At 72.6% G+C, this 42,670-nt stretch carries 50 protein-coding genes, 1 tRNA gene, 1 pseudogene and 1 riboswitch (1 of these 53 running past the window's edge); of the genes and pseudogenes, 28 read left to right on the plus strand and 24 right to left on the minus strand.

Annotation, left to right across the window (positions count from 1 at the left end):
• From sdhC to ACFFIC_RS29040, 5 genes are all read left to right on the plus strand, one after another.
• A protein-coding gene (gene sdhC, locus ACFFIC_RS29020) for a succinate dehydrogenase, cytochrome b556 subunit (RefSeq protein ID WP_377057037.1) crosses the window boundary here: on the plus strand, window positions 1-61 show its end. Its footprint begins 392 nt before the window's first position; the window shows 61 of its 453 coding nt (coding positions 393-453); its start codon lies off the left edge, out of view; the stop codon is at window positions 59-61.
• A 13-nt stretch (window positions 62-74) separates the two neighbouring features.
• Window positions 75-494 carry a succinate dehydrogenase, hydrophobic membrane anchor protein gene (sdhD, locus tag ACFFIC_RS29025; RefSeq protein ID WP_377057038.1) on the plus strand — a complete coding sequence of 140 codons (420 nt, stop codon included), beginning with the start codon at window positions 75-77 and terminating at the stop codon, window positions 492-494.
• Between the two features lie 235 nt (window positions 495-729).
• The gene (gene sdhA / locus ACFFIC_RS29030) at window positions 730-2,556 is read left to right on the plus strand and encodes a succinate dehydrogenase flavoprotein subunit (protein WP_377057039.1); all 1,827 of its coding nucleotides are present in this window, start codon (window positions 730-732) and stop codon (window positions 2,554-2,556) included.
• A gap of 14 nt (window positions 2,557-2,570) precedes the next feature.
• On the plus strand, window positions 2,571-3,353 hold the full coding sequence (locus tag ACFFIC_RS29035) for a succinate dehydrogenase iron-sulfur subunit (RefSeq protein WP_377057040.1): 783 nt from the start codon (window positions 2,571-2,573) through the stop codon (window positions 3,351-3,353).
• The gene (locus ACFFIC_RS29040; RefSeq protein ID WP_377057137.1) at window positions 3,346-4,575 is read left to right on the plus strand and encodes a TIGR03862 family flavoprotein; all 1,230 of its coding nucleotides are present in this window, start codon (window positions 3,346-3,348) and stop codon (window positions 4,573-4,575) included. Before ACFFIC_RS29035 ends, ACFFIC_RS29040 begins: the two co-directional genes overlap by 8 nt.
• 10 nt (window positions 4,576-4,585) lie before the next feature.
• Here ACFFIC_RS29040 and ACFFIC_RS29045 read toward each other — a convergent pair whose 3' ends face one another.
• Entirely contained in the window at window positions 4,586-5,488 is a 903-nt protein-coding gene (locus ACFFIC_RS29045) for a dienelactone hydrolase family protein (protein WP_377057041.1), read from the minus strand.
• A 163-nt stretch (window positions 5,489-5,651) separates the two neighbouring features.
• Between ACFFIC_RS29045 and ACFFIC_RS29050 the strand changes: the two genes are divergently transcribed.
• Entirely contained in the window at window positions 5,652-6,506 is an 855-nt protein-coding gene (locus tag ACFFIC_RS29050; RefSeq protein WP_377057042.1) for a transglutaminase domain-containing protein, read from the plus strand.
• A 75-nt stretch (window positions 6,507-6,581) separates the two neighbouring features.
• On the plus strand, window positions 6,582-7,298 hold the full coding sequence (locus ACFFIC_RS29055) for a phosphatase PAP2 family protein (protein ID WP_377057043.1): 717 nt from the start codon (window positions 6,582-6,584) through the stop codon (window positions 7,296-7,298).
• On the opposite strand, the gene ACFFIC_RS29060 is transcribed toward ACFFIC_RS29055, so the two are convergent.
• Together ACFFIC_RS29060 and ACFFIC_RS29065 are read right to left on the minus strand one after the other, a co-directional pair.
• Window positions 7,269-7,739, minus strand: a complete 471-nt coding sequence (locus tag ACFFIC_RS29060) for an RrF2 family transcriptional regulator (RefSeq protein ID WP_377057044.1) — start codon at window positions 7,737-7,739, stop codon at window positions 7,269-7,271. The genes ACFFIC_RS29055 and ACFFIC_RS29060 overlap by 30 nt on opposite strands.
• A gap of 9 nt (window positions 7,740-7,748) precedes the next feature.
• Entirely contained in the window at window positions 7,749-8,642 is an 894-nt protein-coding gene (locus tag ACFFIC_RS29065; protein WP_377057045.1) for a dihydrodipicolinate synthase family protein, read from the minus strand.
• Window positions 8,643-8,775: 133 nt separating this feature from the next.
• Between ACFFIC_RS29065 and ACFFIC_RS29070 the strand changes: the two genes are divergently transcribed.
• Window positions 8,776-9,393 (plus strand): pyridoxamine 5'-phosphate oxidase family protein, encoded by a 618-nt coding sequence (locus tag ACFFIC_RS29070; RefSeq protein WP_377057047.1) that lies wholly within the window; start codon window positions 8,776-8,778, stop codon window positions 9,391-9,393.
• A 10-nt stretch (window positions 9,394-9,403) separates the two neighbouring features.
• Here the strand turns inward: ACFFIC_RS29070 and ACFFIC_RS29075 are convergent, their stop codons facing one another.
• Both ACFFIC_RS29075 and ACFFIC_RS29080 read right to left on the minus strand, forming a co-directional pair.
• Complete coding sequence (locus ACFFIC_RS29075; protein WP_377057049.1) at window positions 9,404-9,598, minus strand: hypothetical protein; 195 nt, start codon at window positions 9,596-9,598, stop codon at window positions 9,404-9,406.
• A 2-nt stretch (window positions 9,599-9,600) separates the two neighbouring features.
• The gene (locus ACFFIC_RS29080) at window positions 9,601-9,735 is read right to left on the minus strand and encodes a hypothetical protein (RefSeq protein ID WP_377057051.1); all 135 of its coding nucleotides are present in this window, start codon (window positions 9,733-9,735) and stop codon (window positions 9,601-9,603) included.
• 252 nt (window positions 9,736-9,987) lie between these two features.
• Here ACFFIC_RS29080 and cysK point away from each other — a divergent pair, with 252 nt between their 5' ends.
• Window positions 9,988-10,962, plus strand: a complete 975-nt coding sequence (gene cysK / locus ACFFIC_RS29085; RefSeq protein WP_377057053.1) for a cysteine synthase A — start codon at window positions 9,988-9,990, stop codon at window positions 10,960-10,962.
• Between the two features lie 16 nt (window positions 10,963-10,978).
• Here the strand turns inward: cysK and ACFFIC_RS29090 are convergent, their stop codons facing one another.
• Complete coding sequence (locus tag ACFFIC_RS29090; RefSeq protein WP_377057055.1) at window positions 10,979-11,713, minus strand: PEP-CTERM sorting domain-containing protein; 735 nt, start codon at window positions 11,711-11,713, stop codon at window positions 10,979-10,981.
• Between the two features lie 374 nt (window positions 11,714-12,087).
• On the opposite strand from ACFFIC_RS29090, the pseudogene ACFFIC_RS29095 reads away from it, so the two are divergent.
• Window positions 12,088-12,261 (plus strand): annotated as a pseudogene (locus ACFFIC_RS29095) (chemotaxis protein CheB); the annotation flags it as partial.
• A 144-nt stretch (window positions 12,262-12,405) separates the two neighbouring features.
• Here ACFFIC_RS29095 and ACFFIC_RS29100 read toward each other — a convergent pair.
• The 4 genes from ACFFIC_RS29100 to ACFFIC_RS29115 all read right to left on the minus strand — a co-directional run bounded on the left by ACFFIC_RS29100 (window position 12,406) and on the right by ACFFIC_RS29115 (window position 15,551).
• The gene (locus ACFFIC_RS29100) at window positions 12,406-13,410 is read right to left on the minus strand and encodes an ATP-grasp domain-containing protein (protein WP_377057057.1); all 1,005 of its coding nucleotides are present in this window, start codon (window positions 13,408-13,410) and stop codon (window positions 12,406-12,408) included.
• Window positions 13,411-13,551: 141 nt separating this feature from the next.
• Window positions 13,552-13,857, minus strand: a complete 306-nt coding sequence (locus tag ACFFIC_RS29105; RefSeq protein WP_377057059.1) for an AzlD family protein — start codon at window positions 13,855-13,857, stop codon at window positions 13,552-13,554.
• Window positions 13,854-14,603 carry an AzlC family ABC transporter permease gene (locus ACFFIC_RS29110; protein WP_377057061.1) on the minus strand — a complete coding sequence of 250 codons (750 nt, stop codon included), beginning with the start codon at window positions 14,601-14,603 and terminating at the stop codon, window positions 13,854-13,856. The genes ACFFIC_RS29105 and ACFFIC_RS29110 overlap by 4 nt, the downstream gene beginning before the upstream one ends.
• Before the next feature lie 276 nt (window positions 14,604-14,879).
• Window positions 14,880-15,551, minus strand: coding sequence for a RecX family transcriptional regulator (locus ACFFIC_RS29115; protein ID WP_377057063.1), 672 nt, complete (start codon window positions 15,549-15,551; stop codon window positions 14,880-14,882).
• 264 nt (window positions 15,552-15,815) lie between these two features.
• On the opposite strand from ACFFIC_RS29115, the gene ACFFIC_RS29120 reads away from it, so the two are divergent.
• The 8 genes from ACFFIC_RS29120 (at window position 15,816) to ACFFIC_RS29155 (ending at window position 23,322) form a co-directional block, all read left to right on the plus strand.
• Window positions 15,816-16,970, plus strand: coding sequence for a PRC-barrel domain-containing protein (locus tag ACFFIC_RS29120; RefSeq protein WP_377057065.1), 1,155 nt, complete (start codon window positions 15,816-15,818; stop codon window positions 16,968-16,970).
• Window positions 16,971-17,189: 219 nt separating this feature from the next.
• Window positions 17,190-17,678 carry a hypothetical protein gene (locus ACFFIC_RS29125; protein ID WP_377057067.1) on the plus strand — a complete coding sequence of 163 codons (489 nt, stop codon included), beginning with the start codon at window positions 17,190-17,192 and terminating at the stop codon, window positions 17,676-17,678.
• Window positions 17,679-17,905: 227 nt separating this feature from the next.
• Window positions 17,906-19,111 (plus strand): aspartate aminotransferase family protein, encoded by a 1,206-nt coding sequence (locus ACFFIC_RS29130; RefSeq protein ID WP_377057069.1) that lies wholly within the window; start codon window positions 17,906-17,908, stop codon window positions 19,109-19,111.
• A complete protein-coding gene (gene argF, locus ACFFIC_RS29135; protein ID WP_377057071.1) occupies window positions 19,108-20,061 on the plus strand; it encodes an ornithine carbamoyltransferase in 954 nt (317 codons plus the stop codon). The genes ACFFIC_RS29130 and argF overlap by 4 nt, the downstream gene beginning before the upstream one ends.
• Before the next feature lie 123 nt (window positions 20,062-20,184).
• Window positions 20,185-20,901, plus strand: a complete 717-nt coding sequence (locus ACFFIC_RS29140; RefSeq protein WP_377057073.1) for a CBS domain-containing protein — start codon at window positions 20,185-20,187, stop codon at window positions 20,899-20,901.
• Window positions 20,902-20,984: 83 nt separating this feature from the next.
• Window positions 20,985-21,938 (plus strand): Hsp33 family molecular chaperone HslO, encoded by a 954-nt coding sequence (hslO, locus tag ACFFIC_RS29145; protein ID WP_377057075.1) that lies wholly within the window; start codon window positions 20,985-20,987, stop codon window positions 21,936-21,938.
• 113 nt (window positions 21,939-22,051) lie between these two features.
• A complete protein-coding gene (locus ACFFIC_RS29150; RefSeq protein WP_377057077.1) occupies window positions 22,052-22,654 on the plus strand; it encodes a hypothetical protein in 603 nt (200 codons plus the stop codon).
• A gap of 239 nt (window positions 22,655-22,893) precedes the next feature.
• On the plus strand, window positions 22,894-23,322 hold the full coding sequence (locus ACFFIC_RS29155; protein WP_377057079.1) for a hypothetical protein: 429 nt from the start codon (window positions 22,894-22,896) through the stop codon (window positions 23,320-23,322).
• Between the two features lie 78 nt (window positions 23,323-23,400).
• On the opposite strand, the gene folE is transcribed toward ACFFIC_RS29155, so the two are convergent.
• From folE to metZ, 3 genes are all read right to left on the minus strand, one after another.
• Window positions 23,401-24,033, minus strand: a complete 633-nt coding sequence (folE, locus tag ACFFIC_RS29160) for a GTP cyclohydrolase I FolE (protein WP_456306981.1) — start codon at window positions 24,031-24,033, stop codon at window positions 23,401-23,403.
• Between the two features lie 154 nt (window positions 24,034-24,187).
• Window positions 24,188-24,598 (minus strand): Co2+/Mg2+ efflux protein ApaG, encoded by a 411-nt coding sequence (apaG, locus tag ACFFIC_RS29165; RefSeq protein WP_377057083.1) that lies wholly within the window; start codon window positions 24,596-24,598, stop codon window positions 24,188-24,190.
• 94 nt (window positions 24,599-24,692) lie between these two features.
• Entirely contained in the window at window positions 24,693-25,979 is a 1,287-nt protein-coding gene (gene metZ / locus ACFFIC_RS29170; RefSeq protein ID WP_377057087.1) for an O-succinylhomoserine sulfhydrylase, read from the minus strand.
• Window positions 25,980-26,026: 47 nt separating this feature from the next.
• Window positions 26,027-26,104: riboswitch (SAM riboswitch) on the minus strand.
• A gap of 97 nt (window positions 26,105-26,201) precedes the next feature.
• Here metZ and ACFFIC_RS29175 point away from each other — a divergent pair.
• The 3 genes from ACFFIC_RS29175 to ACFFIC_RS29185 all read left to right on the plus strand — a co-directional run bounded on the left by ACFFIC_RS29175 (window position 26,202) and on the right by ACFFIC_RS29185 (window position 27,340).
• Window positions 26,202-26,276 (plus strand) — tRNA-Gly (locus ACFFIC_RS29175).
• Window positions 26,277-26,758: 482 nt separating this feature from the next.
• Window positions 26,759-26,899: a hypothetical protein gene (locus ACFFIC_RS29180; protein WP_377057089.1), complete on the plus strand. Its 141-nt coding sequence runs from the start codon at window positions 26,759-26,761 to the stop codon at window positions 26,897-26,899.
• 225 nt (window positions 26,900-27,124) lie between these two features.
• Window positions 27,125-27,340: a hypothetical protein gene (locus ACFFIC_RS29185; RefSeq protein WP_377057091.1), complete on the plus strand. Its 216-nt coding sequence runs from the start codon at window positions 27,125-27,127 to the stop codon at window positions 27,338-27,340.
• 498 nt (window positions 27,341-27,838) lie between these two features.
• Here the strand turns inward: ACFFIC_RS29185 and ACFFIC_RS29190 are convergent, their stop codons facing one another.
• On the minus strand, window positions 27,839-28,042 hold the full coding sequence (locus ACFFIC_RS29190; RefSeq protein ID WP_377057093.1) for a hypothetical protein: 204 nt from the start codon (window positions 28,040-28,042) through the stop codon (window positions 27,839-27,841).
• 390 nt (window positions 28,043-28,432) lie between these two features.
• Between ACFFIC_RS29190 and ACFFIC_RS29195 the strand changes: the two genes are divergently transcribed.
• The 5 genes from ACFFIC_RS29195 to ACFFIC_RS29215 all read left to right on the plus strand — a co-directional run bounded on the left by ACFFIC_RS29195 (window position 28,433) and on the right by ACFFIC_RS29215 (window position 31,142).
• Window positions 28,433-28,939 (plus strand): hypothetical protein, encoded by a 507-nt coding sequence (locus ACFFIC_RS29195; RefSeq protein ID WP_377057095.1) that lies wholly within the window; start codon window positions 28,433-28,435, stop codon window positions 28,937-28,939.
• Entirely contained in the window at window positions 28,936-29,400 is a 465-nt protein-coding gene (locus ACFFIC_RS29200) for a hypothetical protein (RefSeq protein WP_377057097.1), read from the plus strand. The genes ACFFIC_RS29195 and ACFFIC_RS29200 overlap by 4 nt, the downstream gene beginning before the upstream one ends.
• A 124-nt stretch (window positions 29,401-29,524) precedes the next feature.
• The gene (locus ACFFIC_RS29205; protein ID WP_377057099.1) at window positions 29,525-29,776 is read left to right on the plus strand and encodes a helix-turn-helix domain-containing protein; all 252 of its coding nucleotides are present in this window, start codon (window positions 29,525-29,527) and stop codon (window positions 29,774-29,776) included.
• Window positions 29,773-30,063 (plus strand): hypothetical protein, encoded by a 291-nt coding sequence (locus ACFFIC_RS29210; protein ID WP_377057101.1) that lies wholly within the window; start codon window positions 29,773-29,775, stop codon window positions 30,061-30,063. The genes ACFFIC_RS29205 and ACFFIC_RS29210 overlap by 4 nt, the downstream gene beginning before the upstream one ends.
• Window positions 30,064-30,362: 299 nt before the next feature.
• Window positions 30,363-31,142, plus strand: a complete 780-nt coding sequence (locus tag ACFFIC_RS29215; RefSeq protein WP_377057103.1) for a hypothetical protein — start codon at window positions 30,363-30,365, stop codon at window positions 31,140-31,142.
• 12 nt (window positions 31,143-31,154) lie between these two features.
• Here the strand turns inward: ACFFIC_RS29215 and ACFFIC_RS29220 are convergent, their stop codons facing one another.
• From ACFFIC_RS29220 to modB, 10 genes are all read right to left on the minus strand, one after another.
• A complete protein-coding gene (locus ACFFIC_RS29220) occupies window positions 31,155-31,847 on the minus strand; it encodes a chemotaxis protein CheX (RefSeq protein ID WP_377057105.1) in 693 nt (230 codons plus the stop codon).
• A complete protein-coding gene (locus tag ACFFIC_RS29225) occupies window positions 31,844-32,227 on the minus strand; it encodes a response regulator (protein ID WP_377057107.1) in 384 nt (127 codons plus the stop codon). The genes ACFFIC_RS29220 and ACFFIC_RS29225 overlap by 4 nt, the downstream gene beginning before the upstream one ends.
• A gap of 43 nt (window positions 32,228-32,270) precedes the next feature.
• On the minus strand, window positions 32,271-32,519 hold the full coding sequence (locus ACFFIC_RS29230; protein WP_377057109.1) for a hypothetical protein: 249 nt from the start codon (window positions 32,517-32,519) through the stop codon (window positions 32,271-32,273).
• An 11-nt stretch (window positions 32,520-32,530) separates the two neighbouring features.
• Window positions 32,531-34,495 carry a chemotaxis protein CheA gene (locus tag ACFFIC_RS29235; protein ID WP_377057111.1) on the minus strand — a complete coding sequence of 655 codons (1,965 nt, stop codon included), beginning with the start codon at window positions 34,493-34,495 and terminating at the stop codon, window positions 32,531-32,533.
• 10 nt (window positions 34,496-34,505) lie between these two features.
• Entirely contained in the window at window positions 34,506-35,357 is an 852-nt protein-coding gene (locus tag ACFFIC_RS29240; protein ID WP_377057113.1) for a CheR family methyltransferase, read from the minus strand.
• Between the two features lie 34 nt (window positions 35,358-35,391).
• A complete protein-coding gene (gene cheB, locus ACFFIC_RS29245; protein ID WP_377057115.1) occupies window positions 35,392-36,480 on the minus strand; it encodes a chemotaxis-specific protein-glutamate methyltransferase CheB in 1,089 nt (362 codons plus the stop codon).
• Entirely contained in the window at window positions 36,477-37,919 is a 1,443-nt protein-coding gene (locus tag ACFFIC_RS29250) for a chemotaxis protein CheW (protein WP_377057117.1), read from the minus strand. The genes cheB and ACFFIC_RS29250 overlap by 4 nt, the downstream gene beginning before the upstream one ends.
• Before the next feature lie 4 nt (window positions 37,920-37,923).
• A complete protein-coding gene (locus ACFFIC_RS29255) occupies window positions 37,924-39,903 on the minus strand; it encodes a methyl-accepting chemotaxis protein (protein ID WP_377057119.1) in 1,980 nt (659 codons plus the stop codon).
• Between the two features lie 94 nt (window positions 39,904-39,997).
• Window positions 39,998-41,110, minus strand: coding sequence for a molybdenum ABC transporter ATP-binding protein (modC, locus tag ACFFIC_RS29260; RefSeq protein ID WP_377057121.1), 1,113 nt, complete (start codon window positions 41,108-41,110; stop codon window positions 39,998-40,000).
• Window positions 41,110-41,808: a molybdate ABC transporter permease subunit gene (modB, locus tag ACFFIC_RS29265; protein ID WP_377057123.1), complete on the minus strand. Its 699-nt coding sequence runs from the start codon at window positions 41,806-41,808 to the stop codon at window positions 41,110-41,112. Before modB ends, modC begins: the two co-directional genes overlap by 1 nt.
• Window positions 41,809-42,090: 282 nt before the next feature.
• Between modB and ACFFIC_RS29270 the strand changes: the two genes are divergently transcribed.
• Window positions 42,091-42,258 carry a hypothetical protein gene (locus ACFFIC_RS29270; RefSeq protein ID WP_377057125.1) on the plus strand — a complete coding sequence of 56 codons (168 nt, stop codon included), beginning with the start codon at window positions 42,091-42,093 and terminating at the stop codon, window positions 42,256-42,258.
• A 213-nt stretch (window positions 42,259-42,471) separates the two neighbouring features.
• A partial coding sequence (locus ACFFIC_RS29275) for a hypothetical protein (RefSeq protein WP_377057127.1) occupies window positions 42,472-42,670 on the plus strand: 199 nt, incomplete at its 3' end.

The following is a 42,670-nucleotide window of genomic DNA, read 5'->3' on the forward strand; positions in this document are numbered from 1 at the left end:
CGCCACCGGCGTGCTGACGGTGCTGACCTGGGTGGTCGCCGTGATCGCCTGGGCATCCTGAGGGGCACCGAGAGATGAGCGAGAACTTCCCCTCCACCACCGACCACCAGACCCGCCTCCAGACCCCGCTCGGCCGCGTCCGCCAGAACGGCTCCGCGAAGAGCGGAACGCATCACTGGTGGATGCAGCGGGTGACCTCCATCGCGCTGCTGCCGCTGATGCTGTGGTTCATCTTCTCCCTGGCGATCCGCGCCGGCGCGCCCTACGAGGAATTCGCCCACTGGGTCGGCCACCCCTTCAACGCCGTGCTGCTGCTGCTGCTGACCGGAATCGGCTTCTATCACACCGCCGGCGGCCTCCAGGTGGTGATCGAGGACTACATCCGCCCCGAGCGCCGCGCGATGGTGGCGGGCCTGCTGATCCGTGGCGCCTGCTGGCTGCTGGGGCTGCTCTCCGCCCTGTCCATCCTGCGCCTCGCGGTGGCGGCCGCCTGATGCGCCCCGCGCGGTGCCGCTCCGCCGATGCGGGCACTCCACACCGCGCGAAGGCATCCCATATCAGTTCCGAAGTCGGCCGCCAGGGCGTCCGGCCCCGCCTTTCGGGGCGTGACCACGTTTCCCGCGCCATCCGGCGCTGTCCTTCCCGCGCCATCCGGCGCGATGCTTCCCGCGCCATCCGGCGCGACGACACACGCGCCCAAAACGGCGCCCACCCGCACGAGAGCCCGCGATGAACGCCATCAGCCAGCCTCCGCGCCCCGGGATCAACGGGGCAGCCTATCGCATCGTGGACCACACCTATGACGTGGTCGTCGTCGGCGCCGGCGGCGCCGGCCTGCGCGCCACCTTCGGCATGGGTGAGGCCGGCCTCAAGACCGCCTGCATCACCAAGGTCTTCCCCACCCGTTCCCACACGGTCGCCGCCCAGGGTGGCGTCGGCGCGGCGCTCGGCAACATGGGCGAGGACGACTGGCGCTGGCACATGTACGACACCGTGAAGGGGTCGGACTGGCTCGGCGACCAGGATGCAATCGAGTACATGTGCCGCGAGGCCGTGCCGGCGATCATCGAGCTGGAGCACTACGGCGTGCCCTTCTCCCGCACGGAGGATGGCAGGATCTACCAGCGCCCCTTCGGCGGCCACACGTCGGATTACGGCAAGGCGCCGGTGATGCGCGCCTGCGCCGCGGCCGACCGCACCGGCCACGCCATCCTGCACACGCTCTACCAGCAGTCGCTGAAGCACAACTGCGAGTTCTTCGTCGAGTACATCGCCCTCGACCTCATCATGGATGAGGAAGGCGTCTGCCGCGGCGTCATGGCCTGGTGCCTGGAGGACGGCTCCATCCACCGCTTCCGCGCCCAGACCACGGTGATGGCGACGGGCGGCTACGGCCGTGCCTACTTCTCCTGCACCTCCGCCCACACCTGCACGGGCGATGGCGGCGGCATGGTGCTGCGCGCCGGCCTGCCGCTGCAGGACAACGAGTTCGTGCAGTTCCACCCGACGGGCATCTACGGCTCCGGCTGCCTCGTGACCGAGGGTGCGCGTGGCGAGGGCGGCTACCTCACGAACTCCGAGGGCGAGCGCTTCATGGAGCGCTACGCGCCGACGGCGAAGGACCTGGCGTCCCGCGACGTCGTGTCGCGCGCCATGTCCATGGAGATCCGCGAGGGCCGCGGCGTCGGCCCGCAGAAGGACCACATCCATCTGCACCTCGAGCATCTCGGCGCCGACCTGCTGCACGAGCGCCTGCCCGGCATCTCCGAGACGGCGAAGATCTTCGCCGGCGTGGACGTGACGAAGGAGCCGCTGCCGATGCTGCCCACGGTTCACTACAACATGGGCGGCATCCCCACGAACATCCATTGCGAGGTGCTGCGCCCGACCGCCGCCGACCCGGACGCGACGGTGCAGGGCCTGATGGCCGTGGGCGAGGCCGCCTGCGTGTCCGTGCACGGCGCCAACCGCCTCGGCACCAACTCGCTGCTCGACCTCGTGGTGTTCGGCCGCGCCGCCGCCCACCGCGCGCGCGAGACGCTCAAGCCCGGTGCATCCCAGGCACCGCTCCCGGAAGGTGCCGGTGACAAGGCGCTCGCCCGGCTGGACCGCGTGCGCAGCGCCAAGGGCGGCACCACCGTCGGTGAGCTTCGCGGCGAGATGCAGCGCACGATGCAGAACCACGCGGCGGTGTTCCGCACCGCAGACCTCCTCAAGGAGGGCGTGGAGAAGATGGACAAGGTGGCCCAGGGCTACGAGGACATCCGCATCGCCGACCGCAGCCTGATCTGGAACAGCGACCTCGTGGAGGCGCTGGAGCTGGACAACCTGATCGGCAACGCGCTGACCACCGTGGTCGGCGCCGAGGCCCGGCACGAGTCCCGCGGCGCCCACGCGCACGAGGACTACCCCGAGCGCGACGACCAGAACTGGATGAAGCACACACTTGCCTGGGTGAACGACCAGTACAAGGTGCGGCTCGACTACCGGGACGTGAAGATGCGGACCCTCACCAACGAGGTTCAGGTCTTCCCGCCCAAGGCACGCGTTTACTAGGAAGCCCGGAACCCATGGCGACCTTTACCCTCCCGAAGAACAGCACGATCGGCACCGGCCAGACCTACAAGGCCGATGCCGACGCCACCAACGTGCGCTCCTTCAAGATCTACCGCTGGGACCCGGACACGGGCGACAACCCACGGATGGACACCTACGAGGTCGATCTCGACAAGTGCGGGCCCATGGTCCTGGACGCGCTGATCAAGATCAAGAACGAGGTGGACACCACGCTCACCTTCCGGCGCTCCTGCCGCGAGGGCATCTGCGGCTCCTGCTCGATGAACATCGACGGGTTGAACACGCTCGCCTGCCTCAAGCCGATCGAGGACGTGCAGGGCGAGGTGCGGATCAACCCGCTGCCGCACATGCCCGTGGTGAAGGACCTGGTGCCGGATCTCGGCCAGATCTACGCCCAGCTCACCTCCATCCAGCCCTGGCTGAAGGCGGACACCGCGCCGCCGCCGGACAGCGAGCGGCTGCAGTCCAAGGAGGAGCGCGCCAAGCTCGACGGGCTGTGGGAGTGCATCCTCTGCTTCTGCTGCACCACCGCCTGCCCGTCCTACTGGTGGAACGGCGACCGCTATCTCGGCCCGGCGGTTCTGCTCCAGGCCTATCGCTGGATCGCGGACTCGCGCGACGAGTACACGGGCGAGCGCCTGGACCAGCTGCAGGACCCGTTCCGCCTGTACCGCTGCCACACCATCATGAACTGCGCCCGGACCTGCCCGAAGGGGCTGAACCCGGCCGAGGCGATCGGCCACATCAAGACTCTTCTGGTCGAGCGCGATCGCTGACCCGCGCGGCCCCGCGCCAGCGGCGCGCGGCAACATAGCCATCGTCGGCGCCGGCCCCGCGGGGCTGGCGGCGGCGGAGGTCCTCTCGGAAGCGGGCGTTGCGGTCACCGTCCTGGACCGCATGCCCAGCCCCGCCCGCAAGCTTCTGATGGCCGGGCGTGGCGGCCTCAATCTCACCCACACCGAGCCCTTCGAGACGTTCCTTTCCCGCTACGGCGCGGCGCGCGCGCGGCTGGAACCGGCCATCCGTGCCTTTCCGCCCGAGGCGCTCCGCGCCTGGTGCGAGGCACTCGGCCAGCCCACCTATGCCGGCACCAGCGGGCGGGTGTTCCCCACCGCCATGAAGGCCGCGCCCCTGCTGCGCGCCTGGCTCGCCCGCCTCGCCGCCCGGGGCGTCACCCTCCTCAACCGCCACGCCTGGACGGGGTGGTCCGCGGACGGCGCCCTGTGCTTCGACCGGCCCGGCGGCACCCCGATCCACCTCGCCCCGGATGCCGCGCTGCTGGCCCTCGGCGGCGCCTCCTGGCCGCGCCTGGGGTCGGATGCCGCCTGGGTGCCGCTGCTCGCGGCCAGGGGGGTGGCCCTGGCGCCTTTCGTGCCCGCGAATTGCGGCGTGCTGATCCCCTGGACCGCCCATCTGCGGGACCGCTTCGCGGGCAGCCCGCTCAAGCGCATCGCCCTCACCTTCAACGGCCGCACCGTGCGCGGGGAGGCCGTGATCACCGCGGGGGGGCTGGAGGGCGGCGTCGTTTACGCCCTTTCGGCCGCCATCCGGGACCGCGTGGCGGCCGAGGGCAGCGCGACCGTCACGCTGGACCTCCGCCCGGACATGCCGGTGGAGGAGGTGGTCCGCCGCCTGGCCACCGCCCGCCGCGGCCAGTCGCTCTCCAATCACCTGCGCCGCAACCTGTCCCTGCCGCCCGCCGCCATCGCTCTGCTGCACGAGGGCGAGGGGCCGCCGGAGGCCGCCGTCAAGGCGCTGCCGCTCCGCGTCACCGGCGTGTCCGGCCTGGACCGCGCCATCTCCTCCGCCGGTGGCCTTCGCTGGGAGGAGCTGGACGACGACTTCGCCCTGCGCCGCCTCCCCACCCTGTTCGTGGCGGGGGAGATGCTGGACTGGGAGGCGCCGACGGGAGGCCATCTCCTCACCGCCTGCATCGCCACTGGCCGTGCCGCCGGGCAGGGCATGCTGCGGCGGCTCGGGGCCGCCGGCGCGCCCTGACCGGGGCTGCTCAGCCCACCCCGTTCCCGCGCAGGAAGTCCAGCATCAGCCGCCAGCCGGCCTGTGCCTGTTCGGGGCGGTAGCTCGGCCGGTAGTCGGCGTGGAAGCCGTGCGGCGCTCCCGGATAGATCACCAGGGTGAAGCGCTTGCCGGCCTCCCGCATGCGCTTCTCCATCTCGCGCAGGCTGTCCACGGGGATGCCCGTGTCCGCTTCACCGTATAGGCCGAGGATCGGGCACTTGATCTCGCCGGCCATGTCCAGCGGCACGCGCGGGGTGAGGGCGCTGGCCTGCCCCGCCACCGGCCCGTACCAGGCGACGCCCGCCTTCAGCCGCGCGTTCTGCGCCGCATAGGCCCAGACGTTCCGGCCGCCACGGCAGAAGCCGATGATCGCCATCTTCTCCGCGCTGCCGCCGTCCATTCCAGCCCAGGCGAGGGTCGCGTCCAGGTCGCGGAACAGCTCGTCGTCGGGCTTGCGCCCCGCGATGGCCGCCGCCCCCGCCACGTCCGGCGCGGCTGCCGCATCGCCCTGCCGCACATAGTAGTCCGGCGCCACCGCCAGGTAGCCTTCGCGCGCCAGGCGGCGGCACACATCCTTGATGTATTCATGAAGGCCGAAGATTTCCTGGCACACCAGCACCACCGGCCAGTCGCGGCCCGAGGCCGGGCGCGCGCGGTAGCCGGGCAGGGCGCGGTCCCCGGCCTCGATCACCACCTCGCCGGCCACCAGCCCGTCGGCCGGGGTGGTGACAATGGTCTGGGCCATCACCGGCCCGGCTGCCAGCGTGTAGCCTGCCGCCGCACCGGCCGAGCCGACGAAGCCGCGCCGCCCCAGCCGCTCGAACAGCGGGGGCGAGATCATCTCCCCGGCCGGCGGGGTGTCGGGCATCGGCGCGTCGGGCAGTCGGTCCATCGGCAAGTCCTCCGTTGTGCGCGGAGCCTACACCCATGGCGCCCGGCACCGCACAGCCCCTGCCGCGCCGAAATCTTTGGCCCTGTCGCATCGCAGCACGCCGCCCGCCGTTGTGCCCGCGTCCCCATCCCGCCCCCGAACCCCCGATCGTTCCAGGCCCACCATGAAGATCCTCGTCGGCTCCGACCTCGGCTATCAGGTCAATGGCCCTGCCACCCTGATCCTGAACGTCCAGCCGGCGGAAACCCCGCGGCAGCGCATCCTGCGCGAAACGCTGACGATCACGCCCGAGGGCACGCGCACCGAGCACTGGACCGTGCCCGCCACCGGCAACCGCTACCTCCGCGTCCATGCCCAGGCCGGCACCAGCCTGCACATCCACCACGAGGCGGAGGTGGAGCTGGACGCGCATGTGGCGGACCCCGGGGAGGTCACGCAGCTTGCCCCGGCGGAGCTGCCGCCCGAGGTGCTGCCGCATCTCTGGCCCTCGCGCTTTTGCGAGTCCGACCGGCTGGAACGCCTGGCCCTGCGCGAGTTCTGCGATGCGCCGCCTGGCCATGCGCGCGTGACCGCGGTGTGCAACTGGGTGCACGACCGGATCACCTATCTTCGCGGGGCCTCGAGCCCGACCACCACGGCCACGGACACGCTGCTCTCGGGCGCCGGCGTCTGCCGGGACTTCGCCCACCTGTCCGTCGCCCTCTGCCGCGCGCTGGGCATTCCCACCCGCTTCGTCTCCGCCCATGCGCCTGGCCTGGTTCCGCCGGATTTCCACGCGGTGTTCGAGGCCTTCCTGGGCGGCAAGTGGTGGCTCTTCGACGCGACGCGCCAGGCTTCGCCCGACGTGCTCGTGCGCATCGGCCAGGGGCGCGACGCCGCGGAGGCCGCCTTCGCCGAGATCCACGGCGCGGCCACCCCGACCACCATGTCCATCCGGGCGGAGGTGCTGGAAGGGCCCGATGTCGGGCGCGGGCTTCGCACCACGCAGGCCGTCGCAGACGTGGCGGAGGCACCCTAGGGGATGGAAGCCGGCGCGGCACCGCCGCCGGCCCCACGCGGCGTCAGGGGCTGGCTGGCACGGCAGGAGCGCGGCGTGTTGCTGGCCTTGCTGGCGGTCGCCACCGGCCTGTTCGGCTTCGCCAAGCTGGCGGGGGAGGTGGTGGAGGGCGACACCCATGCCTTCGACCGCGCCATCCTTCTCGCGCTCCGCAATCCTTCCGACCTTTCGGACCCGATCGGGCCCGGGTGGTTCGAAGAAATGGCGCGCGACGTGACCGCGCTCGGCAGCCACGCCATCCTCGGCTACATCACCCTCGCGACGGTGGGCTTCATGCTGCTCTCGGGGCGCAGGGCGGGCGCGCTGTTCGTCACGGTGGCGGTGGGCAGCGGAATGCTGGTCAGCTCCGTCCTCAAGATCGGTTTCGCACGCCCCCGCCCCGACCTCGTGCCGCACGGGGCGGAGGTCTACACGGCCAGCTTCCCCAGCGGGCACGCGATGCTTTCGGCCGTGGTCTACCTCACCCTGGGCGCTCTGCTGCTGCGGGTGGAACCGCTGGGCCGCACGCGCTTCTACGTGCTCGCGGTCGCGGTCGTGACGACGCTGCTGGTGGGCGCCAGCCGGGTTTACCTCGGCGTCCACTGGCCGACGGACGTGCTCGCCGGCTGGTGCGGCGGCGCGGGCTGGGCCTTTCTGTGCTGGCTCGTCATGGCCTGGCTGCAAGGCCGCGGCAAGGTGGAGCCGCAGGCCGAGCCGGGCCCGCCCGCGTCAGGCGGCCCCGGCTCAGATCGCGAAGTTCAGCGGCTCCGCTGAGGGGCGCTGCAGGCCGGCCGTCTCGGCCCGCCGGAGAAGATCCTCCAGGGTCAGCCCCTCCAACCGCTCGCGCAGGGCCGCGTCCAGCTCCGACCAGAGCGGCGCCACCACCGCGCCGTGAAGTGCGCCCGACAACTCGCTGCCGCCCTCGGCCCCATCGGCCACGGCCGCCACCGCTTCGGACAGGCGGATGTCGCGCGGGCGCCGGGCCAGCCGGTAGCCGCCGCGCGGCCCCCGCACGCCCTCGAGCAGCCCGGCGCGGGACAGGGCCTGGAAGACCGGCTCGATCCCACGGCGCGCGGCGCCCAGCCGGTCCGCCACCTCCGCCCCCCCGGCCACCGCGCCGTTGGCCCCGCGCCCGGCGTGGAAGGCCACGTCCAGCAACACGGAGACGGCCGTCAGCGCGCGGTCCTGTCGAAGAAGTCGGAGGTTCGGCTGCATGCGCCCGATCTACGCATCCTCCGCGTGGATTTCCAGTCCGGCCAGCGCCGCCTCCACCTCGCGCCGCCCTTCCGGGGAAAGCGCGGGCTGCGGGGGAAGGGGGCTGCCCACCGGAAAGCCCTGGATCTCCAGCGCCCCCTTGATGCAGGCGGCCAGGGCATGGCGCGCAAAGAGTTCGTTGATCCGCCACAGCCGCCGCTGCAGCGCCATGGCTCCCGCCCAGTCGCCAGCGCGGCACAACCCGTAGAGCCGCACGCTCTGCCGCGGGATGGCGCAGGCGGGCCCCGCCATCCAGCCGACGCCCCCGATCAGCATCACCGCCGCCGGAATATGCGCCGAGGCCGCGAAGACCCGCATCCGCCCCTCGGTCCGGTCCATGATGGAGAGCAGCCGCCCGGTGTTGGTGGAGGCGTCCTTGACGTAGCCGATGCGCGGATGGCGCGAGAGCGCCTCCAACGCCGGCAGCGACAGGTCGGAGCGCTGGAACTGCGGGTTGGTGTAGAGCACCACCGGCAGGCCCACCGCATCCGCCACCGCCGTGAAATAGGCGACCACCCCGGCCTCGGGCACGGGGAAATAGGCTTCCAGGATCGCGAGGATGCCGTTCGCCCCCAGCGCCTCCGCCTCCCGCGCCTGGCGCACCGCCTCCGCCGTGGTGGTGGCCGCGATTCCCGCCACGACCGGCACCCGCCCGGCCGCGGCCTCCACCACCACCTCGATGATGCGGCGCCGCTGCTCCGCGTTGAGGTAGGCGAATTCCCCGGTGCTGCCGAGCGGCGTCAGCCCGTGCACGCCGGCGGCGACCAGGTGCTCCACCAGCCGCGCCAGCACGTCGTCCAGCACCCGTCCGTCCGGGCCGATGGGGGAAACCAGGTAAGGGAAGACGCCGTGAAGGTCCTGCATGGCGCGGAGGCTAGATCGCGCCCGCCCGGGGCGGAACCGGCCGCGCCGGGGTGCGACGCTTTCGTGACGTCCGCCCCGCACTCCCTTGCGAAGCGCCCCGCGCGAGGGCAGCACTGGGGCAGGGGAGGCCCACATGCCCGACACCATCGACACGCTCGCGCAGCTCGAAGCCCTCTATGGCGCGCCGAACGACGCCTCCACGGTGAAGGAGGTGCCGCGCATCACCGCGGAATACCGCGCGCTGATCGAGGCTTCGCCCTTCGCCGCCCTGGCCACCGCCGGGCCTGAGGGACTGGACTGCTCCCCCCGCGGAGACCGGCCGGGGGAGCTGGTGCGCGTGGCGGACGAGCGCACGCTGCTGATGCCCGACCGGCGCGGCAACAACCGCGTGGACAGCCTGCGCAACATCCTGCGCGACCCGCGCGTGGGGCTGATGTTCCTGATCCCAGGCCACGGCAACGCGCTGCGCGTGAACGGGCGCGCGCATCTTTCCCTCGCGCCGGACCTGCTGGAAAGCTTCGCGGTGGAGGGCAAGCGCCCGCGCAGCGTGATCGTGGTGGCGGTGGAGACCGTTTACTTCCAGTGCGCCCGCGCCGTCCTGCGCGCCCGCCTCTGGGAAGCGGAGGCTCAGGTGCGCCCGGGCAGCCTGCCGACGCCGGGCCGCATCCTCGCCGCCCTCAGCGCGGGCAGCGTCGGCGGCGAGCCCTATGACAGCAACTGGGCCGCGCGGGCGAAGGAGACCATGTGGTAGCGCGCCCGGCCTAAGCCGCGAGGCGGCCGCGCCCGCGCAGCATCACCACACGCGCCACCCGCGCCGCTTCCGCCGGATCGGGAAAGGCGGCGCCCTCCAGGTCCTCCAGCGCGGGGTCGGTGGCTAGGAAGAGCCAGTCGGCCTCTCGCGCCACGGCGACGCCCACGAAGCGCCCCTCCACGCTGATCGGCCGGGAGCCGCGCATGCTCAAAGCCCTCCCATCGCGCGCAACAGGGCACTCTCGATCTCGGACTGCCGGGGCGGGCGTGGCGTGCGCGGGAAGGCGCGCATCAGCAGCGCACGGAGGGTGAGGAAGGGCTGGCGGGCAAGGCTGCGGATCATGGTGCTGCATCTCGGCTGAAGGCGGGCGGGAAGGGGCGGCGCACTCAGCGCCGACAGGTTCCGCGGAACCGGATCGCGTGCATCGCAAGCCTCCTTCTGGATGGATCCTCGATGCCCAAGAATTCGGCCCGCGCCCTCCTTTGGTCAACGAAATGGAATGATCGATTTTCCGCCGGTCCGGGGTATGAATCCACCGCCGGGCATGGGGTGGACGATGGACGCCACCCGGCCCCGCCATGATAAGCCCTGCCCATGCCCGCCAACCCCGCTTCGCCTGCCCCGCCGCCGCGCGGGCGCCTGCATGCCAGCATCCTGGAGACGGTCGGCGGCACCCCCCTGGTCCGCCTGCCCCGGCTGGAGGCCGCCGAGCGCCTGCCCGCCCGCCTCGCCCTCAAGCTGGAGTTCTTCAACCCGCTCGGCTCCGTGAAGGACCGCATCGGCCTGGCCATGGTGGAGGAGGCGGAACGCGCCGGGCTGATCACCCCCGGCCATTCCACGCTGGTGGAGCCCACCTCGGGCAACACCGGCATCGCGCTGGCCTTCGTGGCCGCGGCCAAGGGCTATCGCCTGATCGTGGTGATGCCGGACGGCGCCAGCCTGGAGCGGCGCCGGATGATGGGGCTGATGGGCGCCGAGCTCGTGCTCACCCCCGCCCTGCGCGGCATGCCCGGCGCCATCGCGCGCGCGGAGGCCATCCTGGCGGAAATGCCCGGCGCCTGGATGCCCCGGCAGTTCGACAACCCCGCCAACCCCGCCATCCACGCCGCCACCACGGCGGAGGAGCTTTGGGAGGACACGGCGGGGGAGCTGGACGCGGTGGTGGGCGGCGTCGGCACCGGCGGCACGCTGACGGGCATCGCGCGCGTCCTCAAGCCGCGCCGCCCGGGCCTGCGGGTGATCGCCGTGGAGCCCGCCGAATCCGCCGTGCTGTCCGGCGATGAGCCCGGGCCCCACGACATCCAGGGCCTGGGCGCCGGCTTCTGCCCGCGGGTGCTGGAACTCGGCCTGATGGACGCCGTGATGCGTGTTTCCGAACGCGACGCGCTGGTCGCCGCGCGCCGTTGCGCGCGGGAGGAGGGCATCCCCATCGGCATCTCCTCCGGCGCCGTGCTGCACGCGGCGCTGGAGGTGGCGCGCGACCCCGCCATGGCCGGCAAGCTCGTGGTGGGCATCGCCGCCAGCTTCGCCGAGCGTTACTTGTCCACGGAGCTTTTCGCGGGGCTCTGAGCCGCGCGCGGCCGGCTCAGCTTCGCCGGCGGCGCGCCAGCCCCGCCATCCCGGCGAGCGACACCATGAGCAGCCCGAGGCTTCCCGGCTCCGGCACCGGAACAGGCCCGGGATTGCCGCCGGGGTTCCCGCCCGTCCCCGTTCCGCCCTGGGTCAGGATCACGTTGTCCAGCAGGAGCCCCATGGAGTCGGCGGGGCCGCCGCTGAGGAAGCCCAGCCGCGCCGAGGCGGGCGCGAGGAGGTCGAAGCTCCGCGTGATCGTGGAGAAGGCCGCGTTCGCCGCGAGCGAGAAGACCTCGTTGAACAGGACCGTCCCGAGCGTGCTCACCAGCGACACGGAAACGGTGTTGTTGCCGCGCCCGCGCTGGTCGCCGGCGAGGTCGAACTGGATGCTCACCGGCCCCGCCGGACGCGCGAAGGCGGTGAGCGTGGTGAGGGAGCCGTTGCCGCTTCCCTCCATGTCCAGGCAGGGGGTGCTGCCTCCGGCGGCCTGGCAAAGGCTGAAGAAATAGCCGGGCGCGAGAAGGTCGACATTGGCCGCGCTCCAGTTCGCGAAGCCGCTGTACTCGGCCGAGCCGACGGCGCCATTCTCGGTGTTGAAGCTGTCGTTCAGGAGAACAACGGGCGCGGCCTTCGCCGGCATCGCCAGGGCCACCGGCAACGCGACCGCCGCCGCCCTGAGTGCGGCGAGGGCGGCTCGCCGCGCGGCAGGGACGCGGCGAACCGCGACATCATGATTCATCTTTGACATGGGACACCTCCGGACCACGCCGGGAGCAAACCATGTGCCGCCCTGCTTCGATATTGATTCCGCAACGGTTTCATGTCGCGCCCCGGTGGCGGCGTAAAAACGGCCGACTGGCCTTGCATGGCGGAGCGTGCGACGACCCGGCGCTCCCAGCGGATGACGCCGCCATCTCCACTCCGCCCCTCCTGCCCGTGGTCGCCATCGGCGGGTCCGGCGGGAGCGGGCTTCGCGACATCCAGGCGCCGCTCCAGGCCCTGCCTTGCCCGACGCCCGCGGCGATCCTGGCCGTGCTCCACCACCCGGTGGACCGCATCGGCCACCTGCGCGACATCCTCGCCCGCGCCTCGCCCATTCCGGTGCGCGTCGCCGGCCCGCGCATGACCGGCGTGGTGCTTTCGGGCTCGCTGGACGACGGGTCGCGCGGGCTGGCCGCCATCCACCATGCGGGCGGCACCACCATGGTCCTGGACCCCGATGGCTCCGCCTTTCCGGGCACGCCGCGCAACGCGATGTCCTTTGACGGCCCGGTCAGCCTTGTCGGCACCGCGACCGAGATCGCGGCCGGCATCGGGCGGCTGCGGGCGGCTGCGGGCGGGGATGGGCCAGGGGCGGCCCTGACGCGGGCGCGGATCACGCGCCGGGCTTGCCGGAATCCGAGCGGCCAGGGGGAGAGTTCCCTCCCCCCCGGCCTTGTGTCAGGCCGCCGCGCGCCGCGTCGGCGCCAGCGCCGCGCCCAGGAAGGCCGCGATGGCGCCGGGGCCGGAGCGGTCGGTGCCGGCCAGGCCGGCCGCGGCCTCGGCATCCGGGTTGTAGTTGGTGTTGGTGTTCACGTCGTAGGTCAGCACCCGGCCCTCCGGCGTGCGGATGAACTCGATCCCCGCCACCTCCACGCCGTTGCCGGCCAGGAAGCGTTCCAGCCTTTCCCGCTGGGCGGCCTCGATCCCCTCGGGGATCACGCGGAAGCGCGGGCCGGGCGCCGGTGCCGCCGATGTGCCGACGGGGCAGGCGGCGTCGCCGATCGCGGCCGAAGGCGCGGGCACCTCGCAGACATCCGCCGGGCACAGCTCGAAGCCCGAGGAGGTGTCCACCTCCACCGCGTAAAGGAAGCGGCCGCCGACGAACTCCGCGCGGGTGATGAAGGGGCGCGCGGAGCGCACGTAGTCCTGCAGCAGCCAGAGCCCGTCCGCCGGCTGCTCATCGGCCGGGGCGTCGGCCATGAAGGCCGCCAGGGCGTCGGAGTCAGCGAAAAGCCGCACGCCCAGGCCCTTGCCGCCCCGGTTCGGCTTCAGGATCAGCGGGCCGGTGCCGAAGCGGCGGCGCGCGGCGTCCACCACGTCCCCGGCCTCGCCCCGCACCACCACGGTGGCCGGCACGGCGATCCCCGCCGCCTCCAGCGCCGCGTACTGCCGGGCCTTGCTGATCTCCAGGTCCAGCGCGCGCGGCCCGTTCACCACGCGGCGGCCGTAGCGTTCCAGCCAGGCGAGTACCGCCGCCGTCAGCTCCGCGGAATAGCGGTGCCCGCGCGTGTGCGAGGACGCCGACATGCGGTTGTAGAACACCCCCTCCGGCGGCGGGGAGGACAGGTCGAAGCTGCCCGAGGACAGGTCCCATTCCGCCCAGGGCAGGCCGCGCTGGTCGAAGGCGCGCGCCAGCGGCGGGAGCCATTCGGGGTTCTCGTGGATGACGTGGATCTTGGACATGGTGGGCGCCTCCGGCACGGGCTGCGATGTGGTGGCCCGGTAAACCCGATCAAGGCGCGTGCAAAGCAGGATTTCACAGGGGCAGCCCTGCGCCCGGGGCGGCATGGCAGCCCGTGCGCGTCCGCCGGGGAAAAGGCCTGGCTACATCCCCGCCCAGCGCAGCCCCGCCATGGCCGCGACCCCGACGCCGATGGAAACGCCGAAGTTGCGCCAGCGCAGCTGCGCCGCCGCGCAGGCCAGGCTGGCCGCCACCGCCGCGAGGTCCTGGCGCGACAGCGCCAGCGCCACATAGGCCGCGAAGAGTGGCGCCGGCAGGTTGCGCAGCAGGGCATCCACGAAGGGCGGGGTCTTCACCGCGCGCAGCACGGCATAGCCACCGGCCCGGCAGAGATAGGTGACGATCCCCATGGCCAGGATCGCCAGCGTCACGTCCCAGCGCAGCGTCACGGGCGGGCGCCCCGCGCCGCGCGCGCCTCCATCCGGGCGCCCAGCAGGGCCCCGGCGAAGGCCCCGGCCAGCAGCGGCAGCGGTGCGGGCAGGCGCAGCGCCTGGGCGGCCAGGGCGGCGGCGGCGGCGGCCAGCCAGGGCGGGATGTCCTGCCGCGGCCCGCGCCACAGCGCGACGAGGATCGCGACAAAGGTCGCCGTGGCCGCGAAGAACAGCGGATGGCTGGGCGGCAGCGCCACCGCCGCGCCCAGCAGGTGACCCGCCCCGGCGGAGGCCACCCAGCCCATCCAGGTCAGGATTCCCAGGCCGAGAAGGAAGGCCGCGTCCCGCTCTCCCGCACGGTGCTCGGCCACGGAAAGAGCGAAGGAATGGTCCACCGTCACGAACAGCGAGGACCACAGCCGCCAGCCCCTGAGATGGTTCAGCCAGAAGGACAGCGCGGCGCCGAGCGGCACCATGCGGATGTTCACCACCAGGGCAGCGATCGCGACCGCCAGGATGTCCGGCGGGTCCGACCACAGTTCGAGGGCGAGCAACTGCGAGGCCCCGGCGAAAACCAGTCCGCTCATCAGCAGGGTTTCCGCCAGGCTCAGCCCCTTGCCCAGGGAAATGACCCCGACCACCAGGCCGAAGGGGATGATGCCCAGCAGGAGCGGGACGCCTCGCCGGACGCCGCGCCACATGCCGGCCCAGGTGAAGACCACGCGCATCCCCGTCCTATAGGCGGGGGCGCGGAACCGCGCCATGCGCGGCGCCCTTCCGCTCCGCCCGGCCGGGATCGGACGGAGGCATCGCCGCGCATTCGATCGTTCCTGTGGCCGCTCCACCCGCCACGTGTTCCTGCCGCGCCGCGCCTGGCCGTTCGCCCTGGGAATGCTCCTGTTGAAGCCCGGCCAAGGGAAAGCCTGTGCGAAGGCACCCTGTGCCCCCGCTCCGGGAAACCGGTTGCGCGCGGGCGGTTTGCCGCGACGGCCGCGCATGCTGCGCGCCGGGAAAACGCGCCGGGAAAATTGGCCGGGGCGCTATCCCTGCCGGGAGGCGATGATCCGCGCCTCCGCCTCGGCGGGGTCCGTGTCCAACGCCGCCTCGGCCACGTCTCGCGGGAAGCCGGCGCGGGCCAGCGAACCCATGGCCTTCATCCTGGCCGCGCGCGCCGCCTCCGCCTCTTCCGGCGGCGCCGGGTCGAAGGGGCCCTGGCGACGGCGGCGAAGATGGGCCAGCGCGGCCGTCACCTCGTCCGTTTCCGTCTCCTCCAGCATGTCCGCAGCCGTTTCCCCGCCCACGCCCTTGGCCGCCAGATGCGCCGCGATGGCACGGCGGGACCGCCCGGCACGGGACAGCCGGCGCGTGCGGGCCGCGGCGAAGGCGGCGTCGTCCACGGCGCCGGCCGCGACCATCTTTCTTGCCACGGCCTGGGCCGCCGCCCGCCCCGCCGCCACGACGGGCGCGATCGCCTCGGGTGCCATGCCCTCCTGACCCGCCCGCTGCGCCCAGCGCGCCACCCGGCGGGACAGCACGCGCGCGAGCCCCGCCTCGGTGGCGGCGAAGCGCGCCAGATGGTTCAGCGCGGCTTCCTGGAGGCGCGCCTCGGTGGGGGGCGGGCCGGCGGTGACGGGCCGGCGCTCGCGCCGCGGGCGCGGCGTCCGCCCCTTTGTCTCGGCTCCCTTTGCCCCTGGCTCGTTCGTCTCGCGCATGCCCCAACCCTGCCACGCCCCGCCCCGGGCGGGGAGGGGCCGCCACCCGCGCCGGACGGCCCGGAGCGCAACCGTGGCCGCCCGGGTGGCGTTCCCTGGTCGATCCCCATCGCCGGTCCGGTGCGGGCGCCCCCGGCCGCCGCGGCAAGCGTTCCGGCCCAGCGCCCCGGCCAGTCTCTCTCCGCCAGTCGGGGCGCCGTCCGGGACATGAACCTTCCGGCCTCGCCAAGGGTCGGGTCACGCCAGTCACAAGGAAAACGACGCATGAACGCTCGTTCCACCCGGTCCAGCCTCCTCGGCTTCACCGCCGCCGCCGCCCTTCTCGCCATGGGCGCCGCAGCGCAGGCGCAGGCTCCGCGCGACGGCACGCCCGGCAACCCTCCCTCCACCGCCACCCAGCGCGCGGCGGACGCCGCCACGGGCAACCCGACGCGCGCCGACGGCACGCCGGGCAACCCGCCGGGCACGGCGGCCGGCCGCGCGGCGGATCGTGCCGGCGATGCCGCCTCCAACGCCAACCAGCGCGCGGGTGATCCGCTGAACACGCAGAACCGTGCGGACGGCACTCCCGGCAACCCGCCCGGCACCGCGCTGGGCCGCGCCACGGACCGCGCCCTGGGCAACGCGGGGGACGCCAACCAGCGTGCCGGCGATCCCGCGAACACCCAGAACCGCGCGGACGGCGCCCCGGGCAACCCGCCGGGCACCGTGGTCACCCGCGGCGTGGACCGTGCCCTCGGCACCAACATGTCCGGCGCCTTCCCGCAGAACGAGCAGGGTGGCACCTCCCCTGCCGCCACGGACGGCAACCGCGCCACCGTGACCGGTCGGGGCGAGGCCGCGCAGGGTGGCCGCCGCGACAACGAGCCGCCGGCGGCCAGTGCCAACCCGGGCGCCATGGGCAGCAGCCAGTCCCAGAGCGGTGCCCAGGGCAGCGGCATGCCCGGCCCGGTGAACGCCACGCCCGAGGGCGGCCAGGCCCGTGCCGGCACCATGTCCGTGCCGCTGCAGAACCAGGCGGCGGGCAATGCGCCGGCCAATCCGGCCGGGCCGAACGGCGGCTCCCGCCCCATGGGCACGGCGGCGACGGCCGGCGCTGCCACGGGTGCCGCGTCCGGCGCCACCGCCCCGTCGGCCCAGACGGAGCGCGCCAGCCGCATCATCGGCTCCAGCGTGTTCAACGAGCGCAACGAGTCCATCGGCTCGGTGGATGACCTGATCCTCGCGCAGGGCAACGCCTCGCCCATGGCGGTGGTCTCGGTCGGCGGCTTCCTGGGCATCGGCGCCAAGCTGGTCGCCGTTCCCATGTCCGAGCTCCGCTGGTCGGCCGCGGACAACCGCTGGACCATCACCGGCGCCACGCGGGAAAGCCTGACCTCGCTGCCGGCCTATTCCTACGACGCAGCGCGCCGCGGCTGATCCTGCGGGGCTGATCCGCACGGGAGCGACGCGAGGGCTCGGGCCGGCAGGTCCGGGCCCTTCGCGCTCTGGGGCAGCCGAGCGGCAGGTGGAGGATATTTAAGTCACGGGGTGGAACGTTCCCGGGCGGCGCAAGGAACCGGTGCGAGAATCCCGCGTTGCCCCTTCAGGTCCAGCCAAGTGCGCAGGGCCGAACAACCCGTCTCGGGAGAGAACCCAATGCCGTTCCCCACCCTTCGCGCCGCCACGCTGGCTTTTGCCTTCGTCGGCCTCGCTGCCTGCAGCAACGACCCGCTGAACACCGCGAACCGGCCCGACGGCGCGCCGGGCAACCCGCCTTCCACCATGACGCAGCGCGCGGCCGACAGCGTGACCGGCGACCGCACCCCGGCTGACGGCCGCCCCGGCAACCCGCCCGGCACCGCGGTGGGCCGCGCCGCCGAGCGCACCAACGAGCGCATCGGCGACCCGCTGAACGTGGACAACCGTCCGGACTGCACGGCCGGCAACCCGCCCGGCACCGCCGTTTCCCGCGCCCTCGGCACCACGGACCCGGCCGATTGCCGGCCGGGGGCCCGCCGCCGCGCCGTTCGTGCCTCCAACGCCGCTCGCCGCCCGGCGACCACCGCGCGTCCCGCCGCTGCCCCGGCGGCGAATGGCGCCACCGGGCCTGCCGGCCAGCCCGCCTTCACCAACCAGGGCAGCTGAACCGCCTCCGGCGACACCGCGCTGACGATCCCGAGGGGCGCCGCCGTTGCGGCGCCCCTTTTCCGTTTCGCCGTCCCGGCGGCCATGCGCTTCGTGATCGTGTGACCTGTGATCTTGTGTTCGGTGGGCCTTTGACCCCACGGGTCCTTTCCGCCATCTTCCTCCGCTTCCCGCCCGGCGACGCGACACCCGCAACGCCCGCGGGCCTTTCCGGAGGGCCACGCCGCGTGATCCCCGCCCTGATGCCGAACTACAACCGTGCCGACCTCGCCTTTGAGCGGGGGGAGGGCGCCTGGCTGTGGGACGGGCAGGGCCGACGATACCTCGACTTCGGCGCCGGAATCGCGACCAGCAGCCTCGGCCACGCGCATCCCCACCTTGTCTCCGCCATCGCGGAACAGGCCGGGCGCGTGATGCACAGCTCCAATCTTTACCGCATCCCGCAGGCGGAGCGCCTTGCCGCGCGCCTCGTGGAGGCGACGCCCTTCGCGGACAGCGTCTACTTCTCCAACTCGGGCGCCGAGGCGAACGAGGCCATGGTGAAGGCAGTGCGCAAGTTCCACGCCGATGCCGGGCAGCCCGAGCGCTTCCGCACCATCTGCTTCGAGGGCGCCTTCCATGGCCGGACGCTGGCGATGATCTCCGCCACCGGCAACAAGAAGTACCTGGAAGGCTTCGGCCCGCCGGTTGAAGGCTTTGACCACGTTCCCTTCGGCAACATGAACGCCGTGCGCCAGGCGATCACGAAGGAAACGGCCGCCATCATGATCGAGCCCGTGCAGGGCGAGGGCGGCGTGCGCCCGGCGGATCTCCGCTTCCTGCAGGAGCTTCGCGCCACCTGCGACGAGTTCGGCCTGCTGCTGGCGCTGGACGAGGTGCAGACCGGCATGGGCCGCTCCGGCAAGCTCTGGGCCCACCAATGGGCCGGGATCGAGCCGGACATCATGTCCTCCGCCAAGGGCATCGGCGGCGGCTTCCCGCTGGCGGCGACGCTGGCGAAGGAAAAGGTGGCGGTGCACCTCAAGCCCGGCACCCATGGCAGCACCTATGGCGGCGGCCCGCTCGCCTGCGCCGCGGGGAATGCCGTGCTGGACGTGATCCTGGCGCCGGGCTTCCTCGACACCGTGGACCGCGTGGCGCGCCACCTCTGGCGCGGCATGCTCGACCTCGCGGCGCGCCATCCCAAGGTGATCATGGGCGTGCAGGGCGCGGGGCTGCTGCTGGGCCTGCGCCTGACCGACGCTGTCTCGAACACGGAAATGCAGGGCGCCGCCCTGGCCGAGGGCCTGCTGACCGTGGCCGCCGGCATGAACGTGCTGCGCGTCGCGCCGCCGCTCGTCATCACCGAGGCCGAGGTGGACGAGGCGCTCCGCCTGCTCGACCGCACCTGCCTGCGCCTGACGCCGAGCGAGGCGAAGGCGGCGGCCAAGTGAGTGCCGCGCTGAAGACGGTGGACGGGGGGCCGGTGGCCCCCCGCCACTTCCTGGAGGTGATGGACTTCGACACCGCGACGCTGCGCCGCATGCTCGACCTCGCGCGCGACGCCAAGGCGGGCCGCGTTCCGGGCAAGCCGCTGGCGGGGAAAAGCATCGCGCTGATCTTCGAGAAGCCCTCCACCCGCACGCGCGTCTCCTTCGAGGTGGGCATCACCCAGCTCGGCGGCCATGCCGTGGTGCTGTCGGGGCGGGACATGCAGCTCGGCCGCGGCGAGACGCCGGCCGACACCGCCAAGGTCCTGTCGCGCTACGTGGATGCCATCATGCTGCGCACCGACGACGTGGCGAAGCTGCGCGGCCTCGCGGAGCACGCGACGGTGCCCGTGATCAACGGCCTGACCGACGTGTCCCACCCCTGCCAGATCATGGCGGACGTGCTGACCTTCGAGGAGCACCGCGGCCCCATCGCGGGGCAGACCATCGCCTGGACCGGGGACGGCAACAACGTCGCCCAGTCCTTCATCCAGGCCGCCGCGCGCTTCGACTTCACGCTGCGCCTGGCGACCCCCGACGCGCTCCGCGCCCCCGGCGAGCTGGTGGCCTGGGCCCGGCGCGAGGGCGCGCGGATCGAGGAAACCGACGATCCCGCGGCCGCCGTGCGTGGCGCCCGCTGCGTGGTGACGGACACCTGGGTCTCCATGTCCGACGAGAAGCCCGACGCGGCGGCGGTGAACCGCCACAACCTGCTCGCCCCCTACCAGCTCAACGCCGCCCTGATGCGCCACGCGGCGCCGGATGCCGTGGTGATGCACTGCCTGCCCGCGCATCGCGGCGAGGAGATCACCCAGGAGGTGATCGACGGCCCGCAGAGCGTGGTGTTCGACGAGGCCGAGAACCGGCTGCACGCGCAGAAAGGCGTGCTTCTCTGGGCGATGGGCCTGGGCTGAGGCTCCCGCCGGGCCCCGGGCCTGCCGCGCAGGCGGTGCGGGACCCTGTTGCTTGATCAGGATCAAGGCACTGCCTCCCCGGCCGGACCAGTGTTGCGCCAGGCACAAGCCCTGGAGCCCCCGATGTCCGCCCTCGTGATGGAATCCCTCAGCGCCCGCGACCTGATGACGCGGGAGGTGGTGAGCATTCCCCCTTCCATGCCTGTTTCCGCCGTGGCCCAGCTCCTGTCCGAGCGCGGCATTTCCGCCGTGCCGGTGATCTCCTCCGCCGGCACCCTGCTGGGCATCGTCACCGAGCTGGACCTCATCCGCCGCCTGAGCGGCGCCGAGGATGGCCTGCCCGGCTGGCTGCGCCGCCTCTTCGGCAACCGCGACCGCGATGCGGAGCGCTACGCCCAGGTCAACGGCATGTTGGCCGAGGACGTGATGACCCGCAGCGTGATCACGGTGGGCGAGGACGCCTCGGTTGAGCACATCGCCCACATCATGGAGGAGCGCGGCATCCGCCGGGTGCCCGTGCTGCGGGACGGCCAACTCGTCGGCCTTGTCTCGCGCGCCGACCTTCTCCAGGCCCTGCTGGTGCCGCCGCCCTCGCTCGCTGCCGGCGCCGCCGAGGACCAGCGCCTGCGCGATGCCATCTGGAAGGAGATCCGCGAGCAGCCCTGGGCCGACACCTTCTACACCTATGTCTCCGTCCGCGACGGCATCGTGGCCTTCCAGGGCTTCGCCCGCTCCGCCGCTGTCCGCCGCGGCCTGCACGCCATCGCCCACAGAGTGGAAGGCGTGCGCGGCGTCGTGGACGACATGCGGGACGGCCTCCCGCCCAGCGCCCTCTACTGAGAGGCGGCGCGGGGCAGGGGGCATGTGCCAGGCGCGGGTGCCGGGCCCTGTGAGTCCCCCCTGGTCCTGACTATGTAGGGCGGGTGCAAGACGCGACCCGCCCCTCCGATACCCCCGCCCTGTTCAACCATGAGCGCCCGCCGGTGCCCGATACGGTGATGCCGCGCGCCATCCTGCCCTTCCATCTGCAGGGCCGCCCCGTGCGCGGACGGCTGGTGCGCCTGGGCAGCCTGGCCGAAGCCCTGATCGGCCGCCACGACCTGCCGGCGGATGTTTCCCGCCTGCTCGGGCAGGCACTGGCCCTCACCGCCGGCCTCGCGGCCGCGCTGAAGTTCCGCGGCTCCTTCTCCCTGCAGGCGAAGGGCGACGGGCCCGTGCCCATGCTGCTGGCCGACTGCACCGATTCCGGCGACCTGCGCGGCTATGCCCGCCCGGCGGAGGGCGCCTCGCCCAAGGGGGAGGCGAGCCAGCTTCTGGGCCGCGGCTATCTTGCCTTCACCTGCGACCAGGGCCCGGACATGGACCGCTACCAGGGCATCGTTTCCATCGCCGGCGACACCCTGGCGGACATGACCGACTCCTATTTCCGCACCTCCGAGCAGCTCCAGGCCTTTGTGCGCCTGGCCTGCCAGCGCACGCCGCAGGGCTGGCGCGCCACCGCCCTGATCCTGGAGCGCGTGGCCGCGGAAGGCGGCATCGACGGGCAGGAGGACGATGAGGCCGACGAGGCCTGGCGCACCGCCACCATCCTGGCCGGCACCGTGAAGGAGGAAGAGATGCTGGACGATGCCCTGTCCTCCGACCAGCTTCTGCACCGCTTGTTCCACGCCGAGGGGTTGCTGGTGGACCACCCCCGGGCGCTTTCCTATGGCTGCCGCTGCTCCCGCGCGCGGCTGGCCGGCGTGCTGCAGGGCTTCCCCGAGAGCGACCTCGACGACATGGCCGAGGACGGGCAGATCACCATGAACTGCGAGTTCTGCAACCTTGCCTTCCGCTTCGACCGTGGAGAGGTGAGGGGTGGTGCGGGGCGGGCCTGATCGGCTAACGCGAAAAAACTGACACCCGGGAATCCCGCAACGCCATGACAGGTTCCGCCACGCCGGCCCGCCCAGGGATGAACCACGGGCCAAACCATGGGTCCGATGGAGGGATGGATCGCCGCCGCGCCCTGGGGGCGCTGGGTCTTTCCCTTGCCGCCGCCCTGGCCGGCTGCGGCGGGAGCGAGCCGCTGCCCGCGCCGCCGCGCCTGCAGGGCTATGCTTATCTCACGCCGCTGCGCCTGAACGTGGCGGACCTGGAGGTGATCGACACGCCGCAGCAGGGCCGCGTCGATCCGCCCGCCCCTATCCTTCCCGCGGCCGAGGTGGCGCGAATGGGCCGCGACCGCGTCTTTCCCTCTGGCACCACCGGCCGCGCCCGCTTCGTGGTGGAGGCTGCCGACCTGATCCACGCCGGCGATTCCGTCGCCGTGGTGCTCCGGGCCCGCGTGGAGGTGCTGAACGATGACCGCCGCGTGGCCTTCGCGGAGGCCGAGGCGCGCCGGGCGGTCAGCGGCATCGGCAGCGGCACGGCCGCCCATGCGCGGGCGGCCGAAACCCTGATGGTCCGCGCCATGGAGGACCTGAACGTGGAGTTCGAGCTTCAGGTCCGCCGCAACCTGCGTGACTGGTTGCTGGAAACCACCCCCACCGCTCCGGTCGCGCCCATCGATTCGCCCGAAGGCATCCAGCGCCAGGATCTTCCGCAGGGCTGAAGGGGGCCCGAAAGGGTCAGCCCCCCATCGGAGCGGCGCTGCCGAGGCGGACTGGCCAGTGGCCCCGCGAGGAAGCCCGCCGCGGCCGCCCTGGCCTTCGGCAGCACCCGTCTGAGCCCCGGTCCGCGCGAGCGGGCGCGTCGTCCGCGCGGCATTCCGGAACTCTCCCGGCGCGGCACCCGGGCCGGATCGAAACCACAACGGGCCCCGGGCGCTTTCCCTCCACAAGGAGACACGCCATGCCCCGCACCCGCCTTGCGATGCTGCCGGTCCTCGCCCTGGGCGTGGGCCTGGCCGCCTGCGCCCCCAGCGAGCCCTATTACGCCACGGCACCCGCCCCCGTCGGCTATGCCGCCCCTGTGGCTCAGGGATATGCCACGCCCTATGGCTCCCCCTATCCCGCCGCCCAGGCGCAGGGGAATTACGGCACGCCCTATGCGGCGCCCGTGCCAGCTTATGTGGGCCAGGGGGAGGGCTACCCGCGCGATGCCTATGGCCGGCCGGTGCAGCAGCAGGGCTATGCCGCCGCCCCCGCCGCCGGGGATTCCTACTGCCGGGAGGCCTATGCCAATGCCGCCGGCACGGAGCAGCGCGCCGCCGTGACAGGCTCCTACGCCGACGCGGCCCGTGCCAACCGCTCGGCCGGCTTCTTCCGCCGGGATTGCTGAAGTCAGGCAGGCCACCGCCGCCCGCGCGCGAAAGGCGCCCCCGGCTCCAGGCCGGGGGCGTCGCTCATGACGGGAGCCTCACCCCTCGAAGGTGTTCGCCCGTCCGTTGATGATCGACAGGAACTCCCGCCGCGTCGCATGGTCGTCGCGGAAGGCGCCGAGCATGGTGCTGGTCACCATGGCCACGCCAGTCTTGTGGACCCCGCGCGTGGTCATGCACTGGTGCGAACCCTCCAGCACCACCGCCACCCCCAGCGGGTCCAGGACGTCGTTGATGGCGTTCGCGATCTGCGCCGTGAGCTTTTCCTGGATCTGGAGCCGCTTGGCGAAGGCATCCACCACGCGCGCGAGCTTGCTGATGCCCACCACCCGGCCGCGCGGCATGTAGCCGATATGCGCGCGCCCGATGATCGGCACCATGTGGTGCTCGCAGTGGCTTTCCAGCCGGATATCCCGCAGCACCACCATCTCGTCATAGCCCGCCACCTCCTCGAAGGAGCGCTGGAGGAGCTGCACGGGATCGGTCTCGTATCCCGCGAACAGCTCGCGGTAGGAGCGCGCCACGCGGGATGGCGTGTCCAGCAGCCCCTCCCGGTCCGGGTCGTCCCCGGCCCAGAGCAGGAGCGTCCGCACCGCCGCTTCGGCCTCCTGCTGGCTCGGGCGCACCAGGTCGCAGCGGAGGCTCGTACCGGTGCCGGTGGGCTGGAGGATGGGAGAGTTCTGCTCGGTCACGTCAGGCGTTCCTTCGGGCATGGCAGGGCCGCGTTCGGTCGCGCGGCGTGGAAATCGAGATGGGACGGTACCCAGATCGTGAAAGCGCGGGCGTTTCCCCGCAAGAAACGGGAGGGCAGCGCTCCCCCGATCCTCAGTTCAAGGCGCCGCGGCCGTGAGGGCTGTCCAGGCTGAAGGCGGGGATCTCGGCATCGAAGGCTTCCCCACTGGTCGTGACCACCATGTGGTAGGTCCCCCGCATGAAGCCCGAGGGCGTCGCGAGCGGCGTGCCCGAGGTGTACTCGAAGACCTCGCCGGGCTCGAGCACCGGCTGCTCCCCCACCACGCCGTCGCCATGCACCTGCTGCGTCCGGCCCTGGGCATCGGTGATGTTCCAGCTTCGCCTGAGAAGCTGCACGGTGTCGCGGCCCTCATTGGAGATCTGCACGCGGTAGGCCCAGACATAGCGCCCCTCCTCCGGATCGGACTGGTCCACCAGGAAGAAGCTGCGCACGGTCACCCGGAGGCCGCGCGTCACGGCGGTAAAGGCACCGGCCTCGCTCATCAGCACCTTCTCCTCCAAGGCGACGGCGAAGCGAAGAAGCCTGCCGCCGACCCTGTCAATCCCGCCTTGTTGGCCCTGGGCCGGCCGGTGCCGCTCAGCGCGCCGGACCAGCCGCCCGGGACACGCCCGCGGCCGTGCCTCCGCCCGCGTCCCGCAGCCCGGGACGAAGGCTTTCGCGCGAGGCATCCAGCGCCTGGGCCAGGTCCTCGATCACGTCCTGCACATCCTCCAGCCCGACCGAGAGCCGCACCGTTCCGTCGTTGATGCCGAGCCGCGCCCGCTCCTCCGGCCCGACCTTCATGTGGGTGGTGGTGGCCGGGTGGGTCACCATGCTGCGGGCATCGCCGAGGTTGTTGGAGATGTCCACCAGCTTCAGCGCGTTCAGCACCCTGAAGGCCGCCGCCTTCGCACCATCGCCCTGGTCCGCCACGTCGAAGGTCACCAGCGTGCCGCCCGCCGACATCTGCGCCCGCGCCAGCGCCTGCTGGGGGTGACTGGCCAGGAAGGGGTAAAGCGTGCGCGACACCTCCGCCCGCCCGGCCAGGAAGTCCGCGACCGCGGCCGCGTTGGCGCACATGGCGGGCACGCGCAGGTGCAGCGTTTCCAGCCCCTTGAGGATCACCCAGGCGTTGAAGGGAGAGATGCTCGGCCCGGTGTTGCGGATGAAGGGCTGAAGCACCTCGTCCACCCACTTGCGCGAGCCAAGCACGGCGCCGCCCAGCACGCGGCCCTGGCCGTCGAAGTGCTTGGTGGCGGAATAAACCACCACGTCCGCGCCCATGGTCAGCGGCTTCTGAAGCAGGGGGGTCGCGAAGACGTTGTCCACCACCACCACCGCGCCCGCCGCATGGGCCAGCTCCGCCACGGCCGGCAGGTCCACCAGTTCCAGCATCGGGTTGGACGGCGTCTCCAGCAGCACCATCGCGGCGGGCTTGCGGAAGGCCTCGCGCCACTGGTCGAGGTCCGTGCCGTCCACAAACACCGTCTCGATGCCGTAGCGCGGCAGCAGGGTGGAGACGATCCAGTGGCAGGAGCCGAACAGCGCACGGGACGCCACCACCCGGTCCCCGGTCTTGAGATGGGCGAGCATGGCCCCGTGCACCGCCGCCATGCCGGAGGCCGTGACGCGGCAGGCCTCCGCCCCCTCCAGCGCCGCCAGCTTGTTCTGCAGGGCCTCGATCGTCGGGTTGCCGAAGCGGGAATACTGGAAGTGCTGCACCGTGCCGAGGAAGGTGTCCTCCGCCTGCTCCGCGCTCTCGTACATGAAGCCCGAAGTGAGGTGCACCGCCTCGGACATCTCGTCAAAGGAAGAACGGTTCTGGCCTCCGCGCACGAGGAGCGTGGCGGGGCGGAAGGGGGCGTCCGGGAGGGTCCTGGGCATAACGGGCGGTTCCATCAAGTCACGGATGGCCCGGTCGGGCAGCGGGGAAGCCCGCTGCCACGGCCGTTTAGCGCGTTTCTTTATGCTCGCCGCAAGCTGGCCGACAAATCGCGAGCGGCTCCACGGGGTGCGGCGCCGGGGGCAAGCTAGTCCGCGGCACCCCCGAAGGGCAAGGGCGCGGATTGCACGCATACGTGGCCTGCGCTAGGAGTCTCGCATGGCGCGGGCGTAGTTCAGAGGTAGAACGTCAGCTTCCCAAGCTGAATGTCGTGGGTTCGATTCCCATCGCCCGCTCCACTCGTCCCCGCCCATTTCCCGGGGGCACACTGGGGGCACACTGGGGGCATGTTCCCGGGGCCTGCCCTGGGCCGGCATCAGTCACCAACCCCCGTGGTCATCCCCACAGAGCCTGCTGGGCACGGCTTTCGAAGCCGAGGGCCTTCTCACCGGCCGACAAACTTATTCCCGATCGCCTCCGCTTGGTGTCTCCCCCTGAGGTGGTCGTCGAGTGTCGAGGGGCGGGCTCAGCCGGCCACGGCTGGCGGATCGCCCGTGATGGGCAGAGGATCCGGAGCAATCGCCGCAGCGCCTGCGGGCAGGCGGCAGCGGGTAGGCACCGGACAGCGAAGAAGACTAGCGTCGCGGAGCTGAGGAGGACGACACCATGGTTGTGCCGCCAGGGCTGTTCGGCATCGCTCTCGCTTACCTGCATCGGCTCACCACCCACGACGCCCAGCCGGAAGCCGGCCACGGCAGCACCGCAGGCGCTGGCGGCGGCGGTGCTGCATCTGACGCGCCGGCAGAGGCTGCGGCGGATGGTGCCGACGGTGGTGATGCCGGGGGAGATGGGGGTGGCGCTGGCGCTGGCGATGGTGGAGGAGGCGGGGACGGCGGGGGGTAAGCCTCTTCGCCGAGGATGAGACTGCTCCCTCCGGTCCTGGCTTGTTTGTTCTTCGTCGTACCGCCGGGCTTCGGAGGTGCTCGCGCCTTGGACCCCGCCAGGCCGTGGCTTCTCCTCGCGGCTTATCGTCGCCCGGCGGGCAGCGGGGCGGCTGCACATTTCCTTACCAAAGGAACATTGAGCGTGTGTCCCGCTCATCGTTACTGGCGTCGCTGGCCAGCAAGCCGCGGGGAGGGAATGTACGATGGCGCTGGGCGACCAGGGATTGGCGCAGGTGCAGGTCCTGGTCGAGCGCAGTGGCTCCGGCGCTGAGCCTTGGCGATGGCGCCTGGCGAGCGGCCACCAAAGCATTGCCGCTTCGACCCGTGGGTTCGTTTCCGCCGAGAATGCCCACGCAGCGGCAAAGGCCAAGCTGCTCGAACTCAAGGCCAAGCGGGCGCTCAGCGCTCTCGGCTTGTAGGCATTGGGCCAGACAGGCCGCACGCGCCCCAAGCCCGGCCATAACCCTTGTCCGGCTTGGTGAGCCACCGCGGGCGGCTTCCGGCGTTTGCCTTGCGCGATCGAACCGGCTCTCGATCCGCGTCGGGCGTCATCATCAGGGCCGGCAGGACGCCGCCGGCATGAACAGGCTTTGAACGTCACCGCTGGCGAGTTCATCCTGGGGGACAGCAGCAGCACGCTTCGCAAAGAGCAGGCTGGTGAGGATCCGCGTTGTCGGCGGCCGCGGCACTCAATCGCTTTTGGGTTTGCTCTGCTCAGCCGAAGGTGTGTTGCTTTGCCGTGCCTGCACGATCTCCTGCCAGAGCAGGAAACACATGACACCCAAACAGACCAGTAAAGCGGGAATGATGACGTAAGCACTTTTGAGCATCAGACGCCGCTGCCTTCACCGGGTTACCCGGGCCGATAACGTATCTGCCCACAACCGAAGGTAGTGAGGTCTGCTTACAGTGACCTTTCACCCAACTGAAGCGATGGCCCCGACGTCTTTCTCCTCCTTTTCCCGCAGGCGCTCCAACAGAGCCGCCTGGCGATCGAATGCCCTGGCCGTCTCCAGCAGGGACTCAGCGGCGACCCTGAGACTGATGTGAGATGCCACCTCGCGACACGCCTGGGCCTCGTCGTGCAGCTTGGCGATCTGATCCTGCAACATCTGGGACATGTGCCGGCACCATCTCCCTTGTTCTGCCTGTCCGTGTGGAATGGCTGCGATGGCAAAACTAGCTAAAACACATGCGTATTATCAACCCAGGGTGGTGTTCGGGCTGACCCAAATAACCTAAAGGTGAGTTATTCAGCAGCGAGCACGAGCAGCCTGAACACGTCCTCCGTCGAAGCCACCCGCAGCTTGATCTGGGAAGAAGTTCGGCTGAACGGGGAAAGAGGAACATCACGCCGCCCAATCTTTCGAGCATCGGGTGCGAGCCTGGCCTGGAGGAGGGGAGGCGCAGCGGAAGCAGGCAGGGGACCACGTGGTGATCAGGTCAGACCCATGAAACGAGCACCACCAGGAGAAGCGATGCCGCCGAGTTCACTGCCGCGATTCCGTTCGATGCTGGCGCCACTTGCCCTCGTCGGTCTGACGCTGCCCGGATGTTCCGAGCTGCTGACGGAAGGCGGCGCCGCCGGTGCTGGATTGGGTGGCGCCGCGATCGCCGACGTTGTGGGAGCCGGCGCCACCACCACGACCGGCATCGGGCTTGGCGTGCAGGCGGGGGTGCGTGCCGGGCTGCACTATGCTCAGCGGCGCGCTCACGCCGCGGCACAGGATCGCATCGCAGCGGCGGCGGGCCCGCTGCCGGTCGGTGCGGTGGCTGCTTGGTCCATCACCCACAAGGTCCCGATCGAGCCGGACGAGCGCGGCGAGGTGACCATTGTGCGGGTGATCGAGGCTGGGTCGATCCACTGCAAGGAGATCGTGTTCTCGGTGGACGCGACGAGCCGGCCCGAGGAGATGCCGCGGCGTGGCTTCTACACCGCCTATGTATGCCGGGACGGGCAGGCCTGGCGGTGGGCCTCAGCGGAGCCGGCCACGGAGCGCTGGGGCAGCCTGCAGTGAGACGCTGCCTCGCGCTGCTGCTTCTGGCCCCCCTGGCTGGGTGCGGCCTGGCTGCGGATCTGACGGGGGCAGCGGCTGGCATCGCCGCGGGCACCGCCACCGGCAACCCGGCAGCGGGCTTCGCCATCGCGGTGGGCACGCGGGCTGGCGTGCAGGCTGGCCTGAACTGGGCCGTGCGCGTGCGGGCGAGAGGCGAGCAGGACGCGGTGGCCGAAGTGATCGGAAGCCTGGCGCCCGGCGAGGTGCGCGCTTGGCGCATCGAGCACGACATTCCCGTTGGCAACGAGGATGGCGAGGTGCGGCTCGTGCGAGAGATGGTCACCCCGCTCGCGACCTGCCGAGAGGCACTCTTCTCCATCTCCGAGGGCAAGTGGTTCGTCACGACGGCCTGCCGTCAGGAAGGACGTTGGAAGTGGGCGGCAGCCGAGCCTGCTGTGCCCCGGTGGGGCGCCCTGCAGTGATGCGTCACCGCCCAGGAGCATGTCGGGACCCGCTGGATGGGTTTGCCGCCATCGAGACCCTCGCCGTCGCGTTCACCGCGCAAAGCGGGAGCAGGGCTGGCGAACCGTTGCGGGATGAAGCGGGTTGACCCCTCAGCAGTGCCGGGAAGCACGCCAGATGCTGGGCTGGACGCATGGGCAGCTCGCGATGGCCGCAGGCTGCAGGTACGACACTGTGAAATACGTCGAGGCGGGTTCGGGCCGACCCCGTCCATCCACCGTTGCCGCCATCCGTGCCGCCCTGGAGGATGCAGGCGTTGTTTTCGCGGACGAGAGCGATGACGGGCTTGGCGTCAGGCTGCGCCAGGACCCTCCGCAGGGCCTGCGGGCACCGTGACGGAGCCCAACCGGCACGCACCCGGATGGACCCCGCACGAGGGCGATGTCTGGACGAGGGCTTTGCCATCCCGCCTGGGTGATCCCCCTCTGCTGCTGCGTGTGTTTCCGAACCCAGCCTCGGGCGCATGGGGTGATCCCTGGATCTGGGAGATCGTGGATCCGTACGATGACGACCTGCATGCTGCGGGTGAGATCGACAACGGCGAGGCGAGCAGTTGTGCGGCCGCCATGGACGCTGCACTCGCCGAGGCGCTCGTCCACGTTGCCAGCCTGGCGGACGAATGAACCGGGATGCTCCGCCGTCGTTCATCGGTGTGGACGACACCCACCCTGTTCGGTGGACCGGAGCGTCACAACGGTTTGCGGGCGGAGGATGAGGGGCTGAGGCGCTCGGCTTCGGTGGTTCGGATCCAGCATCCGGATCGCGCCAGGCCGGTCGGGGCCCAGGCTTCGCGGTCTCGATGTCGCGGGCTGGATTCCCGCCGCGCGCTCCGGCGTGCTTTCCCTGCCATCCGTCCGTCCTGCCCCGCTGGCTTCCCTCGCGGGGGAGTGCAGCCGCGCGTGCGCCGGGCTATCCCGGGCACATGACCGTTTCACTGCCCCAAAAGGCAAGCGCCCCGCTTCGCCCGGCGCTTCACGCCCTTCTCTTCCTGCTCGGCACGGCCGGTGCGGCGCAGGCCGTGGATCCGGACGACCTCGACATCTTCCTGCCCACCACCCTGCAGGACGCCTTCACCGGCGATCCAAACGAAGGCGAGGCGCAGCTCGGCCTGCGCTTCGACCGCCGCCGCGGGCACGACGAGCTGCAGATCTTCCCACAGTTCCAGGTTAGTCCCGCGGACGGGCTGCTGCTGAACCTCAGCCTCCCCTATGTCGCGGGCTCCGGCAGTCGCGCCAATGCGGGGGAGCTCAGCGTGGGTGCCCTCTACAATCTCAGCCGGGAAGGCTCCTGGCTTCCGGCCTTCGCGGTCGCGGCGGATGCCAGCACGCCGACCGGCCCGGGCGACCGCGGCACCCAGCTCCAGTTCACGGGCGTCGTCACCCGGACGATCGACCCCTCCGCCCAGCGGCGCCTGCACCTCAACGTCAGCTGGTCCACGCGCTTCGCGCCCTCGGCCGACGAGCGGCACAACCGCTACCGCGTGGTCGCGGGCTACAGCCAGCTGCTGAACCGGGACACCGCGCTGATCCTGGACTACGTGCGCGAGCGTGGCGACCGGGGCGAGCGCGACGCCAACATCATCGAGATCGGCGCCCGGCACCGGCTCGGGGAGAGGGTGGCGGTGGGCTTCGGCGCCGGCGCGGGCATCGGGCGGGATTCGCCCCGCTTCCGCGCCCTGTTCAGCATCGAGGTGGATCTGTAGGGGCCGCGCCCCTCAGCCCTGCGCCGCCGGGAACACGTCCATCTCGTCGTCCATCACACGCTCGATGAAGTCGCCCACCAGCAGCTTCAGCGCGCCCAGCGAGGGCATGTCCATGACCATGGCGATGTAGCCGCGGATGCTGCGGTCCCGCACGGCGAAGTTGATGTAGAGGAACAGCACCAGACCTTCGGGCGAGGCCGGCCCCCCGGCATCCAGCAGGCTCCGCCCGTCGCCGCGCAGCACCTGGGGCAGCGACATGGTCAGCGAACGGTGCAGCATGTTCGCCATGGTGCCGAGGCAGCCGTTCAGGATGATGTTGCCGGTTTCCGCCAGCGCCTCGCGCTCCATCTCGGCGGCGTCCTCGGGCGCCACATCCTCGCCCAGCACCGCCCGGACCAGCTCCAGCCCGTTGGACTGCGGGAACAGCAGCAGCGCCCGGCCCCGGAAGGCGCCGGAGAAGTCCTGGCGCACCGCGACCAGATCCTCCCCCTCGCGCTCGGCGATGAGGGTCGCGGCGGTGGCCTGCGGAATGATCTCGATCGCCGGGACCGAGAGCAGCACCTCGCCCCCCACCATCCGGCGAAGGCTTGCGGCCGCCCGGCTGACGCCGATGTTCACGAGCTCCGTCAGCGCGTCCCGCTCGAGCTCCGAGAGCGCCACCGCCCCCGCCACGTGCTCGTCCGTGAAACTGGGGGGGAGGGTCACCGTGCCCCCACGCGCAGCCGCAGCGCCGCTCCGGACACGAAGCCCCGCAGCGCCTCCTCCGTCACCGGCTTGGGCACGAAGGCCGCGCTCACGGCCCGCGCCCGCGCGATCACCTCGTCCTGCACGTTCGCGGTGATCACCGCGATCGGCATGGATGGGTGCAGGGCCCGCATCTCGGCCGCGAGCGTCAGCCCGTCCTTGCCAGGCATGTTGTAGTCCAGCAGCGCCAGGTCGATCCCGCCCGCCTCCAGCCGCGCCATGGCTTCCTCGGCGTTGCCGGCCTCCACCCGCCCCCAGTCCGGCTGCAGAGCGGCCACCGCCTTGCCGGCGACGATGCGCGCCAGCTTGCTGTCATCGACGATCAAGACCGTGGTGGCCATCCGGCTGCTCCGAGGCTGTGCGCGACGCGGCGCCCGCCTGATCCTAACCCTGTTGCGGCCTTGCAAGAAGCGGTTCCAGCCAACGGGCGGTGAAGGCATCCCCCGCCGGCCCGTCCAGCCCCGGGCGCAGGGCCAGCAGCACCTGCACCACCGCGGCGTGCAAAGGGCCGGCGCCCCGCAGGTCCACCCGGCGGTTCTCGCCGCCCTGCAGAAAGGCCAGCAGCGGCTCGGCATGCTCCACCCGGGCCGGGCCCTCCAGGCGAATCGTCTGCCCCTCCACGACCAGCCCCATGCGTGCCTCCATCAAGCCGTCACGGCGGGGCCGGCCAGAAGGGCCGGAAGGTCGAGCACGACCAACACCCGGCCATCCCCCATCAAGGCCGTGCCCAGCAACCCCGGCATGCCCCGCAGCAGACCCTCCGCCGGGCGCAGAAGCACGTCCAGCCGGCCGGCGAAGGCTTCCACCTCCAGCCCCGCCCGGCCCGCGCCCGTGCCCGTCACCAGCACCCGCGCGGCCTCGCCCCGCGCGGGCGGCTCCAGCCCCAGCAGCGCGGCCAGGCCGAGCAGCGGCACGGTGCGCTCGCGCAGCACGAAGGCTTCCGCCTGGCGCAGCGGCAGGATGCGCCCGGCAGGAAGGCGCAGCGTCTCGGCCACGTGCTCCACCGGCACGCCGAAGGCCTCGCCGCCGGCGCGCATCAGCAGCACCGTGGTCACCGCCGCCCCCTGGGGCAAGGAAAGCCGCACGGTGGTGCCCGCCCCGGCCGCGCCCACCAGCGCGACGCGCCCGCCCAGCGCCTCCACCGCCCCGCGCACCGCGTCCATGCCGACGCCCCGCCCGGACAGCTCGGTCACCTGCCCCGCCGTGGAGAAGCCCGGCCGGAACACCAGGTCCAGCGCCTGCGCATCGTCCAGCGCATCGATGGCTGGGGCCTCCATCAGCCCGCGCGCCCGCGCCACCCGCCGCAGCCGCGCGGGATCCATCCCCCGGCCGTCATCGGACAGTTCCACGACCACCCCTTCGCCGCCACGGCGCGCCGAGAGCACCAGCCGGCCCACCCGCGGCTTGCCCGCCGCCACGCGTTCCTCCGGTGTCTCGATCCCGTGGTCCAGCGCGTTGCGCAGAAGGTGCAGCAGCGGCTCGAACAGCCCGTCCACGATCGCCTTGTCCGCCTCGACCGCCTCGCCGGAGACGGAGAGATCCACCTCCTTGCCCAGCCGCCCCGCGATGTCCCGCACCGGCCGCGCGAAGCGGGAGAAGCAGCGGCCCAGCGGCACCATGCGCAGCCCCAGCACGCCCCGGTGCATGGCCTCGGCCAGCCGCTCGATCCCCGCCCGGCTTTCCGCCAGCGCCCGCGCCAGGGCCGGGTCGGCCTCCGCCGCGCGGGCCACGAGATGCGCCAGCCCGTTCTTGGCCACCACCAGCTCGCCCGCAAGGTCGACCAGCGCATCGATCCGGGCGGCATCAACGCGCAGGCTGCGCGCGGCCGCCCCGGCCGGCGCCGCTTCGCGCACCTCCTCCGCGCGCGGGGCCGGGGCGGGCAGCTCCACCAGCCGCACCTGGTCCGCCACCAGTCGCAGCACCGGCCGCAGCGCCGCCTCGGGGGCCGCGCAGACCGCCTCGATCACCAGATTGCAGGAGAAAGGGTCCGGCCCCTCCTCCGGCCAGGGCGCCCGCGGCGCCAGGTGCAGTGCCAGCAGCCCCGGCAAGGCCCGCACCACCGCCATGGGATCGTCGCCCAGGAAGAAGCAGTCCTCCGCCGGCCCGTAGCGCAGCGCCGTCACCGTGCGCCCCGCCGCGTGCTCCGCCGCAATCAGCGCCCCATCGCGGGCCAGCAGCGCGGGCAGCCAGTCCTCCGCCGCCGGACCGGGGAATGGGGACGCGGCGCCCGGCAGCAGGCCGCGCAGCGCCGCCTCCAGCGCGACGCCGCGCGCACCGGCATCCGCGGGCAGGGCCCCGGTGGCGGCGATGGCCTCCACCCAGCCCTCCACCGCGCCCACCAGCGCCAGCAGCGCGTCCACCGCCTCGCGCTCCACGGCGCGGCGCCCCGCGCGCAAGGCCTCCAGCAGGTCCTCCCCCGCGTGCAGCGCCGCACCCATGGGCGCGAGGTCGAACAACCCCACCGAGCCCTTCAGCGTGTGCACCGCGCGGAAGGCGCTATCGAGCCGTGCCGCGTCGGCGGGCGCGCGTTCCAGCGCCAGCAGGTCCTCCGCCGCGGCCTCCGCCAGCTCCCGCGCCTCCAGGATGAACTGGTCCAGCAGCTCGTTCATGCCGGGCCGCTCATGCGGGAGGCCGCTGGTAGACGATCGCCTCGTCGAAGCGGCGCACAAGGAAGCGGTCGGAGATCCGGGTCATGGACTCGGTGTGCCCCAGCAGCAGGAAGCCGCCCGGCGCCAGCGCGTCGAACAGCGTCTGCGCCGCCATCTGGCGGGACGCCTCGTCGAAGTAGATCAGCACGTTGCGGCAGAACACCACGTCGAAGCGCCCCGCCGCCGCCATGCTCGCGGCATCCACCAGGTTCGCCGTGCCGAAGTGCACGGACTCGCGCAGGTCCTGGATGATGCGCCGCCGCCCGTCCTCGCGCGGGCCGAAATACCGCCGGAGCAGCTCGGCCGGCAGGCGCGAGAGCGAGCGGTCGCCGAAGAAGCCTTCCTCCGCCGCCCGCACCGCGTCGCCGTCGATGTCGGATGCAGCGATGTCGATGTTGTAGGCATCCACCATCGGCCAGTTCTCCAGCAGCCAGATGGCGATGGAATAGGGCTCCTCCCCGGTGGAGCAGGGATTGGACCAGATGCGCACGAGGTCGCCCGGGCCACGCCCCGCCACGATCTCCGGCAGGATCGCGCGCCCGAGGCAGCGGAGCTGGTGCTCCTCGCGCCAGAAGTAGGTCTCGTTCACGGTGAAGCTGTTCACCAGCCGCGCCGCCTCGGCCGGGCTTGCCCGCAGCAGCCCCATGTAGTCCGCGAAGGAGCCCGCCCCCGAGGCCGCGATGCGCTGCGCCACCCGCCGCTCGATGTAGTAGCGCTTGCCTTCGCCGTAGGACATGCCGGTGCGGCGATAAAGGAAGTCGCAGAGCCGCAGCAGCTCCTCCGCGCCGAGCGGCGCGCCGCTTCCGGCTCCGGGGCCGCTCATGCCGGATCCCCCTTGGTGTTCAAGGACGCGCGGCTCACGCCACGAGCCCCGTCAGCGCGGCGGCGATCCCGTCCAGCGGGGCCACGATCGCGGCTCCGCCGGCGCGCACCAGCTCCCCAGGCATGCCCCAGACCACCGCGCTCTCCTCCGCCTCCGCGATGGTGTGCCCGCCGTCGCGGTGCAGCCGCGCCATGGCGGCGGCGCCGTCGTTTCCCATGCCCGTCATCAGCACGCCGACCAGCCGCGAGGGCGCGACGTGCTCCATCGCGCTCTCCACCATCCGGTCCACCGAGGGGTGCCAGCGCCGCCCGGGATCGGAGGGCGCCGCCATGGCAACGATCCCCGCCGCCCGCGTGCCCAGGATCACGTCCGCATCGCCGCGCCCGACATAGGCGTGCCCGGGCAGCAGCGGCACCGGCCGCACCACCTCCTCCACCGAAAGGGCGCAGAGCCGGTCGAGCCGCCGCGCCAGCGGCCCGGTGAAGCTGGCGGGCATGTGCTGCGCGATCACGACCGGCCAGGGGAAATCCGCGGGCAAGGGTTCCAGCAGCGCGTCAAGCGCCGCCGGCCCGCCGGTGGAGCAGCCCACGAGCACCACGCCGGGAGGCGTGCCGGAAGGCCGGGCCGGGGCGGCGCGGGGCAGGGCGGGCACGGTCGGCACGCGCCCCGGCACGGATGCCAGCCCCGTCCGCAGCCGCACGCGCTCGGCCAGGCGGTGGCTGCGCCGCAGCCGCGCCCCGGCCGCCGCACGCACCTTCTCCACCAGCACCGGCGCCAGCTCGTCGATGGAAAGGGATGCGACGCCGGAAGGCTTGCCCACGAAATCCACCGCGCCCAGCCGCAGCGCCTCCAGCGTCGCCTCCGCCCCCGCCGCCGTCAGGGCGGAAAGCATCACCACCGGCACGGGGTTCTCCAGCATGATGCGGTCCAGGCAGGACAGCCCGTCCATGCGGGGCATCTGGACGTCCAGCGTCACCACGTCCGGCCGCTGCCGCGCGATGGCGTCCAGCGCCTCCATCCCGTCCCGCGCGAAGGCAACCTCGAAATCGGGCTCGCCGCCGAAGACGCCGCCTAGCAGGCGCCGCATCAGCGCGCTGTCGTCCACCACCAGGAGGCGGATCACGGCCTTTCCGCGGCCCGCGCGGACATCGCCGCCAGCAGGTCCCGTTCCGCCGCGTCCAGCAGCGCGCGGGGATCGACCAGCAGGATCATCCGGCCGCCGCGCTCCACCCGCGCCACGCGGTCGAACACGCGCGCGCGCCCTTCGGCCAGTTCCGGCGCCGGGGACAGCTCGGCCGCCGTGACCGCCAGCACCTCGGACGCCGCATCCACCGCGAAGCCGGCGCGCAGCCCGTCCACCGTGACCACCACGATGCGCCCGCGCCCGCCGGCCTCGCCCGCGCCGAAGCGCCGGCGCTGGTCGATCACGGGCAGCACGGCGCCGCGCAGGTTCATCGCCCCCTCCACGAAGTCCGGCGCGTGCGGGATGCGGGTCAGCGCGCCGGGGTGGCGCACCACCTCGTCCACCGCCGCGATCGGCAGGCCGTAATGCTCCTCGCCCAGGCGGAAGATGACGAAGCGCTCCACCGCTCCCGCCCCGCCATCCCCGTCCATCGCCTCGCCCTCCGTTGCGGCCGCGCCAAGCCGCGCCACCGTCGCCTCGTCGAACAGCCCGGCCGGGGACAGCACGGACACCAGCCGCCGCCCGCCCTCCATCCGCAGGATCGCCGCCACGCGCGCTTCCCCCAGCCCGCGCGAGAGCAGGGGCGGCACCGGCTCGATCGCGGCCTCCGGCACGCGAAGGATCGCCTTCATCCGATCCACCACCAGCCCCAGGCGATGCGCGCCGAGCCGCGTCACCACGACCCGCGCCGATCGTGTTTCCGTTGCCGGAAAGCCGAGCAGCGCATGGGCCGACACCACCGGCAGCAAGCCGCCCCGGTGCGCCACCACGCCGAGCATCGCTTCCCCCGCGCGCGGCAGGGCCGTGACCGCGGCGGGCAGGCGCACCACCTCCGCCACGGCATCGAGCGGAAGCGCGAAGTCCTGCCCGGCAATGCCGAAGGCGACCAGCGCCAGCCGCTCGGCCGCCTCCGCCGCCATCTCCTGGACCGGCCCGGCCGGAATGACCGCCCCCCTGACCGGCACGCCGGACCGGACGAAGGCGCGCCCCAGGAGGGCCGGCAGGTCCACCGGCCGGGCGCCTTCGGCCGGTCCCAGCCGCCCGACGCGACCGACCAGCAGCCCCAGGGCAGGCAGCCCCTCCACCACCACCACGCGCGCGGCGGGGGAGGCCTCCTCCGCCCGCAGCCCCATCAGCCCCGCCAGGGACAGCACCGGCAGCACGCGCCCGCGCAGGTTGGCCAGGCCCAGCAGCGCCGGGGGCGCCTGCGGCACCCGCGTCAACGGCAGCGGCCGCAGGACCTCCCGCACCGCCGCGGCCGGAAGGGCGAAGAACTCCCCCGCCACGGTCACGGCCAGCACGCCGTCCGTTCCGGTCGTGCCCGCGCCGGCTGGTCCCGCGCTGGCCTCCCCGGAGGCGGCCATGGCGTGCGCCGCCACGGACTCAGCCCTCCGCCGCGCGCAACTCGTCCGCCAGGCCCGCGATCTCCTCGATCGCCGCGGCCAGGTCCTCTGCCCCACGCGCCTGCTCGCGCGCCGCCGCCGAAGCCTGGAACACCGCGCCGCTCGCTTCCTCCGCCGCCGCCGCGATCTGCTGCGTTCCCGCCGAAACCTCGCGCGCGGCGCGCAGGATTTCCTCGGCCCCCGCCAGCACCTCGCCCGAGCCCTGGCGCAGCGCGCCCAGCTCGCCCTCGGCCGCGACCAGCCTCTCCAGCACGGCCCGCCCGCGCCCGATCTCGCTGGCCGCGGCCAGGGCCAGCGCGTCCAGTTCCGCGCGCACCACGGCCACCTGATCGCGAATGTCGCGCACCACGTCCTTCATCCGGTCGGCATTGCCGGCGGCGTCGCGCGCCAGTTCCCGGATGTCGGTGGACACCACGGCGAAGCCCCGCCCGGCCTCGCCCGCCCGCGCCGCCTCCACCGAGCCGCTGACCGCCAGCATGTTGGTCTGCACGGCCACCAGCGCGATCCGGTCCACGATCTTCTCGACCCGCCGCCCCGAGCCTTCCAGCGCCGCGGCCAGCCCGGCCACCGCCCTGGTCTCGGCCACCCCGGCCGCGATCGCCTCGTTCAGGGCGGCGAGGGCGGCGCGCCCGCCCGCGACGCGCGGCGCGAGCGCCGCCAGCAGCGCCCCCGCCTCCACCGCCGCCTCCCGCGTGCTGCCGGCCGCGCGCTCGATCTGCTCCATCGCCGCCGAGGACTGCTGCGTCGCCGCCGCCTGCGCCTGGGCGCCGCGGCCGATCTGGTCCAGCGCCGCGGTGATCTGCCCGGCCGCCCCCGAGAGTTCCTGCACGACCGCGGAAAGCTGCTCCGCGGCCGAGGCCACCTCCTCCGCGGCGGTGCTGGCCGTGGCGCCCACCGCGGCCCCGGATGCAGCGCCGGCCTGCAACCCCTCGGACATGGCCGCCAGCGCCTGGGCCGTGCGCTGGCTTTCATCCAGCGAGGCGCCCTGCTGCTCCACGGCGCGCTGCGCCTCCGCCGTCGCCGCGGACTGCTCCTCGGCCGCCGCCGCCACGCCCTCGGCGCCGCGCTGCGCCTCCCGCACCGCGGTCTCGGCCTCCACGGCGGCCAGCAACACGGCCTGCGCGCCCCCGGCGAGGCTGCTCATCTCCGTGCGGACGGCGGCAAGCGTCTCCACCACCACCCGCGCCTCGCGCGCCTGCGCCTCCGCGCCCTCGGCCGCGGCGCGGATCCTCTCGCCGATCGCCCGCACCTCCGCCCGGATGGCCTCCACCAGCGCCTGCACCTCGGCGGCGCTCGCCTCGGACTGCTCGGCGAAGGCGCGCACCTCCTCGGCCACCACGGCGAAGCCGCGGCCCTGCTCGCCCGCCCGCGCCGCCTCGATCGCGGCGTTCAGCGCCAGCAGGTTCGTCTGGTCGGAGATGTCGCCCACGCTGCGCGTGATCTCCCCGATGCTGGCCGCCCCCGCCTCCAGCGCGGCCACCACATCCACCGAGCGCATCTGCCGCGTCGCGTTCTCCTGCACGATGGCGGCGGAAGCCTCGATGCCCGCGCCCAGCTCGATCAGCGCGGCCTGCATCGCCTCCGTCCGCCGGCGCGACGTCTCGGCCCGGTCGCGCGCCTGGCCGAAGATCGCGCCCAGGCTGTTGATCGCACCCTGCGATTCCTGCGCCGCGCCCGCCGCCTCCTCCGCGGCCGAGGCGATCTGCGAGAGTGCCCGGCCCAACTCCTCCGCCGCGGCGGCCGCCTCGGTGATCCCGGCAGCCAGCTCCTCCGTCGCCGCGCCGATCCGCTCGGAGGCCTTCTCCCGCCGGGCCTGGGCACGGCCCTCCAGGCGCCGCTGCCGCGCGGGCGCCGCCGGGGGAGGGGCAGGGGGCACGGTCACAACGGGCCGGGCCGGGCCGCGTCCGGCCAGATCGGAAGTCTTCACCAGCGCCATGCGGTCCCCCTCGGTCTTTCCCACCGCCCGGCCCTGCGCCGGTCCGCAGGGCCGGGCGTGGGAATCGGTATCGCCCCGTCGCACAGCGTGGAAGCAGCGGCCCCGCCGCGCCAGCCCCTCAGCCGCCTTCGTCCCCGTTCCCGCCGGCGGGCCCGAAGGCCGCCGACTTCACCATGGCCCAGACCGGCATCCCCACGCGCAGCGAAAGCCGCCCCACCGCGTCCGCCGTCACGCGGCACAGCAGCACGGTTTCTCCCAGCCGCAGCCGCAGCATGGCCTCATGCGCGCGGAAGGGTGCCAGGGATTCGATCACCGCCGGCAGCACGTTCTGAACGGAAACCCCGCGCGGCTCCTCCACGGCCACCGAAATGTCCCGCGCCCGCACGCGCACGCGCAGCGCATCCCCCGCCGTCGCCTCCGCGCGCAGCGGCACCAGCAGCGTGCCGCCGGGAAAGCCCAGCCGCGTCAGCCCGCGCCCCGCGTCGTGTCCCAGCACCGTGCAGCGCAGCGCCGCCCCGGCATCCCGCCGCCCCGCCAGCAGCGGCAGGTCGGTGCGGCCCGAGAGCGCCTCCACCGTGTCCGCCGCCAGCACCCGCCCGGCCTCCATCAGCACAAGGTGGTCGGCCAGGCGGTCCACCTCGTCCAGCGCGTGCGTCACGTAAAGGATGGGCAGGCGAAAGCGATGCCGCACCCGCGCCAGGAAGGGCAGCACCTCCGCGCGGCGCGGCGCATCGAGCGCGGCGAGGGGCTCGTCCATCAGCAGCAGCCGCGGCCGGCACAGCAGTGCCCGTCCCAGCGCCACCCGCTGCCGCTCCCCGCCCGAGAGCGCCCCCGGGCGGCGCGCGAGCAGCGGCGCGATGCCGAGCAGGCTCACCACCTCCTCGAAGCCCGGTCCTTCCGCGCCGCCGGGCGCGCGGCGCGCGCCGTAGCGAAGGTTCGTTTCGACGGATAGGTGCGGAAACAGCCGCGCGTCCTGGAACACCACGCCGCAGCGCCGCCGCTCCGGCGGCACGAACACGCGCGCCGCCGTGTCCAGGAGAACACCGCCGTCCAGCGCCACCCGTCCCCCATCCGGCCGCAGCAGGCCCGCAATGGCCGAGAGCAGCGTGGACTTGCCGCAGCCCGAGGGTCCGAACACCGCCGTCACGCCCGGCGTGGGCGTGGAAAAGGCGGCCTCCAGCGCGAAGCTGCCCTGGCCGGGAAAGCGATGCAACACCGAAACATCGAGCATCAGCGCGGCAAGCGCCCCAGTGCCGCCGCCAGCCGCCGGCCGGCCAACTCCGCCAGCAGCAGCCCCGCGACCGCAAGTGCCAGGGAGATCGCCGCCAGCCGCGCCGCCGTTGCCTCCCCACCCGGGGTCTGGGTCGCGGCATAGATGGCCAGCGGCAGCGTCTGCGTCTCGCCGGGGATGTTGGAGGCAAAGGTGATCACCGCCCCGAACTCCCCGAGCCCGGCGGCGAAGGCCGTGATCGCGCCGGAGAGGATGCCGGGCGCGATCAGGGGCAGCGTGACCGTCGCGAAGCGGTCCAGCGGCCCCGCGCCCAGGGTCCGCGCCGCCGCTTCAAGCCCTGGATCAACCGTATCCAGGCTCAGCCGCACCGCCCGCACGATCAGCGGAAAGGACATGACGGCCGTGGCCAGCGAAGCCCCGGCCGTGGTGAAGACCAGCCGCACCCCGAACCAGTCATTCAGCAGGGCCCCCACCGGACCGCGCAGTCCGAAGGTCACCAGCAGCAGCCAGCCCACCACCACGGGCGGCATCACCAGCGGCAGATGCACCAGCGCGTCCAGCAGCGACCGGCCGGGAAAGCGCCCGCGCGCCAGCACCCAGGCTGCCAGCACCGCGGGCGGCAGCCCGAACAGAACGGAGCGCAGCGCAACCGAAAGGCTCAGCCGCACCGCCTCCCATTCCTCCGGCGAAAGGACCACCCGTCAGGCCCGGCGCCCGGCGGCGCGGCGAGCCACCGTGAGACCCGTCTCCACCGGACGGCGCACCGCGCCAGGAGGCGGAAGCTTCCGGTGCGTCATGGCTTCGTTCCTTGTCTCGAACCAAACCTGGGCGGACATGGCATCCCCCCTGACCAGAGCAGCGAGCGGACCATGGCAACCACAGCCCTGAGTTGTGATATCACAAAAACCGACAAATGCTGGTTGGTGCGTAACCGTTACGCAGGTGTACATCATCGCGCATAACCCCTGCCCGAGGCCGTCGTGCAAGCTAAGACATTCGAAGAACTTGACCTGCCCCTCTCGTACGATGCGGCCATCGACGAACACAGGCCCGAGCGCCTTTCCATGGGCAAGGCTTTCTGGGTGATCGCGGGGCTTTCGGCCACCCTCTGGGCCGGCATCGTCAGTCTGGTATCCGCTCTCTCCTGAGCCGCGTCGAATTCTCCGCCGCTCCTCGCCAGTGACAAGCCGCTGCCACGGGGAAGGCAGCCCTCACCAGCCCGGCCTGCCACCAACGGACGTTTTCACGAATGAGTGGGCAAGACAAAGCCGCCTCGTTCGGAAGTGAAATATTGTCTTATGGTGCAGCGCACAGGAAGCCCGCGCTTTACGGAGGCTTTCTGGTGAGAACGGATCCGACGAATGTCCGCCCTGATTTTCCGGGATGGCAGCGAGCCTGAACTTCGCGGCTCTTCCCAGCCTCCCGACCTCCGCGTGCCGGTGGGGCAGGAACCAGGTCGGTTCTCCGGTGGTTCTCCTCCGCCGCGCGGCTCGGCGCTGCGGGCGGCGGATCTCGGTGTGGCCGGGGCCCTGCTGCTGCTGACCCTGCCGCTCTCCCTCC

It is taken from the genome of Muricoccus vinaceus (genome assembly GCF_042433125.1).
GTDB classification, from domain to species: domain Bacteria; phylum Pseudomonadota; class Alphaproteobacteria; order Acetobacterales; family Acetobacteraceae; genus Roseomonas; species Roseomonas vinacea.

Coding starts and splice junctions, on each gene's coding strand:
- sdhD (WP_377057038.1), top strand. CDS start 75: ATGAGCGAGAACTTCCCCTCCACCACCGACCACCAGACCCGCCTCCAG.
- sdhA (WP_377057039.1), top strand. CDS start 730: ATGAACGCCATCAGCCAGCCTCCGCGCCCCGGGATCAACGGGGCAGCC.
- ACFFIC_RS29035 (WP_377057040.1), top strand. CDS start 2,571: ATGGCGACCTTTACCCTCCCGAAGAACAGCACGATCGGCACCGGCCAG.
- ACFFIC_RS29045 (WP_377057041.1), bottom strand. CDS start 5,488: ATGGACCGACTGCCCGACGCGCCGATGCCCGACACCCCGCCGGCCGGG.
- ACFFIC_RS29050 (WP_377057042.1), top strand. CDS start 5,652: ATGAAGATCCTCGTCGGCTCCGACCTCGGCTATCAGGTCAATGGCCCT.
- ACFFIC_RS29060 (WP_377057044.1), bottom strand. CDS start 7,739: ATGCAGCCGAACCTCCGACTTCTTCGACAGGACCGCGCGCTGACGGCC.
- ACFFIC_RS29065 (WP_377057045.1), bottom strand. CDS start 8,642: ATGCAGGACCTTCACGGCGTCTTCCCTTACCTGGTTTCCCCCATCGGC.
- ACFFIC_RS29070 (WP_377057047.1), top strand. CDS start 8,776: ATGCCCGACACCATCGACACGCTCGCGCAGCTCGAAGCCCTCTATGGC.
- ACFFIC_RS29075 (WP_377057049.1), bottom strand. CDS start 9,598: ATGCGCGGCTCCCGGCCGATCAGCGTGGAGGGGCGCTTCGTGGGCGTC.
- ACFFIC_RS29080 (WP_377057051.1), bottom strand. CDS start 9,735: ATGATCCGCAGCCTTGCCCGCCAGCCCTTCCTCACCCTCCGTGCGCTG.
- cysK (WP_377057053.1), top strand. CDS start 9,988: ATGCCCGCCAACCCCGCTTCGCCTGCCCCGCCGCCGCGCGGGCGCCTG.
- ACFFIC_RS29090 (WP_377057055.1), bottom strand. CDS start 11,713: ATGTCAAAGATGAATCATGATGTCGCGGTTCGCCGCGTCCCTGCCGCG.
- ACFFIC_RS29100 (WP_377057057.1), bottom strand. CDS start 13,410: ATGTCCAAGATCCACGTCATCCACGAGAACCCCGAATGGCTCCCGCCG.
- ACFFIC_RS29110 (WP_377057061.1), bottom strand. CDS start 14,603: ATGGCGCGGTTCCGCGCCCCCGCCTATAGGACGGGGATGCGCGTGGTC.
- ACFFIC_RS29115 (WP_377057063.1), bottom strand. CDS start 15,551: ATGCGCGAGACGAACGAGCCAGGGGCAAAGGGAGCCGAGACAAAGGGG.
- ACFFIC_RS29120 (WP_377057065.1), top strand. CDS start 15,816: ATGAACGCTCGTTCCACCCGGTCCAGCCTCCTCGGCTTCACCGCCGCC.
- ACFFIC_RS29125 (WP_377057067.1), top strand. CDS start 17,190: ATGCCGTTCCCCACCCTTCGCGCCGCCACGCTGGCTTTTGCCTTCGTC.
- ACFFIC_RS29140 (WP_377057073.1), top strand. CDS start 20,185: ATGTCCGCCCTCGTGATGGAATCCCTCAGCGCCCGCGACCTGATGACG.
- ACFFIC_RS29150 (WP_377057077.1), top strand. CDS start 22,052: ATGGATCGCCGCCGCGCCCTGGGGGCGCTGGGTCTTTCCCTTGCCGCC.
- ACFFIC_RS29155 (WP_377057079.1), top strand. CDS start 22,894: ATGCCCCGCACCCGCCTTGCGATGCTGCCGGTCCTCGCCCTGGGCGTG.
- apaG (WP_377057083.1), bottom strand. CDS start 24,598: ATGAGCGAGGCCGGTGCCTTTACCGCCGTGACGCGCGGCCTCCGGGTG.
- metZ (WP_377057087.1), bottom strand. CDS start 25,979: ATGCCCAGGACCCTCCCGGACGCCCCCTTCCGCCCCGCCACGCTCCTC.
- ACFFIC_RS29185 (WP_377057091.1), top strand. CDS start 27,125: ATGGCGCTGGGCGACCAGGGATTGGCGCAGGTGCAGGTCCTGGTCGAG.
- ACFFIC_RS29190 (WP_377057093.1), bottom strand. CDS start 28,042: ATGTCCCAGATGTTGCAGGATCAGATCGCCAAGCTGCACGACGAGGCC.
- ACFFIC_RS29195 (WP_377057095.1), top strand. CDS start 28,433: ATGCTGGCGCCACTTGCCCTCGTCGGTCTGACGCTGCCCGGATGTTCC.
- ACFFIC_RS29215 (WP_377057103.1), top strand. CDS start 30,363: ATGACCGTTTCACTGCCCCAAAAGGCAAGCGCCCCGCTTCGCCCGGCG.
- ACFFIC_RS29225 (WP_377057107.1), bottom strand. CDS start 32,227: ATGGCCACCACGGTCTTGATCGTCGATGACAGCAAGCTGGCGCGCATC.
- ACFFIC_RS29230 (WP_377057109.1), bottom strand. CDS start 32,519: ATGGGGCTGGTCGTGGAGGGGCAGACGATTCGCCTGGAGGGCCCGGCC.
- ACFFIC_RS29235 (WP_377057111.1), bottom strand. CDS start 34,495: ATGAACGAGCTGCTGGACCAGTTCATCCTGGAGGCGCGGGAGCTGGCG.
- ACFFIC_RS29240 (WP_377057113.1), bottom strand. CDS start 35,357: ATGAGCGGCCCCGGAGCCGGAAGCGGCGCGCCGCTCGGCGCGGAGGAG.
- modC (WP_377057121.1), bottom strand. CDS start 41,110: ATGCTCGATGTTTCGGTGTTGCATCGCTTTCCCGGCCAGGGCAGCTTC.